The organism is Streptomyces sp. NPDC051207, from assembly GCF_040682395.1.
Lineage (GTDB): Bacteria > Actinomycetota > Actinomycetes > Streptomycetales > Streptomycetaceae > Streptomyces.
In genome coordinates this window covers 1-57139 of the sequence record NZ_JBFBAX010000007.1, presented here as the reverse complement: position 1 = coordinate 57139, position 57139 = coordinate 1, and the positions used below count along the sequence as shown (strand labels likewise).

Sequence of the window (57139 nt, the reverse complement as noted above, 5' to 3'; positions counted from 1 at the left end):
GCGTACACGTACGCGCGTGAGCACCGGCTGCCGGTCGTGCCGCTGGTCGCCACCGGAGGCAGCCGCATGCAGGAGGGCATGCTCGCCCTCACCCAACTCCAGCGCGCGGCGCGGCAGTCGGAGCTGACCCGGCGGGCGGGGCTGGCGCAGATCGCGGTGGTGCGGGACCCGACGACCGGGGGCGGCTGGGCCACCCTCGGCGCGGGCGCGGACGTCACCCTCGCGCTGCCGGGCGCGCAGGTCGGCTTCGCGGGCTCGCGGGTCCGGCCGCCGGACGCGGACCCGGCCGCGTACACGGCCGAGGCGCAGGTCGCGGCGGGCTCGGCGGACGCGGTGGTGGCCCCCGGGGAGCTGCGGGACACGCTGGCGCTGTGGCTGCGGCTGCTGACCTCGCCGTCCGCCGACCCCGCGCCGCCGCCCCGGCCGCTCGGCGCGACCGGCCTGCCGGACACCGGCTGGGACGCCGTACGGCGGGCCCGCTCGCCGCGCCGGCCGCGCGCCGGGGCCTACCTGGACGCCTACTTCACGCGCCGTGTCGCCCTCAGCGGCGACCGCTGCGGCGGCACCGATCCGGGCGGGATGCTGTGCGGGTTCGGCGAGCACGAGGGCCGTACCGTCGCGTACGCCGCGCAGACCGGGACGGCGACCCGCCCGGCCGGCTACCGCACCGCGGCCCGGCTGATCCGGCTCGCGGACCGGCTCGGCATCCCGGTGCTGACGCTGGTGGACACGCCGGGCGCCGCCAACGACGGGGAGGCCGAGCGGCAGGGCGTGGGCCCCGCCGTCGCGGACCTGTTCGGCGCGGTGGCCGCCGCGGGTACGCCGGTCACCACGCTGGTGATCGGCGAGGGCGGCTCGGGCGGCGCGCTGGCGCTGGCCGCGCCGGGCAACACGTGGGCCACGCCGGACAGCTACTTCTCGGTCATCGCCCCGGAACTGGCGGCAGCCATCCTGAAACGCCCACCCGGGGAGGCCCCCGCCATCGCCGGCCAACTCCGGATCCGGCCGCAGGACCTGGCGGAGCTGGGGGTGATCCGGGGGCTGTCGTGAGCTGGGCGGGGGCGCGGGGCGCGGACTGGCGGAGGGTCCACGGGCTGACGGGGGGGCGCGGGGGCGTGATGGTCGGCTCGCGAGGGTGGACGGCGGTCGCCCCGCAAAACCCCCCGTTCGGCCGCACCCCGCCCGGCCCCCTCAGAAATGCGCCCCCGCCCGTGCGCCCGCACGATGCGAGGGAGGCCCCCCACCCCGGTGGCCCCACGGTCTGTGCTCTCGGGAGGAACCGCCATGACCGCCAGTCTGGAGCAGCTGCGCCGCTGCCACTTCGCCGTCGACCTCGGTGCGGCGCGGACGCGGGTGTACGTCAAGGGCGCCGGGCTCGTCGTGGACCAGCCGTCCGCCGCCGCCGTCAACACCAGGACCGGCGCGCTCATCGCGGTCGGCGAGTTCGCGGAGAAGATGACGGGCCGCACCCCCGGCTACATCCGCGTCGTCCGCCCGGTCTCCGGCGGCTCGGTCGTCGACATCGAGATGGCGCAGCGCATGCTGCGGCAGCTGCTCGGCGACAAGATGCGCCGCGCCCTGCGCCGCAAGCCCCGGCTGCGGGCCGCCGCCTGCACCCCGCACGACGCCGACCCGCTCGCCCAGCGCGCCACGATCGAGACGCTCGTCGGCCTCGGGGCGCGCCGCGTCGAACTGGTCGACACCCTCATCGCCGCCGCCGTCGGCTGCGGACTGCCCGTGGAACGGCCCGAGGCCACCATGATCATGGTGTGCGGGGCCGCCGCCACGCAGGTCGCGGTGCTGTCCCTGGGCTCCATCGTGACCGCCGAGCGCATTCCCGTCGGCGGTGAGGCGGTCGACCACGCGATCGTCCAGCACCTGCGCCAGCAGCACGAACTGGTCCTGCCCAGCCAGTCCGTACGCCCCCTCCAGCTCGCGCTGTCCGGCAACGGGCTCACCCCGAACGGCCCGGCCTCCACGGAGATCCACGGGCGGGACGTCGCCACGGGCCTCGCGCGTTCCGTACGGGTGGACACCGCCGCCGTCCGGGAGGCCATCCAGACCCCGCTGACCGCTGTCCTCGACGGCATCGGCAAGGTGCTGCGGGACTGCCCGCCCGATCTGGTGGCCGACCTCGCGGACCGCGGGATCATGATGGTGGGCGGCAGCGCGCTGCTGCCCGGCCTGGACGCGATGCTGCGGCAGGCGACCGGCATGCCGGTCCACATCGCGGAACGCCCGGACGTGTGCGCGGTGCAGGGCCTGGGCGCCATGCTGGAGGGCAAGATCGAGCCGATGGTCCTCGACCCGATGGCCGGCTGAACCCCTCTCCGGGCTGCCGCGCGGGGCCGGTGCCGGGCGCGGGACCGGCCCCGTCAGCGGGAGAACCAGCAGCGGATCGTGGTCCCCTCCTCACCCGTGCGCACCCGGACCAGGTCGGCCACCAGATTGACCAGCAGCAGCCCCCGGCCGCCCCGCTGGTCGCGGGGGGCGGGCAGGCGGCCGGCCAGTGGGTTGGTGATCCGGCCCCGGTCGACGACCTCGCACACCACCGCGTCCCCCTCGTCCCACACCCGCAGCACGCCCGACCCCCCGCCGTGCACCACGCTGTTGGTGGTCAGCTCGGCCGTCACGATCGCCACGTCCTCCAGCCGCACGCCCACCAGCCCGAGCCGCTCGCCCTCGCCGACGGCGACATGCCGGGCCCGGGTGAGGGTCTTCGCGTCGAAGGCGTACGTCAGGGCCCTCGGCGGGCCGGGCAGCGGCCGGTTCCAGCGGGCCACGACGCCCTCGGGGTCGTAGGCGGCGCTGGGCCGCTCCCGTCCGGCTCCGGCCGGGATGACGGTGGGGTGCGTGGCGTGCGCGTCGGCGAGGACCCGGGCGTCGAGGCGGCGGGCGTCGTAGGGGCACAGGATGGTCGCCGCGCGGCCCTGGAAGGCGGCGTTGATCAGCGCCTCGTGCTGGGCGCAGGCCGGGTACTCGGTGTCCGAGCGGCCGGGCCAGATCGGCTCGCCGATGATCCGCGCCCGGCGGCCGGGCGGCGTCGCGTCGGCGAAGGCGCGCAGCACGGCGGGGATGATCCGGCCGGGGTTGCGTCCGGCCTCGCGCATGTCCAGGAACCGCACCGCCCGGCCGTGCTCGCCGAGGGCGTCCCGGATGAGCCGCAGATGCTCGCCGGGCACCGCCACGGCCACGGGATCGCCGGCCTCCAGTCCGTCGCGCACGAAGGCGACCGTGCCCGCCAGGTACTCCCGCTCGTCCCGGTAGAACAGGGCGGGATGGGCGAACGGCCCGGGGGACGCCGCCGTTCCGGCCGGTCCGCGTGGCCCCAGCGTCCCCGAGAGGTCGCCGGGGTCGGCCACAGCACTCATGACACAGACACCTCGATCGCCGACAGACAGGGCACCGGAACGCCGGCTTCCCTCCCCCGCACGCGCTGCTCGCGGGCTGGGCCGCACGTACCCGACCGGTCGCGGGTCATTCCCCGTCCGGGGTGTACTACGCCATCCGGCGGGCAGGCGGAAGACCAGCCCCCGGGCACGCGGATGCCGTCCCCGTTCGCAGCGTTTCCCGCATCCGTGTACCCCGGGTGACGGGGGACGTGCGGGCCCCGTCCCGTACAAGATATTCGACAGTACGACAAGGCGGTGACATGACCTCTGCGGCATCTTCCTCTCTCGCAAGGCGGCTGAACACGCCGGCGTTCGACCGCCGCGTGGAACCGGACGGGCGGGCGACGCTCAGCCCGCGGGGTGAACTCGTCCACGGATGCGCGGACGCCCTCGCCGACGAGCTGGCCGCACTGCCGGACACCGTCCGCCGGATCGACCTGGACATGAGCGGCGTGGTCTTCATGGACACGGCCGGGCTGCAGTTCCTGGACGTGCTCGACGACCACCGGCACCGGCACGGCACCACGGTGACCACCGCGAACTGGCAGGGCCAGCCGCTCCGCATCCTGGAACTCGCCGGGCTGGACACCACCGACCCGCTGCGCGGCGACACCCGCCCCGCCCCGGGAACCCTCACCACGTCGGCGGTGGCCCAGGAGCGCGCCGAGCAGCTGCACGTGCTCCAGGAAGAGGTGGACCAGCTCCGCCAGGCGATCGCCTCGCGTCCGGTGATCGACCAGGCGCGCGGCATCCTCATGGCCACCCAGGCCTGCACGTCGGACGAGGCCTGGCACATCCTGCGGGAGACGTCCCAGCTGTCCAACACCAAGCTCCGCACGGTCGCCGAGGCCCTCACGGCCGGCGCCAAGCCGGACGGCCCGCCGCTGCCCCCGCACCTGAGCCGCGCCCTGCGCACGGCCCTCGGCCACCGCTGACCCCGGCACCCCGCGAGGCGCCCCGCCCTCGGCCACCGCTGACCCCCGGCTCCCCGCGAGGCGCCCCGTCCCCAGCCGCCGCTGCCCCCGGCCCACCGGGCACTCCACCTCGGCCCTCGCTGCCCCGGGCTCCACGAGAAGCCCCACCCCCGGCCACGCTGACCCCGGCCCACGGCAACCGGCGCCGCCGGCCCTCAGGAGGACTCCCGCACCACCAGTTCCGTGGGCAGCGTCATCTGCTGCCGCGACGCGCCGGATTCGGCGATCTCGGTCAGCAGGATGCGGGCCATCGTGCGGCCCAGTTCCTCCACGGGCTGACGGACCGTCGTCAGCGGCGGGTTGGTGTGCCGGGCGAGGACGGAGTCCTCGAAGCCGACGACGGCGACGTCACCGGGCACCCGCCGTCCCAGGCGCCGCAGTTCGGCGAGCGCGCCGACCGCCATGAGGTCGGAGGCCGCGAAGACGGCGTCCAGATCGGGGGCCCGTTCAAGAAGCGAACGCACCGCCCGGCCGCCGCCCTCCTCGGTGAAGTCCCCGTTCTCCACCAGGTCTTCGGGCGCCGCGACCCCGGCCTCCTCGTGGGCCGCGCGCCAGCCGGCGAGCCTGCTGCGGCCGACGTCCATGTCGAGCGGGCCGGTGATGGTGGCGACGCGGGTCCTGCCGCTGCGCAGCAGGTGCCGTACGGCCGCTGTGGCGCCTCCGGCGTTGTCGGAGTCCACGTAGCTGAGCCGCTCGCGCGCGTCGCGGCGGCCGGCCAGGACCGTGGGCAGGCCCATCTCCTCCAGGACGCCGGGCAGCCGGTCGTCGGCGTGCACGGAGACCAGCAGCACGCCGTCCACGCGGCGGGTCGCCACCGACTCGGTCAGCTGGTTCCGCTCGGCCTGGTCGCGCACGAGCATCAGCTGCAGCTGGGTGCGGGTCTCGGCGAGGGCGCCGCTGACGCCCCTGATCAGCGCGGCAAAGAACGGCTCGGAGCCGAGCCGGCTCTCCGACTCCGGGATCACCAGGGCCACCGCGTTGGTGCGGTTGGTCACCAGGCCGCGGGCGACGGAGTTCGGGACGTAGTTGAGTTCCTTGATCGCGGCGAGGACCCTGGCCCGCGCGTCGGCGCTGACCAGATCCGAGCCGTTGACGACACGGGAGACCGTCGTCCGGCCGACCCCGGCACGGGCGGCGACCGTTTTGATCGTGGGGCGGCGGTTGCCGGCCATGCTCTCCTCCGCTGCGATTCACCGCGACACGTCGGCCGCGGACATGACCAGCGGCAAGTCTGACAGACGCCGACGGCAATTCTGACAGACGCCGCCCGGTGCGCAGCACCCCCCGGACGGGCTCGGAACAAAAGCCCGTGCGGAGCAGTGCGTGCCATTTGCGTTCAAGTCATTGACAGATTCGCTCGCTACCAGGAGTCTTCCAACCGCGGTGGGAACGTGCCCATCCAGAGTTGGGCACGTTCCCACCCCCATCAGAGCCGCTGTCATCGCAGAACTCGTCACTCCGATGTGTCAGCGCCTTCGCTAGGAGGAGATCCATGGGCACTAACCGATCGATGCGCACCAAGGCGGTGGCGGTGGTCGCCGCCGTCGGGGCGCTCTCGCTGGTCGCCGGCTGCAGCAGCGGCGACGACTCGGTGACGGGCGGCGGCAAGAAGGACGGCAAGGTCGTCATCACCATGGGCATGTACGGGGTGATGGGCTTCAAGGAGACCGGCCTGCTCGAGCAGTACGAGAAGGAGAACCCCGGCGTCGACATCAAGGCCGAGGTGGCCGGTGACGAGCAGACGTACTACACCGCCCTGCAGACCCGGCTCGCCGCGGGCAAGGGCCTGAAGGACATCCAGGGCATCGAGATCGGCCGGGCCAAGGAGATCGTCGACACCCAGGCCGCGAGGTTCGCCGACTTCTCCGACGTGCCGGGCACCGACCACTTCCTGCCGTGGAAGCAGTCCCAGATCACCACCGAGGACGGCAAGGTGCTGGGCCTGGGTACCGACATCGGCCCGATGGCCGTCTGCTACCGCAAGGACTACTTCGAGAAGGCCGGCCTGCCCACCGACCGCGACGAGGTGGCCAAGCTGTGGGAGGGCGACTGGAAGAAGTACGTCGACGTCGGCCGCACCTTCAAGAAGGACTTCAAGGGCAAGGGCGTGGCCTACATGGACGCGGCCAGCGGCCTGTTCAACGCGATGGTCTACGGCTACCCCGAGCAGTACTACAACGAGAACGGCGACCTGATCTACGACAAGAACCCGGCCGTGAAGGAGGCCTGGAACCTCGCCGCGGACGCCGCCGAGAACGACCTGAGCGCCAAGCTCCGCCAGTTCCAGCCGGGCTGGGACCCCGGACTGGCCAACGGCACCTTCGCCACCGCCGTCTGCCCGGCCTGGATGCTCGGCCACATCGGTGAGAAGGCCGGTGAGAAGAACAAGGGCAAGTGGGACGTCGCCAAGGCCCCCAAGGGCGCCAACTGGGGCGGCTCCTTCCTCGGCGTGGTCGAGAACAGCCCGGTGAAGGAAGAGGCGAAGAAGCTCGTCGCGTGGCTGACCGCGCCGGAGCAGCAGGCCCACATCTTCAAGAAGCAGGGCAGCGTCCCGTCCTCGCAGAAGGCGCTGGAGATGCCCGACGTCAAGAACGTCACCTCGGAGTACTTCAACGGCGCCCCCATCGGCCAGATCTTCGGTGCGGCGGCGCAGGACATACCGGACAAGCAGGTCCTCGGCCGCAAGGACGGCACGATCAAGGACACCTTCTCCCAGGGCCTGACCCTGATCGAGCAGCAGGGCGCCTCGCGCGACGAGGCGTGGAAGACCACCGCCGAGCGCATCGAGAAGGCCGTCGGCTGACCTTCGCCCCTCGGTTCCCCGGGCCCGCGCACCTGCGGCGGGCCCGGGGCCCGGCTCACGCATCTGCTCTCAGGAAGGAAGTCCGGTGGCCATCTCCACCACCAAGGCCCAGGCCGGCGCAGGGCCCGGCGGCCCGCCCCCGGGACCGGCAGGCGACGGCGCCGGCCGGCGGCGCGGCGCGCTGCTGCACCGGCTGGACGTCAAGGGCGCACCCTACGCGTTCGTCGCCCCGTTCTTCGTCGTGTTCGCCGCGTTCAGCTTCTACCCCCTCGTCTACACGTCCTGGATCTCCCTGCACCGGGTGGAACTGGCCACCCTCGACGTCATGGAGTGGGTGGCGCTCGACAACTACGTCGAGCTGTGGAACGACTCGCGGTTCTGGAACGCTCTGCTCAACACCGTCACCATCGGCGTGCTGTCCACGGTCCCCCAGCTGCTGATGGCGCTGGGCCTGGCGCACCTGCTCAACTACCGGATGCGCGGCTCGCTGTTCTTCCGCGTCGCCTCACTCGTGCCGTACGCCACGTCGGTGGGCGCCGCCGCCCTGGTGTTCACCATGCTCTTCGAGCGCGACTTCGGCATGATCAACTGGGCGCTCGGCGTGGTCGGCGTGGACCCGGTGAACTGGGAGGCCGACAAGTGGCCCGCCCAGGCCGCCATCTCCACCATCGTCATCTGGCGCTGGACCGGCTACAACGCCCTGCTGTACCTGGCCGCCATGCAGGCCATCCCCGCCGACCGGTACGAGGCCGCCGCCATCGACGGCGCGTCCCGCTGGAAGCAGTTCACCCACGTCACCGTGCCGGGGATCCGCTCCACCATCGTCTTCACCATCGTGCTCTCCACGATCGGCGCGACCCAGCTGTTCGGCGAACCGCTGATCTTCGGGCAGGGCCCCAACGGCATCTCGGGCGGCGCGGACAACCAGTACCAGACGCTGGGCCTGCTGCTGTACGAGGAGGGCTGGAAGAACTACCAGATGGGCCGCTCGGCGACGGTCGCCTGGGCGATGTTCCTGCTGCTCGTCCTCGTCTTCGTGGCCCAGCGCCTGATCAGGCGCCTGCGCTCCCGTACGTCCTGACCAGGAGTCCGCAATGACCACCGAAAGCTTCCCGGTCCGGACGAACGCACCGGCCCGGCCCTCCTCCGGGCGGCACGCCGCGCGCGGTCGCCTCCGGCTGTTCGTCCCGCGCGCCGGACGCCAGCACCACGCGGGCCCGCTCGCCTACGTCCTGCTCGCCATCACGGCGATCCTGTCGATCTTCCCGCTGTACTGGACGATGGTGGCGGCCTCGACGGACAACACCCGCGTCAGCGAGACGCCGCCGCCGTTCCTGCCCGGCCCGAACCTCTTCAGCAACCTCGCCCGCGCCTGGGACGAGGCGGCGATGGGCAAGGCCATGATCAACAGCACGATCGTGGCCGGTGTCATCGCGCTGTCCACGGTGATGTTCGCGACGCTGGCCGGTTTCGCCTTCGCCAAGCTGCGGTTCAAGGGCCGCAACGTGCTGCTGATGCTGGTGATCGGCACGATGATGGTGCCGCCGCAGCTCGGTGTCGTCCCGCTGTTCATGATGATGTCCGAGCTGGGCTGGTCGCAGCAGCTGCCCGCCGTGATCTTCCCGACCCTGGTGAGCGCGGTCGGCGTGTTCTTCATGCGGCAGTACCTGTCGGAGGCGCTGCCGGACGAGCTGGTCGAGGCCGGACGGGTGGACGGCGCGCACTCGCTGCGCATCTTCTGGAGCATCGTGCTGCCGGTCGCGCGGCCCGCGATGGCGGTGCTGTTCATGATCACGTTCGTGCACGCCTGGAACGACTTCTTCTGGCCCTTCGTGGTGCTCGACATGACCAACCCGACGGTCCCCGTCGCCCTCACCCAGCTCAGCGCCGGCTACGTCCGCGACCAGTCGCTGATCATGGCGGGCGCGCTGCTCGGCACGCTGCCGCTGCTGGTGATGTTCATCATCTTCGGCCGCCAGATCGTCAGCGGCATCATGGCGGGCGCCGTCAAGGGCTGACCCCCGGCCCCTCGGGCCACTCGCATCCCCCCCCGTGCCCCTTCCCGAAAGGATCCCCGTGGTCCCCGCAGCAGAGCAGACCGCAACCCCCGACGCCGCCCGCACCTTCCCGGAGGGCTTCCTCTGGGGCTCGGCGACCGCCTCGTACCAGATCGAGGGGGCGGCCGCAGAGGACGGCCGGACGCCCTCCATCTGGGACACCTACGCCCGCACCCCCGGACGGGTCCGCAACGGCGACACCGGCGACATCGCCACCGACCACTACCACCGCTGGCGCGAGGACGTCGCCCTCATGGCCGACCTGGGCCTCGGCGCCTACCGCTTCTCCCTGGCCTGGCCCCGCATCCAGCCCACCGGGCGGGGCCCCGCCGTGCAGAAGGGCCTGGACTTCTACCGCCGCCTGGCCGACGAACTCCTCGACAAGGGCATCCAGCCCGTCGCCACGCTCTACCACTGGGACCTGCCGCAGGAGCTGGAGGACGCGGGCGGCTGGCCCGAGCGCGCCACCGCCGAGCGGTTCGCCGAGTACGCGGCCCTCGCGGCGGACGCCCTCGGCGACCGGGTGAAGACCTGGACCACCCTGAACGAGCCCTGGTGCAGCGCCTTCCTCGGCTACGGCTCCGGCGTGCACGCCCCCGGCCGCACCGACCCGGTCGCCGCGCTGCGCGCCGCCCACCACCTGAACCTGGCCCACGGCCTGGCCGTTCAGGCGCTGCGCGACCGCATCCCCGCCGACGCCCAGTGCTCGGTCACGCTCAACATCCACCACGTACGGCCGCTCACCGGCCGCGAGGCCGACAGGGACGCGGCCCGCCGGATCGACGCGCTGGCCAACCGGGTCTTCACCGGGCCGATGCTCCAGGGCGCCTACCCGGAGGACCTGTTCAAGGACACCGCCGGGCTGACCGACTGGTCCTTCGTCCGCGACGGCGACGTCCGGCAGATCCACCAGCCGCTGGACTTCCTCGGCGTCAACTACTACACGCCCACCCTGGTCTCCGAGACCGACGGCAGCGGCACCCACACCTCGGACGGCCACGGCAGGAGCACCCACAGCCCCTGGCCGGCGGCCGACCGGGTCGCGTTCCACCAGCCGCCCGGCGAGACCACCGCGATGGGCTGGGCCGTCGACCCGTCCGGCCTGTACGACCTGCTGCGGCGGCTGGCGTCCGACTTCCCCCGACTGCCGCTGGTCATCACCGAGAACGGCGCCGCCTTCCACGACTACGCCGACCCCGAGGGCAACGTCAACGACCCCGAGCGGATCGCCTACGTGCGCGGCCACCTGGCCGCCGTGCACCAGGCCATCCAGGACGGCGCGGACGTCCGCGGCTACTTCCTGTGGTCGCTGCTGGACAACTTCGAGTGGGCGCACGGCTACAGCAAGCGCTTCGGCGCCGTCTACGTCGACTACCCCACCGGCACGCGCATCCCGAAGGCCAGCGCCCGCTGGTACGCCGAGGTGGCCCGCACCGGCGTCCTGCCCGGCGCCTGACCAAGGCCCGGTGCGGCACACCGACGCCGCCCCGCACGGTGCCGCACCGCAGGCCCGCCCCCTCGTCCCGGTTCACCCGGGGCGCGGGGGCGGGCCCGTCCCGTTTCCGGCCCGCCGGTCACTCCCCGGGGTACCGCACCCCGACGAGTTCCCGCACCTTGTCCAGGGTGTCCATGACCGCGAGCGACCCCGCCAGCGGCACCAGCGGCGACTCCGTCAGCCCCGCCCGCAGACAGCGCATCACTTCCCGGGCCTGATGACCGTAGCCGTTGCCGCGCTGCGGCGGGGCGGTCACCGTCTGCGGCTCGTGGCCGTCGCGGTGCAGCACGAAGGAGCGCGGGTTGTAGAAGTCGGCCGGTATCTCGATGCGCCCCGCCGTGCCGTACACCACCGCCCGGCGCTCGTCGTCGGCGAGCAGCGAGCACGTCAGCACGGCCATCGCCCCGTCGGCGTACCCGAGCAGGACACCGGTCTGGGCGTCGACGCCCCGCTCGGACAGCCGCGCGTGGGCGGTGACGCTGTCGGGAACGCCGAGCAGCAGATGCGCGAATGACACCGGGTAGGTGCCCAGATCCAGCAGGGCTCCGCCCCCGGCCGCCGGGTCCCACAGCCGGTGCTCGGGCGGCACGGTCACGCGCCCGCCGAACGAGGCGTGCAGCGCGCGCACCTCACCGATGGCGCCGTCGGCGACCAGATCCGCGACGCGGCGCACGGTGGGATTGACGTACGTCCACATCGCCTCCATCAGGAACAGCCCCTGCTTGTCGGCCAGTTCCACCAGGGCACGGGTCTGCCGCCCGCTCAACGCGAACGGTTTCTCGCACAGCACCGGCTTGCCCGCCTCCAGACAGGCCGTCGCGGCGGCGAGGTGGTGGGCGTGCGGGGTGGCGACGTAGACGACGTCGACCTCCGGGTCGGCGGCCAGCTCCCGCCAGGTGCCGTGCGCACGCGGGATGCCGAACCGCTCGGCGAACCGCCGCGCCCCGTCGGCCGACCGTGACCCGACCGCGGTGACACGCGCCTCCGGCTCCCGCAACAGATCCTCGGTGAAGGCGGCGGCCATCCCACCGGTCGCCAGGATCCCCCAGCGTACGGTCTGTCCACTCACGTCCTGCTCCTTGCGCTCGGGCCCCGGCACGATCTCGGACGTCACTCTATGGGCACGTTCCCACTGGGCGGAGCCGTGTCCGGCATGCGGTCGGGAGGGGTGAGGGCGGGCTTCAGTGAGGGCGGACGCGGAGGGGTGCCGGGTGGGGGCGTCGGCAGAGCCCGCGCTCACACCCGATCGAGTGCCTGGCAGGACAATGCCGCCAATCCGCAGGTAGAAACGGTTCTGCCCGCGTAGCGAGTGGTGGGGCGGGTGGGACTCGAACCCACGGCCGACGGATTATGAGTCCGCTGCTCTAACCGGCTGAGCTACCGCCCCATAGCGGCGTGTCGCGTACATGTGTGCGCGCCGTCTGCCGCAGCATAGCCGCTCATACGATCTCCTGCCTCGACTGGCCCCGGTTGGCCGCGCGCGGCAGGACGCGCACGGTCATGAGGACTGCGCCGCAGGCCCGCGCGGTTCCACCGGACCGGAAAATGAACGGGAGAGCGGACGGGGCGGGCAGGGGGCCGGGCAGGAACCGGGCATGAAAAAGGACCCCGGCGGGGTCCTCGTTCAGCGTGCTCCCCCGACTGGACTCGAACCAGTAACCTGCCGGTTAACAGCCGGCTGCTCTGCCAATTGAGCTACGGAGGACCGAGCTCCCCCGACTGGACTCGAACCAGTAACCTGCCGGTTAACAGCCGGCTGCTCTGCCAATTGAGCTACGGAGGAATGCCTCGTTCTGCATCGAATCGTGCCTGCCTGGGTATTCGCCAGAGGGCGCGCGCTCGCTGCGACACATACATTAGCGCAAGCAGGGGGGTGCTCCGCCAATCGGTACTCCCCGGCGCCGACGCCGTACCGGAGACCTGTGCAAGGGAAGGGTGGCCGCCATGCGTTACCGGCTCACGTTCGTCGCCGGACTCGCTCTGGGATATGTACTGGGCACGAGGGCCGGACGAGAGCGCTACGAACAGCTCATGAAGTCAGCGCGCCAGGTCGCGCAGAACCCCGCCGTCCGCAATACCGCGGAGTCCGCCGCCCAGCAGGGCAAGCACTTCGCGGGCAAGGCGTACCACGTGGTCAGCGACAAGGTCGGTGACCGCATGCCGGAGTCCGTCGCCCAGCGGGTGCGGACCCTGCGCGAGCGTGGTGTGAACGGCACGGGCGGGGACGACTGGGGCACCAGCAACACCTGAGGCCCGCCCCGCGGATCAGGGCCCGGGGCGCGCCCGGCTCACGGGCGCGCCCCGGGCCCTGCCCGCGTGCGGCAGAATTTCGGACATGGGGATAGTCGCCGGGCTGGACAGTGCGCCCGATTTCACTCGCATCGTCGTCTGTGACTCGGACACGGGAGCCGTGCTCCGGCAGGGGTATGCCCCGCATCCGCTGGAGAGCCCGGAGGGCGGGCGGCCCTGCGACGTCGATCCGCAGGCCTGGCTGCTGTCCCTGGGCGAGGCGGCGGGCGGCGGGCTGCTGGAGGGCGTGCAGGCCATCGGTGTGTCCGCGCAGGCCAACGCGGTCGTGCCGCTGGACGCCCAGGGCAGCACCGTGCGGCCCGCGATGGTCGGCGCGGACAAGCGGACGCAGGTCGCCGCCGCCGACCTGGTCGACGCGCTCGGCGGGCGCGAGGCGTGGGCGCAGGCCGTGGGCTGTGTGCCGCAGGCGCCGCAGCCGGTGACCAAGCTGCGCTGGCTCGCCCGGACCGAGCCCGACAACGCCCGGCGCACGGCCGCGCTGCTCCAGGCGCACGACTGGCTGGTGTGGCAGCTGCTCGGGCGGCCGGCGCGCCGGACCACGGACCGGGGCGGCGCCTCCGGGACGGGCTACTGGTCGGCGGCGACCGGCGCCTACCGCCCCGATCTGGTCGAGCTGGCGCTCGGCCACCAGGCGGTGCTGCCGGAGGTGATCGGTCCGGCCGACGCCGCCGGTACGACGCCGGAGGGGTTGCTGATCTCCGCCGGGACCGGTGACACGCAGGCCGCCGCGTTCGGCCTGGGGATCGGGCTCGGTGACGCGGTGGTGTCGCTCGGGGCGTCCGGGTCGGTGATGGCCGTGCATCCGGAGGCGCTGGTCGACCAGCACGGGATGATCACCTCCCTCGCGGACGCGACCGGCATGCACCTGCCGGTCGTCACCACCCTGAACGCCGTACGGACCCTGCGCGGCACCGCCGAGCTGCTCGGGGTGCCCGATCTGGAGGGCTTGTCCGAGCTGGCGATGAAGTCGACGCCGGGCGCGCACGGGCTGGTGCTGCTGCCCTATCTGGAGGGCGAGCGGACCCCGCAGCTGCCGCACACCGCCGGCACGCTGACGGGGCTCAGGCGCGAGTCGATGCGACCGGAGCACCTGGCACGGGCCGCGTTCGAGGGGATGCTGTGCGGGCTGGCGGACGCCCTGGACGTGCTGCGCGGCCGGGGCGTGGCGGTGCGGCGGATCTTCCTGCTGGGCGCGGCGGCCGAGCTGCCCGCGGTGCAGGCGGCGGCGCCGTCGCTGTTCGGGGCGCAGGTCGTGGTGGTGCAGCCCGCCGACTACGCGGCGCTCGGCGCGGCGCGGCAGGCGGCCTGGGCGCTCGGCGTCTCGCAGGGTGCCCTCGACCCGCGCACCCCGCCGGTCTGGCAGGGACCGGTCGCGCAGGTGCTGGAGCCGGGCGAGGAGCTGGCGGTGGGCCAGGCGGTGCGCCGGCAGTTCGTGTCGGTGCGGGAGCAGACGCACCCCGGGGCGTTCGGGTAGGCGGGAGCAGACGCACTCCGGGGCGTTGGGGTAAGCAGGGCCGGACGCGCCCCGGGGGTGCCCGGGTAAGCAGGGTCGGACGCAGCCCGGGGCGCACGAGTAGGCGGAGGCAGACGCACCCCCGGGGGGCGTTCGGGGCCGCCGTCGCGTCACGGCGCGTGACCCGCCTGTTGGGTTAATCGGTTGAGGTAACGCAGGGGGAGTGCCCGACGATAGGGGCCAGGGGCAACCATCCGGCCCCTTTTCGCCGACTCCGAGAGACGCACGCGTGCTCATACGACTCCTGCGGGCCTGCCTCAGGCCGTACCGACCACACATGGCTGCCGTAGTGCTGCTGCAGTTGCTGCAGACCTGCGCCACCCTCTACCTGCCCACGCTCAACGCGGACATCATCGACAACGGTGTCGTGAAGGGCGACACCGGCTACATCATCGGCCACGGCGCCCTGATGATCGCCATCTCGCTGGCGCAGGTGGTGTGCAACATCGGTGCCGTGTACTACGGCGCCCGCACCGCCGCCGCGGTCGGCCGGGACCTGCGGGCGGCCGTCTTCGACCGGGTGCAGTCGTTCTCCGCCCGTGAGGTCGGCCACTTCGGGGCGCCCTCGCTGATCACCCGTACGACGAACGACGTGCAGCAGATCCAGATGCTGGCGCTGATGACGTTCACGCTGATGGTGTCGGCGCCGATCATGTGCGTCGGCGGCATCGTGCTGGCGCTGGGCCTGGACGTGCCGCTGTCCGGGGTGCTGGTGGCGGTGGTGCCGGTGCTGGGCATCTGCGTGACGCTGATCGTGCGGCGGCTGCGCCCGCTGTTCCGGGCCATGCAGGAGCGGCTGGACACGGTGAACCGGGTGCTGCGCGAGCAGATCACCGGCAACCGCGTGATCCGCGCCTTCGTCCGGGACACCTACGAGGAGCAGCGCTTCCGGCGGGCCAACAGCGAGCTGACCGAGATGTCGCTGGGCACCGGGAACCTGCTCGCGCTGATGTTCCCGATCGTGATGACGGTGGTGAACCTGTCGTCGATCGCGGTGGTGTGGTTCGGGGCCCACCGCATCGACAGCGGCGGGATGCAGATCGGTGATCTGACCGCGTTCCTCGCCTATCTGATGCAGATCGTGATGTCCGTGATGATGGCCACCTTCATGTTCATGATGGTGCCGCGCGCGGAGGTGTGCGCCGAGCGCGTGCAGGAGGTGCTGGACACCTCCTCCAGCGTGGTGCCCCCGGCGGCGCCCGTCACCGAGCTGCGCCGGCACGGCCATCTGGAGATCCGCGGGGCCGGTTTCCGCTATCCGGGTGCCGAGGAGCCGGTCCTCAGGAACGTCGACCTGGTGGCGCGGCCCGGTGAGACGACCGCCGTCATCGGCTCGACCGGCAGCGGCAAGTCGACGCTGCTGGGGCTGGTGCCCCGGCTGTTCGACGCGACCGAGGGCGAGGTACTGGTCGACGGGGTGGACGTGTCGGCCGTCGAGCCGAAGCTGCTGGCGAGGACCGTGGGCCTGGTGCCGCAGAAGCCGTACCTGTTCGCGGGCACCGTGGCGACCAACCTGCGGTACGGCAATCCGGACGCCACCGACGAGGAGCTGTGGCACGCGCTGGAGGTGGCGCAGGCCAGGGAGTTCGTGGAGCGCCTCGAGGGCGGTCTGGACGCGCCGGTCGCGCAGGGCGGCACCAACGTCTCCGGCGGCCAGCGCCAGCGTCTGGCCATCGCCCGCACCCTGGTGCAGCGCCCGGAGATCTACCTCTTCGACGACTCCTTCTCCGCCCTCGACTACGCCACCGACGCGGCCCTGCGCGCGGCGCTGGCCCGGGAGACCGCGGAGGCGACGGTGGTGATCGTGGCCCAGCGGGTGGCGACCATCCGGGACGCCGACCGGATCGTCGTCCTGGACGAGGGCCGGGTCGTCGGCACGGGCCGGCACCACGAGCTGATGGCGGGCAACGAGACCTACCGGGAGATCGTGCTCTCCCAGCTGACGGAAGCGGAGGCTGCCTGATGGCCGGGCCGATGGCGCGGATGATGGCCGGGGGCGGCCCCGATCAGCGCTCGATGAACTTCAAGGAGTCCGGCAGGCGGCTCGTGGGGCACTTCCGGCCGGAGCGGGCCACGATCTGGCTGCTGCTGGCGTGCGTGGTGATCAGCGTCGCCCTCAACGTGGTCGGGCCGAAGATCCTCGGCCGGGCCACCGACCTGGTGTTCGCGGGGATCGTCGGCCGGGACATGCCGGCCGGGGCGAGCAAGGAGCAGGTCCTCGACGCCATGCGGGAGCGCGGCGACGGCGACGTCGCGGACATGCTCCGCAGCACGGACTTCACGCCGGGCGAGGGCATCGACTTCACGGCCGTGGGGAACGTCCTGCTGACCGCGCTGGGCGTGTTCCTCGGCGCCGGTCTGTTGATGGCGGTGGCGACGCGGCTGGTGAACCGGGCCGTGAACCGCACGATGTTCCGGCTGCGCGAGGACGTGCAGACGAAGCTGTCGCGGCTGCCGCTGTCGTACTTCGACAAGCGGCAGCGCGGCGAGGTGCTCAGCCGGGCCACCAACGACATCGACAACATCGGGCAGACCCTCCAGCAGTCGATGGGCCAGCTCATCAACTCGGTGCTGACCATCGTCGGCGTGCTCGCCATGATGTTCTACGTCTCCTGGATCCTGGCGCTGGTCGCGCTGGTGACGGTACCGCTGTCGTTCGTCGTCGCCACGCGCGTCGGCAAGCGGTCGCAGCCGCACTTCGTGCAGCAGTGGCGCTCCACGGGCACGCTGAACGCGCACATCGAGGAGATGTACACCGGGCACGCCCTGGTGAAGGTGTTCGGCCGGCAGGAGGAGTCGGCGCGGCAGTTCGCCGAGCAGAACGAGGCGCTGTACGAGGCCGGGTTCCGTGCGCAGTTCAACAGCGGCATCATGCAGCCGCTGATGATGTTCGTGTCGAACATCAACTACGTGCTCGTCGCGGTCGTCGGCGGGCTGCGGGTCGCCTCGGGCGCGCTGTCCATCGGTGACGTGCAGGCGTTCATCCAGTACTCGCGGCAGTTCTCGATGCCGCTGACGCAGGTCGCGTCGATGGCGAACCTCGTGCAGTCGGGCGTCGCGTCGGCCGAGCGGGTCTTCGAGCTGCTGGACGCCGAGGAGCAGTCGGCCGACCCGGTGCCGGCCGAGAAGCCGGCCGAGCCGCGCGGGCGGGTGGCGCTGGAGCACGTGTCGTTCCGGTACGACCCCGACAGGCCGCTCATCGAGGATGTGACGCTGACCGTCGAGCCGGGGCAGACCGTCGCCGTCGTCGGGCCGACCGGCGCGGGCAAGACCACGCTCGTCAATCTGCTCATGCGGTTCTACGAGGTGTCCGGCGGGCGCATCACCCTCGACGGCGTCGACATCGCGCGGATGTCCCGGGACGACCTGCGGGCCGGGATCGGCATGGTGCTCCAGGACACCTGGCTGTTCGGCGGCACCATCGCGGAGAACATCGCGTACGGCGCCTCCCGCGAGGTCACGCGCGGGGAGATCGAGGAGGCGGCGCGGGCCGCGCACGCCGACCGGTTCGTGCGGACGCTGCCCGACGGGTACGACACCGTGATAGACGACGAGGGCAGCGGGGTCAGCGCGGGCGAGAAGCAGCTCATCACCATCGCGCGGGCGTTCCTGTCCGACCCGGTGATCCTGGTGCTGGACGAGGCGACGAGTTCCGTGGACACCCGGACCGAGGTGCTCATCCAGAAGGCGATGGCGAAGCTGGCGCACGGGCGGACGTCGTTCGTGATCGCGCACCGGCTGTCGACGATCCGGGACGCGGACACGATCCTCGTGATGGAGGACGGGGCGATCGTGGAGCAGGGCGCGCATGCCGAGCTGCTGGACGCGGGCGGGGCCTACGCGCGGCTGTACCGGGCGCAGTTCGCGCAGGCCGTGGCCGAGGTGGACTGAGGCGCGGCCCGGCGCCGGGGTGCCGCCGCGGCGGCGGGTGCGGCGGCACCCCGGGGCTCAGTCCAGGTAGCCCCTGAGCTGGTCCGCGTAGGCGTGGTCGCGGAGTTTGTTCAGGGTCTTGGACTCGATCTGGCGGATGCGTTCCCTGGTCACCCCGAACAGGCGCCCTATCTCCTCCAGGGTGCGGGGGCGGCCGTCGGCGAGGCCGTAGCGGAGCTGGACCACCTTGCGTTCGCGTTCGCCGAGCGTGGACAGCACCGCCTCCAGGTGTTCGCGCAGCAGCAGGAACGCGGCCGACTCGACGGGGCTCGCGGCGTCGCCGTCCTCGATGAGGTCGCCGAGCGCCACGTCGTCCTCCTCGCCGACCGGGGCGTGCAGCGAGACCGGTTCCTGGGCGAGGCGCAGGACCTCGCCGACCCGCTCGGGCGGCAGGTCGAGGTGCGCGGCGACCTCCTCCGGGGTGGGTTCGCGGCCGCGTTCCTGGAGCATGCGGCGCTGGACGCGGACGACACGGTTGATCAGTTCGACGACGTGGACCGGGACGCGGATGGTGCGGGCCTGGTCGGCGAGGGCGCGGGACATGGCCTGCCGGATCCACCAGGTGGCGTACGTGGAGAACTTGTAGCCGCGCGCGTAGTCGAACTTCTCGACGGCCCTGATCAGGCCGAGGTTGCCCTCCTGCACCAGGTCGAGCATGGTCAGGCCGCGGCCGACGTAGCGCTTGGCGACGGAGACCACGAGGCGCAGGTTGGCCTCGATGAGGCGGCGCTTGGCCATGCGGCCCATGACGACGAGCCTGTCGAGGTCGTCCGCGAGCCGACTGTCGAGGTCGGGGGCGAGCCGCAGCCGCTCCTCGGCGAAGAGTCCGGCCTCCACCCGGCGGGCGAGTTCGACTTCCTCGGCCGCGGTGAGCAGGGGGATGCGGCCGATCTCGCGCAGGTACTGGCGGAACAGGTCCGACGAGGGGCCGCCGGTCTCGGGGCGGGCGGGCGGTGGTTCGGCGGTCTCGGGGTGGAGCGCGGCACGGGTCTGCGCGGGCACGAGGACGTCGGGCTCCGCGTCGGGTTCTTCCGCGCCGAGGGCGCTGCTGGTGTCGGCGGTCAGGGTCCGGGTCTGCACGGGGGCGACCTCCAGGATGATCGCTGCCAAGGGGGGCGGCAGCGGTACTTCGGGGCGGAGTCGGCGGCCTCGCCGCTGTCCGTCCCGTACGCGATGAGCGGAACAGCGGGATCGTCGGGACCGTGGGGGACGGACCGGCCGCGCTCCGAGGACTCAGGCACCGGACCCAGTGTGGAGTACGACACACAGCTGCCACGAGGGGCTTGCGAGCACTTTTTGAGTCCGGTGCGTGACCGACCGGTTACCCAGGCGGGAAATTCAGGGCTCGGTACGGGCTTGAGCCGCGGGCGTCAGTGCCGCGCGCGGTTCACAGCGCGGCGGCGCCCTGTTCCCGCAGGGCCTGGTCGTACTTCTGCAGGACCCACAGCTCGTTCTGCACGGCGGCGAGCTGGGCCGCGTCGCCGCTGCTGCCGAGGCGGGTCAGCCGGCCCGTGATGTCGCGGATGCGGCGCTCGACCGCCCGGCGGCGCACGGTGACCAACTGGGCGCCCGCGTAGGTCTCGTCGACCTCCTTCATGCCGCGGTGCAGCATGATCGCCTCGACGGCGAGTTCGGTGACCATGGCACGCACGGTGTCGTCGGGAGCGGCCTCGCGGACCCGGACCAGATAGTCCTGCGGGTCCTGGGTGCCGGACTCGGCGCCGCCCGCGTCCATGATGGCCTGGCGGACGGCCGCGTACGGTGCGGCGGTGAACTCGTCGACGCCGTACGCGTCGAATGCCGGGGACACCAACTCCGGGCGCTGGAGGGCGAGTTTGAGCAGTTCGCGCTCGGTGGCGTAGACCGGGTTGCGGAGGTTGAGGGCCGGGCCGGGGGCGGTCGCGCGGGGGGCCGCCTCGTACGTCCGGGACGGGTTCCGGCGGTCCGGGGCCGGGCCCTTGCCGCCGCGGTCGCGGGCCCAGCGGGCCAGCTGTGCCACCCGCTTGACGACGAACTGCGTGTCGAGGATGCCGAGCATGCCGGCGAGCTGCACGGCGACCTCGTGCTGGGCGCCGCTGTTCTTGATGCGGGCGACGACCGGGGCTGCCTCGTCCAGCGCCGCCGCCCGGCCGGCCGGGGTGTCCAGGTCGTAGCGGCTCACGATCTGGCGGAGTGCGAACTCGAAGAGGGGCGTGCGGGGTTCGACCAGGTCGGCGACCGCGTCGTCGCCCTTGGCCAGGCGCAGGTCGCAGGGGTCCATGCCGTCCGGGGCGATGGCGATGTACGTCTCGGCGGCGAACTTCTGGTCGTCCTCGAAGGCGCGCAGCGCGGCCTTCTGGCCCGCCGCGTCGCCGTCGAAGGTGAAGATGACGCGCGCCGAGCCGTTGTCCATCAGCAGCCGGCGGAGGATCTTGATGTGGTCGCTGCCGAAGGCCGTGCCGCAGGTGGCGATGGCGGTGGTGACGCCGGCGAGGTGGCAGGCCATGACGTCGGTGTAGCCCTCGACGACGACCGCGCGGGACGCCTTGGCGATGTCCTTCTTGGCGAGGTCGATGCCGTAGAGCACCTGGGACTTGCGGTAGATCGCCGTGTCGGGCGTGTTGAGGTACTTGGGGCCGTTGTCCGCGTCGTACAGCTTGCGGGCGCCGAAGCCGACGACGTCGCCGCCGATGTCGCGGATGGGCCACATCAGCCGGCCGCGGAACCGGTCGATGGGGCCGCGGCGGCCTTCCTGGGCGAGCCCGGAGAGGATCAGCTCCTTGTCGCTGAAGCCCTTGCCGCGCAGGTAGCGGGTGAGGTGGTCCCAGCCCTGGGGGCTGTAGCCGACGCCGAAGTGGACGGCGGCTGCCTGGTCGAAGCCGCGCTCGGCGAGGAAGACCCGGCCGGCCTCGGCCTCCGGGCTGACCGCGAGCTGCTCCGCGTACCACTCGGCGGCGGTCTTGTGGGCCTCGACCAGGCGGATGCGTTCGCCGCGCTGGTGGGAGGGGTTGTACCCGCCCTCCTCGTAGCGCAGGGTGATGCCGGCCTGGCCGGCCAGGCGCTCGACCGCCTCCGAGAAGGTGAGGTGGTCGACCTTCATCACGAACGTGATGGTGTCGCCGCCCTCCTGGCAGCCGAAGCAGTGGAAGAGCCCCTTGCTCGGGCTGACCTGGAAGGACGGCGACTTCTCGTCGTGGAACGGGCACAGCCCCTTGAGGTTGCCGCCGCCCGCGTTGCGCAGCTGGAGGTACTCGGACACCACGGCGTCGATCGGGACCGCGTCCCGTACCGCCTTCACGTCCTCGTCGTTGATCCGTCCGGCCACGCGTGAATTCTACGGGGCGGCACCGACACTCCCCGGACGCGCGCAGCGGCGCCCGGCTATCCGGCGAGGCTCTCCAGCGGCACGTGCGGGGCGGACAGCGCCTCGGTGTCCACCGGGGCGCCGCCGCGGATCAGCCGCTGGATGGGGTCTGTGACGTCCCACACGTTCACGTTCATCCCGGCCAGGACACGGCCCTCCTTCACCCAGAACGCGATGAACTCCCGCTTCCCGGCGTCCCCGCGGATCACCACCTCGTCGTAGGAGCCCGGCGGCGCCCAGCCCGAGTACTCCATGCCCAGGTCGTACTGGTCGGAGAAGAAGTAGGGCACCCGGTCGTACGCGACGTCCTGGCCGAGCATGGCGCGGGCCGCGGCCGGGCCGCCGTTGAGGGCGTTCGCCCAGTGCTCCACGCGCAGCCGGGTGCCGAACAGGCCGTGCGGGAAGGACGCCACGTCGCCCGCGGCGTGGATGTCGGGGTCGGAGGTGCGCAGCCGCTCGTCGACGACGACACCGCCGCCGTGCGCCCGGTCGGCGACCTCCAGGCCCGCGGCCTCCGCGAGCGCGGTCCGCGGGGCCGCGCCGATCGCGGCCAGCACGTCGTGCGCCGGGTGTTCCTCGCCGTCGTCGGTGCGGGCCGCGAGGACCATGCCGTCCTGGCCGACGATCTCCGTGAGCCGCGCCCCGAAGTGGAAGCGGACGCCGTGCTCGCGGTGCAGCTCGGTGAAGACCTCGCCGAGTTCCGGCCCGAGCACGTCGTGCAGCGGTGTCGGGGACGGCTCCACGACCGTCACCTCGGCGCCGTACTCGCGGGCCGCCGCGGCGACCTCCAGGCCGATCCAGCCGCCGCCCGCGATCACCAGGTGCCCGTTGTCCCGGCCGAGGGTGGCCAGGACACGCTTGAGGCGCTCGGCGTGCGCGAGACGGCGCAGGTGGTGGACGCCGGCCAGGCCGGTGCCGGGGATGTCCAGGCGGCGGGGTTCGGCGCCGGTCGCCAGCAACAGCTTGTCGTACTGGACGACCGTGCCGTCCTCACCGAAGCGGACCGTCTTCGCGGCGCGGTCGACGGCGTCGACGGTCTGGCCGAGGTGCAGCTCGATGTCGTGGCGCGCGTACCAGGCGGGCTCGTGCACGAAGACGCTGTCGCGTTCCTCCCTGCCGAGCAGGAAACCCTTCGACAGCGAGGGCCGTTCGTACGGGTGGTCCCGCTCGTCGCAGATCAGTATGACCCGCCCGGTGAAGCCTTCCGCCCGGAGCGTCTCGGCCGCCTTCGCGCCGGCGAGTCCTCCGCCGACGATGACGAACGTCTGATCCGCGTCGACCACTTGATGCCTCCTCGTAACGGTGTCGCCACATGCGAGCGTCCCGCACGCGGCGTGGTGCGGGAAGAGGGAGTGGCCCGATCAGGCCACGCGGGGTCATCTTCCGACCCGGTCGGGGTCACCCGTCCCCCACCGGTGCCCGGACGGGCCCGTCAGCCGGGCGTGCAGCGAGCGGGCCGAGGCGTCGGTGAGGGAGGCGATGTGGTCGACGATCACGCGCTTGCGTGCGCGGTCGTCGGGCGCCCGGTCGAACAGCGCGCGGAACTGCGGGTCCAGGACGTCCGGGGCGCGCGCCGTGAGGGCCTCGGCCACCTCGGCGACGACGACGCGCTGGTCGGCGCGGAGCCGTTCCTGCTCGGCGCGCTGCATGACGTACCGGTCGGCGACCGCCTTCAGCACGGCGCACTCCATGCGGGTCTCGCGCGGCACGACCAGTTCCGCCGTGTACCGGGTGAGCCGCCCGCCGCCGTACGCCGCGCGGGTCGCGCTCTCCGCGGCGAGGCAGAAGCGGCCGATGAGCTGGCTGGTGGCGTCCTTCAGGCGGGCCTGGGCGACGGCCGTGCCGTCGTAGCCGTGCGGCCACCAGGGCTGGTCCTGGAGCCGGTCGAGGGCCTCGGCGAGTTCGGCGGGGTCGGTGCCCGCGGGGACGTAGCGGCCGACGGCGACCGCGAAGACCTCCTGCCGCTCGGGCTCGGCGTGCAGGCAGTTCGGGTCGATGTGCCCGGCGTGCAGGCCGTCCTCCACGTCGTGCACCGAGTACGCCACGTCGTCCGACCAGTCCATGACCTGGGCCTCGAAGCAGACGCGGGTGCCGGGGGCGTTCTCGCGGACCCAGTCGAAGACGGGCCGGTCGTCCTCGTAGACGCCGAATTTCGGGGAGGCCGGGTCGGTGGGGTGGGCGCCGCGCGGCCACGGGTACTTGGTGGCGGCGTCCAGGGCGGCGCGGGTGAGGTTCAGGCCGACGCTGACGCTGTCGCCGGTCGCGGGGTCGGTGACGAACCGTTTGGGCTCCAGGCGGGTGAGCAGGCGCAGCGACTGGGCGTTGCCCTCGAAGCCGCCGCAGTCCGCCGCGAACTCGTTCAGGGCCTGTTCGCCGTTGTGGCCGAAGGGCGGGTGGCCGAGGTCGTGGGAGAGGCAGGCGGCCTCCACCAGGTCGGGGTCGCAGCCGAGGGCGGCGCCGAGCTCGCGGCCGACCTGGGCGCACTCCAGCGAGTGGGTGAGCCTGGTGCGGGGGCTCGCGTCCCACGCCGGGCCCATGGTGCCGGGGGTGACCACCTGGGTCTTGCCGGCGAGGCGGCGCAGGGCGGCGGAGTGCAGGATGCGGGCGCGGTCGCGTTGGAAGGCGGTGCGGCCGGGGCGTTTGTCGGGCTCCGGGGCCCAGCGGGCGGCTGACGCCGGGTCGTAAGCGGGTGGTGCCATGAGGTGACCCTACGGGGCCCGGGGCCCGAGGGGTGGGGGTGGCCCGGTTCGCCGGTGGGTGCGGGTGCTGCGTGGCTCGGCGCGCCCACGCGGCCCAGCCGCATGTCGCACACGGCACCGCGCCCCTGGGTCGGCCTCCTCGGCCGCGTGGTCAAGCCGATGCCCGTTCCCGTTCGGTCCTCGCCGCCGTGGTCAGCGCCTCGTCGTAGCGGTGGAGGACCAGGTGGGCCATCTTCTCGTGGGCTCCGAGCGGGACCGCCGCCAGCCACGGGGCCGCTGTCGCGCACTCCCTGGCGAAGCGGCCCGGGGCCGTGAAGCAGGAGGCCAGGGCGATCTTCGTACGGCCCTGGGACGTGAGGGTGGCGACGGCCTCCGCGACCGTCGGGGTCGCCGCCGAGGCGTAGGCCGGGAGGACCGGGACGTCCAGGCGGGCGGCGAGGAGGGCGGCCGTGCGGCCCGTGTCGCGGCGGGACTCGGGGTCGCGGGAGCCCGCCGCGGCCAGGACGACGGCCGAGGTGCGGCGCTCGGCGGCGGTGGCGTGCGGGTTCCAGCCCGCCTCGACCAGGCGCTCGTACAGGGTGTCCACCAGCAGCGGGTGCGGGCCGAGCGGGGCGGCCACGCGGGTGCGGAGCCGGGCGGTCGCCGCCAGCTCGGGGATGTCCCGCTTGACGTGGTAGCCGCGGCCCAGGAGCAGCGGTACCAGGACGGCGGAGCCGGTGCCGCGGGCGTCGAGTCCGGCGAGCGTGCCGGGCAGCAGGGGCGCGTTCAGCTCGATGTGGCCGAGGTGCACGGGCAGGCCGGGGCGCAGTGCGCGGACCCGGTCCAGGAGGGCGCGGACCGTCTCCAGGGCGCGCGGGTCGCGGCTGCCGTGGGCCACGGCCACCAGGGCGGGCCGCTGCGCGCGGGGGCGGTCGTCGGGCCGGACGAGGGTGAGGCGGCCGCTGGTTCCGCTCGCCGCCCGGCCGGTGCTGCTCGTTTTGTGCGTCGCCGTCATGAACCGATGGTGAACGCGGGACGTTGCCGCCCCGTTGCGCGGGAATGACGGGGGTTTTCCGGCGGTTCACGCGGGGTGCCAGGGGCGTGTGAGCCGTCGTGAGCTGCGGTTTCTCCGGCCGGGGTGAGGCCCGTCACGTGCGGTGGGACGGACCGGCCCACGTAACCCCGGCCGGAAAGCAGTCGTTCACGAGGCATGACCAACCCCAAGCGCGTACTTGCCGCCGTCGCTCTCGGAACCGCCCTCTTCGCGGTCCTCGCCTCCCCCGCCGGCGCTGTTCCGGACCCCGTGGCCACCGTGGACTGTGCCGTCGCGGAAGTCACCGGGCTCGTCGACCCCGCCGGCCCCGGAGTGCCCGCGGAGGTCCCCGTGACCGGCTGCCTCGCCCCCTGAGTCCGCCACGCCATCCCGACACCTCTGTCCGTGCGGCCCCTCCCCTCGGGAGGGGCCGCACGGCGTGTGCCTCACGCCGCCCGGCCGGGGGCGGGGAGGCCGCCGTCCCGCCCGCGTAACAAAGGGCCGACACGGCACGTAACACGGGCGAAGCACGCTGAACGGCATGCAGAACACCGCCACTCCCACGCACTGCCCGTACTGCGCCCTGCAGTGCGGGATGAATCTGACGCCCGTGCCCGGCGGGACCGTCGAGGTGAGCGAGCGCGCGGACTTCCCGGTCAACCGGGGAGCGCTGTGCGGCAAGGGGCGGACGGCGCCCGAGGTGCTGTCGTCCCGGGTGCGGCTGACGTCCCCGCTGGTGCGGTCGGCCGCGGGCGAGCTGGAGCCGGCCTCCTGGGAGGAGGCACTGGACCGGATCGCCGAGGGGCTGACCTCGGTGCGTGCGGCGTACGGCGCGGACGCGCTCGGCGTGTTCGGCGGCGGTGGGCTGACCAACGAGAAGGCGTACACGCTCGGCAAGTTCGCGCGGGTGGTGCTGGGCACCTCCCAGATCGACTACAACGGCCGCTTCTGCATGTCGTCGGCCGCCGCGGCCGGAATGAAGGCGTTCGGGCTGGACCGGGGGCTGCCGTTCCCGCTGGAGGACATCCCGCGGACGGGCTGCGTGATCCTCGTCGGGTCCAACCTCGCCGAGACGATGCCGCCCGCGCTGCGCTATCTGACCGAGCTGAAGGCGAACGGCGGCACGCTGATCGTCGTCGACCCGCGCCGCACGAAGACCGCCGAGCAGGCCGACCTGCACCTGGCGCCCCGGCCCGGCACCGACCTGGCGCTCGCGCTCGGACTGCTGCACCTGGTGGTCGCCGAGGGCCGCACCGACGAGGCGTACGTCCAGGAGCGCACGAGCGGCTGGGAGGACGCCCGGGCCGCGGCGATGGCGCACTGGCCGGAGTACGTCGAGCGGATCACCGGGGTGTCCGTGCCCGACCTCCGGGAAGCGGTACGGCTCTTCTGCGAACCGGAGACCGCCATGGTGCTCACCGCGCGCGGGCCCGAGCAGCAGTCCAAGGGCACCGACACGGTCGGCGCGTGGATCAACCTGTGCCTGGCCACCGGACGCGCCGGACGCCCGTACTCCGGGTACGGCTGCCTGACCGGCCAGGGCAACGGGCAGGGCGGGCGCGAGCACGGCCAGAAGGCCGACCAGCTGCCCGGCTACCGCAAGCTGACCGACCCGGCGGCACGGCGGCACGTCGCCGAGGTGTGGGGCGTCGACCCCGGCTCGCTGCCGGGCCCCGGCCGCAGCGCGTACGAGCTGCTCGACGCGCTGGGCACCGACATCCGCTCGCTGCTGCTGATGGGGTCCAACCCGGTGGTGTCGGCGCCGCGCGCGGCCCACGTCGAGGAACGTATCCGCTCGCTGGACTTCCTCGCCGTGTGCGACGTGGTGCTGTCGGAGACGGCGGCGCTCGCGGACGTCGTGCTGCCGGTGACGCAGTGGGCCGAGGAGACCGGCACCACGACCAACCTGGAGGGCAGGGTGCTGCTGCGCCGCCAGGCGATCACACCGCCCGAGGGCGTGCGCAGCGACCTGGAGGTGATGCACGAACTCGCCGCCCGGCTGGGCGTGGAGAAGGGCTTCCCGACCGACCCCGAGGAGGTCTTCGAGGAACTGCGCCGGGCGAGCGCGGGCGGGCCCGCGGACTACTCCGGGATCACGTACCGCAGGCTGGTGGAGGAGAACGGGGTGTTCTGGCCGTGTCCGGCGGCGGGGGACGACGAGCCGGATGCCGGCGCCCGCGGCACGGGCGCCGCCGCCCCTGACACCGACGCCGAGGACGCCGCGCTCGACGTGCTGCCGGACGATCCGGCGGGGGACGGCGAGGTGCCGGGGCACAGGGGCACGCCGGACGGGCATCCCGGCACGCCCCGGCTGTTCCTCGACCGGTTCGCCACCGAGGACGGGCGGGCCCGGTTCGTGCCCGTGTCGCACCGGGCCATCGCCGAGGAGCCCGACGACGAGTACCCGGTGCTGCTGACCACCGGCCGGGTCGTCGCCCAGTACCAGTCCGGCGCGCAGACCCGCCGCGTCGACGAGCTGAACGCCGCGGCGCCGGGCCCGTTCGTGGAACTGCACCCGCGGCTCGCGGCGCGGCTCGGGGCGGCGGAGGGCGACCCGGTGGCCGTGGTGTCCCGGCGCGGGCGCGCGGTCGCCCCGGCCCGCATCACGGCGAACATCCGCCCCGACACCGTCTTCATGCCGTTCCACTGGCCGGGCGAGGGCCGCGCCAACACCCTCACCAACCCGGCGCTCGACCCGACGTCCCGCATGCCGGAGTTCAAGGCGTGCGCGGTGCGGCTGGAGCCGGTGGAGCCGTAGGCGCAGGCGTGGTGGTGGTCGTGGGGGGGACGCGCCTTCCAGGGCCTCTCCGCAACCCCGCAGGAACGATTCGCACCCCACACAGGGCTGAGGGTCACCGGGCCGCGTTGGCGTGACGGCCGCCCCGGGAGAACACCCCCGGGGGCGGCCGTCGGCGTCTCGTGCGGGCCCGCGGTCGTGTCGTTGCTCCGTCGGCGGTGGTGTCAGGCGGCGTACGGGGTCGTGTGCCTCGCCTCCCTCAGGGCCCGTGCCCACCAGGCGAGCTGGTCGAGCATCACCTTGGCCGCCGCGTCCGGGCCCGACGGGTCCTTCAGGGTGCCCGCGTCGTCGAAGGCCGCGCCCGCGTTGTGGAAGGAGACGGTGTCACGGACCGTGACGGCGTGGAGTTCGGCGAAGACCTGCCGGAGGTGCTCGACGGCGCGCAGGCCGCCGGACAGCCCGCCGTAGGAGGCCAGCGCGACGGGCTTGGCGCGCCACTCCGCGTAGTGCCAGTCGATGAGGTTCTTCAGGCCGGCCGGGAAGGAGTGGTTGTACTCGGGCGTGAGCACGACGAACGCGTCCGCCTCCGCCAGCTTCGGCGTCACGTCCGCCAGCGCTGCCGCCGCTCTGGGGCCGCGGGCCAGGGTGGTGGGCAGATCGGTCGCGGCGACGTCCACGACCCGCGGGACCAGGTCCGGGTGGTCGTCCAGATGGCCGAGGAGCCAGTCGGCGACGACGGGGCCGAAGCGGCCGTGACGGTTGCTGCCGATGACAAGAGTGACCTTGAGAGGTTCCGCTGGGTTCATGCGAGAAGCCTCCGACCTCAAGTTCACTTGAGGTCAAGTCCCGCCGTGCGGGGGGCCGGTCACCCGTTCACACGCCCGCCGCGCGACTCTTCCGGTTCTTTTCCGCGCGCCGTCCTCCCTGCGCCGGTGACCTGCTGAAACGGGGACGGTTCGGGGTCCACCGGGCTGCGGTGCGGCAGCCGTTCACCCGCTTTCTGACGGCCCCTCAGCAAGCGCGCCGGGCCCGCTGCCACTTACCTCGGTAGGGCAGGGCACGGCCGACGCAGCGGCACATGGGGGTGCCGCGGGCCGTGACCCGCCGAACAGCTCGGAGGAGCACGGATGCGACGTACCGCCCGTCTGCTGACCGGGGGCGCGCTCGGCGTCGCCGCCGCGGCACTCGCCGCCGCGCCCGCGCACGGTGCCGGTGGCAGCGGCCTGGAGGTGTACCCGTCGTCGGCCGTGCCCGACAGCCGGGTCGCCGTGCGCACCGGGGCGTGCGGCGACGGCGGCACCGCGCAGGGCGACGCGGCCGCGGTGGGCGCCGGTTCCTTCCCGCTGGCGCCGCGCACCGGCGAGCGGGACGTGGCCGGGCGGTTCCGGGTGCCGCCGAGCGCGCAGCCGGGGACGTACGAGATCGTCGTCAGGTGCGCGGCGGGCGGGCGGCGGGTGACCGGGGACCTCGTGGTCACGCCGGCGTCCCACCGGCAGCAGGCGTATCCCCGGGGAACGGTGAAGACGGGGGTCGGTGGCGCTCTGGGCCCCGACCCCGTACAGACCGCGGCCGGCGTGGCGGTCCTCGCCGTCGCCGCCGCGGGCGGTACCTGGCTCCTGCATCGCCGGGCGAGAGGCGACGGGATCTGACGGGCACCCTCCGCTGCCCGTCCGCCGGTACCGCGACTCCCCTCCCCCTCCGGGTCCGACGCCCCTCGCGGCCCGGAGGGGGCACGGGGCCGTCGTCACGGGGGGCCTCTGCCGACCGGGCGGGCGGGGCCGGGCTCAGGTGTGCCGGCCCCGCCCGGGCCGGTCGGGACCAGAGAGGTTCGTCATGCGCAGGCTCGGCACCACGGTCGTGGGGACCGTCACCGCGGTCGCCCTGTGTGCCGGTACGTGGCTGCTGGGCAACGGGATCGCCTCACACGCCCCACCGCAGCCGTCCCCCGCGCAGGCCCGTTCCGGGCGGGACGGCGAGCGGCCCGCGGCGCCCGCGCTGCCGCCCTCCCCGCCCGACCGCATCCGCATCCCGGCGATCCGGGTGGACGCCCCGCTGACCGGCCTCGGTCTCACCCGGTCCGGCGGCCTCGACGTGCCGCCGGCCGGGCGCCGCAACCTCGCCGGGTGGTACGAGGCCGGCACGACGCCCGGTGAGACGGGCACCGCGATCGTCGCCGGGCACGTCGACAACGCCGACGGGCCCGCCGTGTTCTACCGGCTCGGCGCCCTGGAGAAGGGCAGCAGGATCGAGGTCGACCGGCGCGACGGCGGCGTCGCCGTGTTCACCGTGCACGCGGTCGAGGCGTACACCGCGCGGGACTTCCCGGACGAGCGGGTGTACGGCCCGGCGAAACGTCCCGAGCTGCGGGTCATCACCTGCGGCGGCGGCTACTCGCGCCGCACCGGCTACCAGGGCAACGTGGTCGTCTTCGCCCACCTGACGGGGCCACGCGGCGGCTGAGCGGGCCCCCGGGGTGCGAACCCGCCGATGTGCCGCTTCCGGCACGGAATCGGGTGGGCCGCCGAGGGAGGTCGCGCGGAGGGCGGGGAAACCGGACACCTGCGGCTGCCTGGTCAGCGGCTCAGCCCGCCGGCCCCGGCGCCACCCCGCGGCTCCCGGCCGGCCGCCCGGATCACCCCTGGGCCGGCCACTGCTCGTAGGCCAGCTTCGCCACCAGCGCGAAGACGACCGTGAGCAGGACGGCGCGGACGAAGCGGCTGCCCTGCTTCAGGGCGGTGCGGGCGCCGAGGGTGCCGCCCGCCAAGTTGAAGACGGCCATCAGGGCGGCCAGCTGCCACAGCACGGTGCCCTGCCAGGCGAACATCGCCAGCGCCCCGGCGTTGGTGCAGCAGTTGACGATCTTGGCGGTGGCGGAGGCGGCGACGAGGTCCAGGTGCAGCACGGCGGTGAGGGCCAGCACCAGGAACGTTCCCGTGCCGGGCCCGACCAGGCCGTCGTAGAAGCCGATGCCGAGGCCCGCCAGGCCGATCGCGGCGAGGACGCGGCGCGGGCCGGCCGGGCCCGGGGCGGGCGCGGTGCCGAAGGCGGGCCTGAGGATCACGAAGGCGGCGACGCCCAGCAGCACCACCATGATCACCGGCTTGAGGACCTCGGTGCTCATCCCGGCCGCGAAGAAGGCGCCCGCCGACGACCCGGCCAGCGCCGCGAGCCCGATCCGCACGGCGGTGCGCACGTCCACCGGGGCCTTGCGGGCGTACGTCACCGCGGCGCCCGTGGTGCCGACGATGGCGACGGCCTTGTTGGTGCCGAGCGCGTAGGCGGCCGGGGTGCCGCCGGGCAGCCCGAGCAGCAGCGCCGGCAACAGCAGCAGGCCGCCGCCGCCCACCACGGCGTCGATCCAGCCGGCCGCGAGCGCGGCTGTACACAGCACGGCGACCGTGGTCAGGGATATGTCGGGCACGATCGTGACCCTATCCCGGCCGGTCACGGGCGCCGCCGCCCACCCGGACCGGTGTGCCCGGGCGGGATTCCACCTCACAGCGGGCCCACGGGTCGGCCCCCGAAGCCTCACACGTGCCCGCCGGCCCCGCTGAGGGCAGCGTTCCGCGCGGGAAACAGTTGCGATGCTGCCGGGTAACACCCGCACCGCACGCTCCTGGACATGACCTCGAATACGCGTGTGGTGGTGATCGGCGCCGGGCTCGCGGGCGTACGGCTCGCCCGGCGGCTCGGCGAGCTCGGCACGCCCGCGCTGCTGATCGGCGAGGAGGAGCACCGGCCGTACAACCGGGTGCTGCTCGCCGAGGTGCTGGCCGGGCGGTACAGCCCCGAGGTGATCGCCCTGCCGGCGCCCGCGGAGCTGACCCGCGCCCGGGTCACCGGCATCGACCGCGCCGCGCGGACCGTGCGCTGCGCGGACGGCTCGGTGATCGGATACGGCACGCTCGTGCTGGCCACCGGCTCCAACCCGAAGCTGCCGCCGCTGCGCGGGCTGTTCACCGAGGACCACGAACTGCCCGAGGGCGTGCACGCGTTCCGCACCATGGACGACTGCCTCGGCCTGTCCAAGGCCGTGCGCCCCGGCGTGCGCGCCGTCGTCATCGGAGGCGGGCTCCTCGGGGTCTCCGCCGCCCGCGCCCTCGCCGTGCGCGGCGCGCAGGTCGTGCTGGCCCAGCAGTCCGAGCGGCTCATGGAGCGCCAGCTCGACCCGAACGCCTCCCGGCTCGTCCACCGGCACCTGCTCGACCTCGGCGTCGAGGTGCACACCGAGTGCCGGGTGCGCGACGTGCGGTGCGTCGCCGGCGCCGTGCGCTCCGTGGAGATGGCCGACGGCTACGCCCTCGACGCCGACCTCGTCGTCCTGGCCTGCGGCGTCCACCCGCGCGTCGGCCTCGCCCGCGACGCCGGCCTCGCCGTCGACAAGGGCGTCGTCGTGGACGACGAGCTGCGCACCTCCGACCCGCACATCCACGCCGTCGGCGACTGCGCCCAGCACGACGGCACGCTGTACGGGCTCGCCGCCCCGGCCCTCGAACAGGCCGACGCCCTGGCCGGGGTGCTCGCCGGGGACGGCACCACCCGCTACACCGGCACCCGTTCCCTGACCCGGCTCACGCTCGCCGGGCAGACCGCCTTCGACCTCGCCGCGTTCGGCGAGACGGAGCCCCGCCCCGGTGACGACGTCGTGCAGCTCGCCGACGCCACCCGCGGCACCTACCGCAAGGTCGTCGTCCGCGACGACCGCCTGGTCGGCGGGGTCCTCGTCGGCGAACTCGGCACCGTCGGCGCGCTCGCGCGCGCCTGGGAGGGAGCAGAGCCGCTCCCCGCGGACGGCGCCCCGCTGCTCCACCTGCTCACCAACGATGGAGGCTCCTGATGACGACGACGGCTCTTGGCGCCCGGCCCGCCCCCACGATCGTGCTCGTCGGCCACGGCATGGTCGGCCAGCGCTTCCTCGAAGCGCTCGCCGAGCGCGGCCTGACCGCCACGCACCGCGTGGTCGTGCTGTGCGAGGAGCCGCGTCCGGCGTACGACCGCGTGCAGCTCACCTCGTACTTCTCGGGGAAGACGCCCGACGACCTGTCGATGACGGATGTGGAGTTCATCGCCAGGCACGGCATCGAGCTGCACGTCGGTGACCCGGCCGAGACCGTCGACCGGGAGGCGAGGAAGGTGACGGCCCGCTCCGGGCTCGTCGTCGGCTACGACGTCCTGGTGCTGGCCACCGGCTCCTACCCGTTCGTGCCGCCCGTCCCGAACAAGGACGCCACCGGCTGTTTCGTGTACCGCACCATCGAGGACCTCCTCGCCATCGAGGAGTACGCCAAGAAGGCGACGACCGGTGCCGTGGTCGGCGGCGGCCTGCTCGGCCTGGAGGCGGCGGGCGCACTCCAGGGCCTCGGGCTGACCTCGCACATCGTGGAGTTCGCGCCCCGGCTGATGCCCGTGCAGGTGGACGAGGGCGGCGGCGCGGCGCTGCTGCGCACCATCGAGGACATGGGCCTGTCCGTGCACACCGGGGTCGGCACGCAGGAGATCGTGGTCGGCGAGGACGGCGCGGTCACCGGCATGAAGCTGTCCGACGGCTCCGAACTCGCCACCGACCTGGTGGTGTTCTCCGCGGGTGTCCGCCCCCGCGACCAGCTGGCCCGCGACTGCGGCCTGACGGTCGGCGAGCGCGGCGGCATCGCGGTGGACGAGCAGTGCCGCACGGTGTCCGACCCGCACGTCTTCGCCATCGGCGAGTGCGCGCTGACCGCCGACGGCCGGGTGTACGGCCTGGTCGCCCCCGGTTACGAGCAGGCCGAGACGGCGGCGTCGGCCATCGCCGGGGACGAGGCCGCGTTCACCGGGGCCGACCTGTCCACGAAGCTGAAGCTGCTCGGCGTGGACGTGGCGTCCTTCGGCGACGCGCACGGCACCACCGAGGACTGCCTCGACGTCGTCTACTCCGACTCCCGCGCGGGCCTCTACAAGAAGCTCGTCGTCGCCCGGGACGGCACCCTGCTCGGCGGCATCCTGGTCGGCGACGCGGAGGCGTACGGCACGCTGCGCGCCTTCACCGGCTCCGTCCCGCCGGTCTCGCCCGAGTCGCTGGTGCTGCCGGCCGGTGCCGGTGCCCCGGCGCAGCTCGGCCCGTCCGCGCTGCCGGACGACGCGATCGTCTGCTCCTGCCACAACGTCAGCAAGGGCACCATTCGCGGCGCGGTCACCGACCACCAGTGCACCACGGTGCCCGAGGTGAAGAAGTGCACCAAGGCCGGCACCGGCTGCGGCTCCTGCGTCAAGGTGCTCGGCCAGCTCGTCACCGCCGAGCTGGAGGCGAGCGGCGTCGAGGTCGACAAGGGCCTGTGCGGCTGCTTCGCGCAGACCCGCGAGGAGCTGTACGAGATCGTCCTCGCCCTGCGCATCGGCTCCTACCAGGAGCTGCTGGACCGGCACGGCCGCGAGGACGCCCGGGGCGGCGACGGCTGCGAGATCTGCAAGCCGACCGTCGGCTCGATCATCGCCTCCCTCGCCCCGGTGATCGGCGCGAGCGGCTACGTCCTGGACGGCGAGCAGGCGGCCCTGCAGGACACCAATGACCACTTCCTGGCCAACCTGCAGAAGAACGGCTCGTACTCGGTCGTGCCGCGCATCCCCGGCGGGGAGATCGCCCCCGAGAAGCTGATCGTGATCGGCGAGATCGCCCGCGACTTCGGCCTCTACACGAAGATCACCGGCGGCCAGCGCATCGACATGTTCGGCGCGCGCGTGGAACAGCTGCCGCTGATCTGGGCGCGGCTGGTGGACGCCGGCTTCGAGTCCGGGCACGCGTACGGCAAGTCGCTGCGCACGGTGAAGTCCTGCGTGGGCCAGACCTGGTGCCGCTACGGCGTCCAGGACTCGGTCCGCATGGCGATCGACCTGGAGCTGCGCTACCGGGGGCTCAGGTCCCCGCACAAGCTGAAGTCGGCGGTCTCCGGCTGCCAGCGCGAGTGCGCGGAGGCCCAGTCGAAGGACTTCGGCGTGATCGCCACGGCCAACGGCTGGAACCTGTACGTCGGCGGCAACGGCGGCGCCACCCCGCGCCACGCGGACCTCCTCGCGCAGGATCTCTCCGACGCCGAACTGGTCCGGCTCATCGACCGGTTCCTGATGTTCTACATCCGCACCGCCGACCGCCTGGAGCGCACGTCGACCTGGCTGGAGCGCATCCCGGGCGGCCTGGACCACGTGCGCGACGTCGTCGTGCACGACTCGCTCGGCATCTGCGACGAGCTGGAGTCCCTGATGCGGGCCCACATCGCGCACTACCGCGACGAATGGGCCGAGACCATCAACGACCCCGAGAAGCTGGCCCGCTTCGTGTCCTTCGTGAACGCCCCCGACACGCCCGACCCGGTCGTCGCGTTCGTCCCCGAGCGCGACCAGATCAAGCCCGACCTGCCGCTGCTGACCATCGGCACGCGATCGACGGAATCCACGGAATCCGCCCTGGAAGGAAGCGCCCAGCGATGACCCTGGCACTCGAGACGACCGACCTGAAGGTCCAGCTGCGACCGGCGGACGGGACCGGCGACTGGTTCACCGTCTGCGACCTGAGCACGCTGTTCCCGGGCCGCGGTGTGGCGGCCCTGCTCCCCGACGGCCGCCAGGTGGCCCTGTTCGTGGACCGCAGCGGCAAGCTCTACGCGATCGACAACCGCGACCCGTTCACCGGCGCGACCGTCCTCTCCCGCGGCCTGACCGGCACCCACCAGGGCCGCCCGTTCGTCGCCTCACCCCTGCTGAAGCAGCGCTTCGACCTGGAGTCCGGGCAGTGCCTGGACGAGGACGGGGTGCGGGTGGCGACGTACGAGGTGCGGGCGTCGTAGTACGAGGTGCGCGCGTCGTGGCCGCGTACGGGTGCCTGGCCCTCGGGCGGGCCCTCGTGGGTCAGCCGGGCAGGGCGTCGTACGTCACGCCCGTCAGTTCCTCGGACGCGGTCCACAGGCGCCGGCCCGCCGTGTCGTGCCGGGTCCAGGGCGCCCGCCAGGAGGGTGCGGGCGCCCCGCGCCACATGGCGAACGACGGCCCCGTGAAGGAGTCCGGGCGCACGCCGGGCGCGGTCGCCGCGTACAGCACGGGCGCGGCGCCCGCCTCGGCCGACTGCGCGAGGACGCGGTTGCCAAGCCCTGCCAGCCGCTCCGCGACGCGGCGTCCCGACGCCCGGGGCCCGGCGCTCAGCAGGCCGGTGGCCGCGTACCCGGGATGGGCCGCCGCCGCCAGCAGGTCCACGCCGTGCGCCGCCGCCCTGCGGGCGAGTTCGTGCGTGAACAGCAGGTTGGCGGTCTTGGCGCGGGCGTAGGCGATCCACGGCCGGTAGGCGCGGTCGCCGTGGAGGTCGCCGGGGTCGATGTTGGCCAGCGCGTGCATCATGCTCGACACGGTGACCACCCGGGCGCCGGGCGCGGCCAGCAGGGCGGGCAGCAGCAGCCCGGTGAGGGCGAAGTGCCCCAGGTGGTTGACGCCGAACTGCGTCTCGAAGCCGTCCGCCGTCGTGCCGTACGGCAGTGCCATCACGCCGGCGTTGTTGACGAGCAGGTCGACCCGCTCGTACGGCAGCGTGCCGGCGAACTCCCGTACCGAACGCAGGTCGCCGAGGTCGAGCGTCCGCAACTCGGCCCGCGCTTCGGGGACTTCCTCGATGAGCCGGCCCAGCGCCGCACGCCCGCGCGTCTGGCTGCGGCAGGCCAGCACGACGGTGGCGCCGTTGCGGGCCAGCTCCCGCGCGGTGACGTACCCGAGTCCGCCGTTGGCCCCGGTGACGACGGCGACGCGGCCGCTCTGGTCGGGAATGTCGTGCGCGGTCCAGCCGGGCATGGACGGCTCCTCACCACGTGCGGTCTGCGGTCGGACCTCAGCCTACGAGGGACGGGGAGCGGGCACCCGCGGCGGGCTCGTGACAGGCTTCTGGTGAGTTCGCGGCGGGCAGCTGACTGCCCGTGGCGGACTCGTCACCCACTCCCGTACCCGCCCGTCACGACCCGTACATGACATGTCTACCCCACGCGCCTAGGGTCCGTCAGCGCACGACCCCGACGCCGACCGGTGGCGGGGCGGTTCACCGCACCTTGGAGCAGCAGTGGAACGTCGTACCCTCCTGCGTGCAGCAGTCCTCGGCGGCTCGTCCGCCGCCCTCGGCGGGACGCTGTGGCGCGGCGCCGCGTACGCCGCGCCGGCCCAGCCCGGCACCGGCCCGTACGGCCCGCTGGGCGCGCCCGACGCCAACGGCATCCGGCTCCCCAGCGGCTTCACCAGCCGGGTCGTCGCCCGGTCCGGCCGGACGGTCACCGGCACGTCGTACACCTGGCACAACGCCCCCGACGGTGGCGCCTGCTACGCCGACGGCACCGGCTGGATCTACGTGTCCAACTCCGAGATCAACCCGTCCGGCGGCGCGAGCGCGCTGAAGTTCTCCTCCACCGGCACGATCACGGCGGCGTACCGCGTCCTGTCCGGCACGCGGCAGAACTGCGCGGGCGGCAAGACCCCGTGGAACACCTGGCTGTCCTGCGAGGAGGTGGACCGCGGCTACGTCTACGAGACGGACCCGTGGGGCGTGAAGGCGGCCGTCCGGCGCGACGCGATGGGCCGCTTCAAGCACGAGGCGGCGGCGGCCGACCCGGTGCGCCGGGTCGTCTACATGACGGAGGACGTGTCCGACGGCTGCTTCTACCGCTTCCGCCCCACCACCTGGGGCGACCTGTCCTCCGGCACCCTGGAGGTCATGGTGGCGGGCACCGGCACGAGCGGCCCCGTGACCTGGGCCCGCGTCCCCGACCCGACCGGCGCCACCGCCACCCGCGCCCAGGTGTCCGGCGCCAAGCGCTTCAACGGCGGCGAGGGCTGCTACTACGCGAACGACACGTGCTGGTTCACCACCAAGGGCGACGGCCGGGTCTGGCAGTACAACGCGGCGGCCCAGACCGTAGAGCTCGCCTACGACGACTCCCTGGTGTCCGGCACGGCCCCGCTGACCGGCGTCGACAACGTCACCGGCTCCTCCTCCGGCGACCTGTTCGTCGCGGAGGACGGCGGCACGATGGACATCTGCGTGATCACGCCGGACGACGTGGTGGCACCGTTCCTGCGCATCGACAACCAGTCGTCCTCGGAGATCACGGGCCCGGCCTTCTCCCCGGACGGCACCCGCCTGTACTTCTCCAGCCAGCGGGGTACGACGGGCCTGTCGTCGGGCGGCATCACGTACGAGGTGAAGGGGCCGTTCCGGACCTGACAAGGACCGGCGGCAGACGGCGGGGCGCCATCCATCGGTGGCACCCCGCCCCGCAGTACCGGACGGGCGTTGTCCGAGGGACAGCAGCAGGGAGTCTCTTGTCCTTGCGGCGGCGCACGCATCCCCGCTGCCCCGCGAGCAGCGTCAGGAGCGTCCACGTCACGATGCCGGCGATCAGGCCCTGTAGCCGGCCGGCCGGGTCCATGTCGTCGGCCTCCTCCATCGGCACGACGCCCTCCGGGTCGAGGACGACGCCGAGCCGGTCCCCGACCTCGGGCGCCCAGGTGTCGCCGTTGTGGGTGAGCTTGTCCCGGAGTTCCTCGCCGTCGGCGGTGCGCAGCGTGTACCGGTGGTTGTCGCCGCCCGTCTTCCTCGACGCTGTCGGCCACGATCACGACGTTCTCGCGCACGCCCCGCGCCTCCAGCGCCGCCTCGGGCGCGTACTGCACGGCGCCGACCAGGATGAACACGCCGGGCACGAAGGACAGGAAGGCGATCCACCCGGCGCGGTGCAGGATCTCGCCAGCAGCACGGCGAACGCCACGCAGAGCAGGACACGGACGCCGATCGGGACGGCCACCCAGCGAAGGGCGAGGTAGGACAGGCCCGCGGTGACGGCCGCGGCGAGCCGCCCGAAGACCAGCACGGCGAGCTCCCCCGGAGCGTCCCCTTTTCAGGCCTTGGCCGCCGCCACCTCGTGCATCCGGCCGGACAGTTGCCGCACCGCGCGCGTCTTGGCGTACGGCGCGAGTTCTTTCCTCATCGTGGCGAAGTGGTCGTCACCGCGGACAGACGACACGTGCTCGTACTCGTCCAGGAACCGGCCCCACGACTCGCACGACGCCTCCACATGCCCGTACCCGAGTTGCCGCTGTGCCAGGAGCGCGTATGCGTGGACGCGGCCCTGCCGTTCGTTGGCCGGCTGCACTTTGATGGACTGCTTCATGGCGTCAATGCTGCCCGGCAGGTCGTTCTCCTCCAGCAGCACATGAGAGACGTAGAACAGATATGCCGTCTGGTCGTAGCCGCCGATCGCGTCGCGCCGGTTGTCGGCCTTTGAGAGTGCCGTCTCAGCTTCACGTAGCCGTGTGTGGGCCTGGTGGCGGTCTCCAACCATGCTTGCCGCGTGGGCCTGCTGGCCGCGCAAGAACGCCACCAATCGCGGGCCGGCCGACGGCGCGGCCTCCGCCGCGGAGTCCGCCAGTTCCAGCGCCATCCGCCCGTGCCGGAGGTTCGACGCCTGGAGCGACATGCCACGCAGCGTCCGGCAGTAGGTCACGTGGTCGCCCGCTTCATCAGCGAGTTTGAGCGCTTGGACGTAATACTTCTGCCCCAGGCCGTGGGCCTTCTCGTACATGGCCATCCACCCGGTCAGGTAAGTCAGGTCCGATGCGGCGGCGAGCATGTCCCGCTTCACTGGTTCGGATGCCTGCGCTTTGAGCCATGGCCCGACGGTGTTGACGAGGAACGCGGCCGCCATAGGCCGGGCGTGGCCGGCGCCGAACTCATCAAGAATGCCGGCAATCCGCTCCGTCATGGAGCGCACCGACGCAACTTGGGAGGCGCCGATCCGGGCGGTGGCCCTGCCCGAGGTGAACGGGGTGCCGGCGGCCCGTGCCGTGTGCTGGAACGCAGGCACGGACAAGGCAGCAGAGAACAGAGTCGCGGCCAGGACACCGCGACGGGGTGGGTCCATATCCGCCCTTCCTAGGTCGACCAACTCCTCCACAATGTCGGCTGGTTGAGAGCCGTCGACGGACACGGCGGGTTGAAGGCCGGCCTCCGCATGGGTGACCGGCCGCCCCAACCGAGCGGACAGCGCCTCAACAATCAGCGGCCTGACTTCAGGTTTCGGCGGCGTACCGGCGATCCAGTGCGAAACGGCCGTGCGGTCGTACGAAAGTTCAAGCCCAGCCTGTGGGCCGAGTCGGTTCACCTGCTGGGCCAACTGTGTACGCGTCCATCGTGCCTGCTCAAGAAGCCTGTCCAAAGCAGGGTTGGGCGTGCGTTTCCTCGTGGCCATGACCTCAACTCCCGACAGCTCCTGGCGTTCACGGCGTTCACGGTCCCACCTGCTCCCAACGGTACCCGCAGACAGTGACCACACGGTTACCTCTTACGAGTCAAGCACTGATCTCGGCCCTTGGGAGCAGAGGTGACCAACGCACCACCATTGAGACGAGGCGCCGCCGCGGCGGGGGACAACCTCTGCCATGAGCGCCGCCCCGACCGTCCGCTCCGGGACGACAAGGAATACGGCGGCGCGTGGGGTACCGCCGATGCCGGCGCGGAGACCTGGTGCTGTCTCCCTGTCCCTGCTGAGGAGCGGACGTGACCGCCCTCGCCACCCCGACATGGACACCACCTCTGGACACGACGGAACTGGCCGACCTCCTGGCGAAGATCCGGAAGTGGACTCCCTATGACGGTGACGTCCTGCTGGACGACATCGGCGCGGTGCATGGACGAGTTGTTCGTCCGTCACCCCCTGAACCCCCGTGTTCGTCGGCGTTGTCCCCCGGCGTTGGTGAGCACGGGACAACCCCCGCTGCCGGAACGGTTCCGGTTCCGGCAGCGGGGCCTGATCCGGAGAGAACCCATGGCGAAGTTACTGCTTCTCGGTGCTGTCTGCGTACTGGCGGGCGCGGTACTCAGCACCGGCGGACGGCCCGGTCCGGCCCCGATGGCTCAACTGCAGGCCGAGGAGGACCGCCGCTTCTCCGAACGGGTTGCCCAACCTCCTGCACAACCCCTGTCCGAATTCCGGCATGCGCCCGCACACCCTGAGAGGGAATCCGTGGAGCCCCGATGATGATGAGTTCTGCGTCGTCTCCTGGAACCTCACGCTCCTCACCAACGTCCAGCACGATCCGCAGCGCCTGTCCGCCAGCCGCGTCACTTTGCTGCTCAACCGGCAACGGCTGGACCGGCCCGTTCACCGGCGCGGACCGGGAACCGGCCGTCGTGACGGTCGAGCGGCCCGGCAGCACCTACACGATCGGCGATGCGATGGTCCACCAGGCCGTGACGGAGCCCCACACAGTCACGGTGTTCCTGCGCGGGCCGCGCCGCAAGAAGCTGTCTCACGCGGCCGAGGAACTGATGCCGCCGCGGGACGGTTGGCCGGAGGCCGCGACGCCGGGGGACGAGCCGCAGGAGTCCTGCCCGTGCACGCTCGCCGAGTCCCAGCGCATGCGCGCCTACCTGATCGAACGCAACCTCATCAGTTGACGGCTCAAATCCGTGGCCGCGGCGCGTCGCACGGCTGGGACGCGAGAGGCTACGGAGCACATTCGGCACACCGAGGAGCAACCGATGAGCAACGTCCTGACCACCGATCACCCCGCCTGGCACACCTACGAGGACGGCACACACGCGCGTGCCGTCCGCACGGCGTCCGGGATCTGGGCCGTGACCCACAACCGGGACGGCCTGCACCTGGCATGCGTTGAGGGAACCGAAGACGTCAAGCCTGAGTTCGTCGCCACCGACCCCGCTCACCTCCCGCCCGCCGCCCCGGCCGCGCTCCGCAGCGGACTTGCCGAGCTGGGTGTCACCCAGCGCCTGGCGAACCCGTGGTTGTGGGACGCGATCACCACGACGATCTTGCGTCAGGTCGTACGCGCCGACCAGGCCCGCAAGCTGTACCGCACCTGGTGCAGCACCTACGGCACGACTTCAGCGGGCTTCCAGGACAGGCTCGCCGTCGCGCCCGCCCCGGCGGCGGTCCTCGACCTGTCCGACGACCAGTTCGCCGCTGTGGGCGCAAAATTCCACCGCAGCGCCTTGCAAGCAGCCGCAACCGAGTACGAGCGGGCCCACCGCGAGTGGGAGCGCCTGTCCGCCGGCGACCTGGCGCTCGCGCTCACTCACATCCCGCGCATCGGCCCGTGGACCGCCGCTGCCGCCGCGGCGGACTACACAGGTGACTTCAGTGTCTACCCGCACGACGACCTGGCCGTACGTACCTGGGCCGCCAAGATCGCCCCTGCCCATCCGTGGCCCGGCAAGAAGGACAAGACATTCGGTCCGCTGTGGTCCGGCTGGGCGGGGACCGACCGCACCGCACTGCACACCCTGACCCTCGCCACCCTCACCTGGGGGGCGCATGCCCGATGACATGGAGGACCCATGCGGCAATTACCGCTGATCGCGGGCGCCGACGAGCGTCACCCGCTGGACGCCCTGTTCATCAACGCGCCGCTGCGTAACTACACCCTGCGGCCCCGGACCAACGACTACACGCTCCCCGTACTCGGCATGGCGTACATCGCCACCTACGCTCAGCAGCGCGGCTACAACGTCGGCGTGCTCGACGCCGAAGCGCACGGTCTCGGCATCGAGGAGACGGCACGGTTCGTCAACGAGGCCGCGCCTCGCTGGGCCGCCATGAACCTGCTGGCCCCCACCTATGAGATGTCCGCGAGGATCGCCGACCGGCTCGATCCCGGCGTCGCACTCATGGCCGGCGGTCACCACGCCAAGGCCATGCCGGACCGGGTCCTCGCCGACCCCCGCATGCGTCACCTGCGCGCCCTCGTCCTCGGCGAGGGAGAACTGCGCGTCGCCGCCCTCCTTGAGGACGAGCAGAATCGGCGCACGCTGCCGGGTGTCCTGTGGCGCGACCCTCTGCTGGACACCCGGGCCGCCGGCATCGCCGAACGCAGGCACAGCGCGGCACTCCTCGCGCCCGACATCGACAGGCTGCCGTACGTCAATCGCGCGTTCCTCCCGCAGGACCCATACCTTGCCCCGCCGACTGCGAGCGGGCTCCGACTGGCCTGCGAACGGCCCTGGCTCGGCGGGATCACCGGCCGAGGGCAGTGGGAGGCGAACATCGTCGGGAGTCGCGGCTGCCCCTACAACTGCACGTTCTGCGGCGCCGCCGTCTCCGCCAACCCAGACGTCACCATCCGCGTGCGCTCCCCCGAGAACATCATCGGTGAGCTGGACGAGCTGCACGAGGCATACGGCGTGACCGCCTTCCGCTTCGTCGACGACCTGTTCCTCGGCGTGGGACGGGTCATCGACGAGCAGATGGAAGCCTTCACCCGCCACAAGATCGGCGACCGGTACGTGTGGGACGCCACCGGGCGCATCAACGTCCTCAACCGGCTCACCGACCACGACTTGGACCGTCTCGTCACCAACGGACTGCGCGAGGTGGCCTCGGCATCGAATCCGGCAGCGACCGCATCCTGACCGCGATGGACAAGAGGATCGACGCCGAGATGACCGAGCGCGTCGCCCGCCGCCTGGTCGCCCACGGCATCGGCGTGAAGGGCTACTTCATCCTCGGTTTCCCCGGCGAGACCAAGCAGGACCTGGAAGCCACCGTTCGGCACATCCGCAATCTGTGGGCCATCTCCGACCAGCACCCCGGTGACATCCGGGCCAGCGTCTTCGAGTTCCGTCCCTACCCAGCCACACCCGTGTGGAAGTCTCTCGTCGAAGAGGCCAGGTACGACCCGGACGACCTGCTCGCCTACAGCGACGTCGACCTCACCCGGGACGGCGCCGACGAGCACATGCGGCAGCGCGACGAATTCAACTTCTCCGTGGGTATCCAGTTCGGCGACGTGCCCTTGCACGAGATCCGCTCCACGCTCGCAACGCTCACCCGCGAGCAGCACGAACGGAACCAGGCCGGGACGGGAGCAGCCGCATGACCGGAGACCGCAAAGGCTTCTTCGTTTCGATCGACGGCCCGAGCGGCGTGGGCAAGTCCACCACGATCCGCGAGCTGCGAGCCCAGCTCTCCGAGCAGGGCAGGCAAGTCCAGTGGACCGTCGAGCCGCCCCGCGGGGACTTCCTCGGGGACTTCACCCGCACGCACGGCAGCCGGCTTCACGGCCTCGCGCTGGCCTGCCTCGTCGCAGCCGCCCGCTACCGGCACATCGAAACGACCATTGCCCCCGCGCTCGACCGCAGCACACTGCTGATCTCCGACCGCTACCTGGCCTCCACGCTCGTACTCCAACGGCTCGACGGCGTTCCGGTGGACTTCCTGCTGATGCTCAACGACTATGCGCCCCAGCCCGACCTGGCGGTGATCCTTACCGCCTCCCCCAGCACGATCGCCGAACGCATCGACCAGGCCGGCATCACCCACCGCTTCCGAGCCGACCCCACAGCGCCCGTACGGGAAGTCGAGCTGTACCGCGATGCCGCGATCACCCTCGAAGAACTCGGGTCCAAGGTGCTTGTGATCGACAGCACGGACGTACCTCCATCGGAGGTCGCGCTGCGAATAGCCGACATGCTCCCCGCTCGCCTACTACCGTCAGACGCTCCAGGCACCACCCCGACCCCCCAGGAACCATGAGCGGACAGCCGGCACAGCCCATCATCGACACCCACGTCCTTCTCTGCGACGGAGACAAGATCCTCCTCTCGCAAAGAGGAGGGCCCTACGGCTACCGCCGATGGCATCTGCCGTCCGGCAAGCTCGACCGGGGCGAAACCCTCCCCACCGGGGCCGCCCGCGAACTGTTCGAGGAGACCGACGTCAGGGTCGACCCCGAACACCTGGAACTCCGGCACGTCGTGCACCACCAACAGGAAGACGGCTCGGAGCGCATCGGCTTCTTCTTCAAGGCCACCCGCTGGGAAGGCGCGCCCCGCAACAAGGAGCCCGAGAAGTGCCTCGCGCTCCAGTGGTTCGCCGACCACGACCTCCCCGAGGACATCATCGAGTACCCCGCGGCGGGCCTACGCGGCTGCCTCAGCCAGACCGGCGCCCTGACACTGCACGGCTGGCAGTAAGAAACATTGCGCCTTCTGGCCGACAGATGGAGGAGGACGGCACCCCCGCACAGGGCGCCGTCCTCTCTCCGCGGTCCGGAACCGCCGCCCCGTCGGTGAGGGTCGTCAGGGTGACAGGCGGCGGTTCCGGGGTTCCGACGGCCGGGCTACCGGTGGTCGCTGCCGTTCGACGTGACCGCCGCGCGGCCGGCCTCCAGGCGGGCGACCGGGATGCGGAACGGGGAGCAGGAGACGTAGTCGAGGCCGACCTCGTGGAAGAAGTGGACCGACTCCGGGTCGCCGCCGTGCTCGCCGCAGACGCCGAGCTTCAGGTCGGGGCGCGTCTCGCGGCCCGCCTTCGCCGCCGACTTCACCAGCGAGCCCACGCCGTCCTTGTCGATCGTCTCGAACGGCGAGACACCGAAGATGCCCTTCTCCAGGTAGGCCGTGAAGAAGCTCGCCTCCACGTCGTCCCGGCTGAAGCCCCACACCGTCTGGGTGAGGTCGTTCGTGCCGAAGGAGAAGAACTCCGCCGCCTCGGCGATCTGGCCGGCGGTCAGCGCGGCGCGCGGCAGCTCGATCATCGTGCCGATCGCCAGCTTCAGCTCGGTGCCCGAGGCCTCCTGGACCTCGGCGATGACCTTGTCGGCCTCGTCGCGGACGAGTTCCAGCTCCTGGACGGTGCCGACGAGCGGAATCATGATCTCCGCGCGCGGGTCGCCCTTGGCGCGCTTGCGGTCCGCCGCGGCCTCGGCGATCGCCCGTACCTGCATGGTGAACAGGCCGGGGATGACCAGCCCGAGGCGCACGCCGCGCAGGCCCAGCATCGGGTTCTGCTCGTGCAGCCGGTGGACGGCCTGGAGCAGGCGCAGCTCGTTCTCGTGCGGCTCCTGGCGGGACTCGGCCAGGGCGACACGGACCGACAGCTCCGTGATGTCGGGCAGGAACTCGTGCAGCGGCGGGTCGAGGAGGCGGATGGTCACCGGCAGGCCGTCCATCGCCTCGAAGAGTTCGACGAAGTCCTGCTTCTGGAGGGGGAGCAGTTCCTTCAGGGACTCCTCGCGCTCCGTCTCCGTGTCCGCCAGGATCAGCCGTTCGACCAGCTCACGCCGGTCGCCCAGGAACATGTGCTCCGTGCGGCACAGGCCGATGCCCTGGGCGCCGAACCGGCGTGCGCGCAGCGCGTCCTCGGCGTTGTCCGCGTTGGCGCGCACCCGCAGCCGGCGCTTGCGGTCGGCGAAGGCCATGATGCGGTGGACGGCCTCGACCAGTTCGTCGGCGTCCTCGGCGCCCGCGTGCATGCGGCCCTCGAAGTACTCCACGACCGGGGAGGGCACCACCGGCACCTCGCCCAGGTAGACCTTGCCGGACGAGCCGTCGATGGAGATGACGTCGCCCTCCTCCACGACGTGCCCGCCCGGCACCGTCATCCGGCGCCGCTTGGTGTCGACTTCCAGCTCCTCGGCGCCGCACACACAGGTCTTGCCCATGCCGCGCGCGACGACGGCCGCGTGGGAGGTCTTGCCGCCGCGGGAGGTCAGGATGCCCTCGGCCGCGATCATGCCGTCCAGGTCGTCGGGGTTGGTCTCGCGGCGGATCAGGATGACCTTCTCGCCGGAGCGGGACCACTTCACGGCCGTGTACGAGTCGAAGACGGCCTTGCCGACCGCCGCGCCCGGCGACGCCGCGATGCCCCGGCCGACCTGCGCGACCTTGGCGCTCTCGTCGAAGCGCGGGAACATCAGCTGCGCGAGCTGGGCGCCGTTGACGCGGGTGAGCGCCTCGGCCTCGTCGATCAGGCCCTGGTCCACGAGCTGGGTGGCGATGCGGAAGGCGGCGCCCGCCGTGCGCTTGCCGACGCGGGTCTGGAGCATCCACAGCGTGCCGCGTTCGATGGTGAACTCGATGTCGCAGAGATCCTTGTAGTGGTTCTCCAGGGTCTCCATGATCTGCATGAGCTGGTCGTAGGACTTCTTGTCGATCCGCTCCAGCTCGGCGAGCGGCACGGTGTTGCGGATGCCCGCCACGACGTCCTCGCCCTGGGCGTTCTGGAGGTAGTCGCCGTAGACGCCCTGGTGGCCGGAGGCGGGGTCGCGGGTGAAGGCGACGCCGGTGCCGGAGTCCGGGCCGAGGTTGCCGAAGACCATGGAGCACACGTTGACGGCGGTGCCGAGGTCGTGCGGGATGCGCTCCTGGCGGCGGTAGAGCTTGGCGCGCTCGCCGTTCCAGGAGTCGAAGACCGCGCGGATGGCGAGGTCCATCTGCTCGCGCGGCTCCTGCGGGAAGTCGCGGCCCGTCTCGGCCTTGACGATCTTCTTGAAGCGGGTGACCAGCTTCTTGAGGTCGGCGGCCTCCAGCTCGGTGTCGACCGTGACCTTCTTGGCCTCCTTGGCCTTCTCCAGCGCGTCCTCGAAGAGGTCCCCGTCGACGCCGAGGACGGTCTTGCCGAACATCTGGATGAGGCGGCGGTAGGAGTCCCACGCGAAGCGCTCGTCGCCGGCCTGCTGGGCGAGGCCCTGCACCGACTCGTCGGACAGGCCGATGTTGAGGACGGTGTCCATCATGCCGGGCATGGAGAACTTCGCGCCCGAGCGCACGGAGACCAGCAGCGGGTCGTCGGCCTGGCCGAGCTTCTTGCCCATCTTCGCCTCGAGGGCTTCGAGGTGCGCACTCACCTCGTCACGCAGTGCCGCCGGCTCCTCGCCACTGTCGAGGTAGGTCTTGCAGGCCTCGGTGGTGATGGTGAAGCCGGGCGGGACGGGGAGGCCGAGGTTCGTCATCTCGGCGAGGTTGGCTCCTTTGCCGCCGAGGAGGTCCTTGAGGTCTTTGTTGCCCTCGGTGAAGTCGTAAACGAACTTCACGCCCTCAACGCTGTGGCCCGGCTGGGTTCCGTGGAGATCTTTGTTTTCCGACACGGGTCTCGACTCCTCGAGGACGCGGTGGCTGCCCTGACGCCGGGGAATGTACCCAGATCGAAGGCACCTGGGTACGTCCACTTGTGCGTCATGGGCCCGTAACCACTCGTCCGCCAGCGGATCGAAAGTCAAGGCTTGGCAAGCCGTCGCCGACGGATGTTTTCACTTCTTGAACACAGCAACCTTCACAGGCGCACATTGGCGCTCATACGAGCAGCTCTCGGCACGAATGATTTCGGTCGATGAACGATCAAGGGGTGGCACTGAGTGTCACCCCTTGGAGAAGTACAGCCGCTCACGATCCGCTCATGTGAGCGCAATCCTTATCAAGGGTGGCGAGAATCACGCTGCCACAGCCGCCGGGATTTCACCATCCGGACGGCGTCCCGGGACGGAAACGCGGCTGTCACACCCCCAGCTCCAGCAGGCGCTCCTCCACCCGCTCCGGCGCGTACAGATGCTCCACGACCAGCGCCCCGGCGCCCACCAGCCCGGCCCGCTCCCCGAGCCGCGAGGTGACGACCTCCAGACGGGCGGTGGAGCGCGGCAGCGCCCGCTGGTACAGCAGTTCCCGCACGCCCGTCACGAAGGGTGTTCCGGCCAAATCCCCCGCGATCATCAGCACGCCGGGGTTGAGCAGCGTCACGACCGTCGCCAGGACGTCCCCGACCTGCCGCCCCGCCTCCCGCGCCAGCCCGACCGCCTCCGGGTGCCCGGACGCCAGCAGGTCCCGCACGTCCGAGCCGGACGCCGCCGGCACCCCGGCCTCGGCCAGCCGCCCCGCCACGGCGCCACCGCTGGCCAGGGCGGCCAGACAGCCGTAGGAACCGCACCGGCACAGCGCCCCGGCGCCCTCCGGGACGCGGATGTGCCCGATGTCCCCGGCGCCGCCGTCGATGCCCCGGTAGATGGTGCCGCCCACCACGACCCCGGCGCCGATGCCCGTGGAGACCTTCACCAGCACGAACGCCGAGCAGTCCGGGTACCCGGTGCGCTGCTCGCCGTACGCCATGAGGTTCGCGTCGTTGTCCACCAGCACCGGCACCGGCCCGGCGCCGGTGTGCTCGGTGAAGGCCCTGGCGAGGCGGCCGCGGATGTCGTAGCCGTCCCAGCCGGGCATCATCGGCGGCTGCACCACGCGGCCGGAGGCGCTGTCGACGGGGCCGGGCACCGCGAGGCCGATGCCGCAGACCTCGTCCGCGCCTCTGCCCGCCTTCTCCAGCAGCGCGGCGAACCAGCCGCCGAGCTCGCCGAGGACGGCGTCGGGGCCGTCCTGGATGGCCAGCGCGCCGGAGTGCTCGGCGAGCAGGTCGCCGCCGAGGGACAGCACGGCCGCGCGGGCGTGCCGGGTGTCGAGGTCGGCGGCGAGGACGACGGCGTGTGCGTCGTCGAACTCCAGCGTGATCGAGGGGCGCCCGCCCAGCGGCGAGTCCACCGGGCCCCCGGCGCCCTCGCGCAGCCAGCCCGCCCGGAACAGCCGGTCGAGGCGCTGGCCGACGGTGGCGCGGGACAGCCCCGTGACCTGCTGGAGCGCGCCGCGCGTGGTGGCGCGGCCAGTGCGCACCAGCTGGAGCAGGTCGCCGGCGCTCGCCTGGCCGCCCGCTCTGCCGGCCCTGCCCTTCGTCCCGGATCCGTTCATGCGCACCCCCTTGTATTTCCCAATCCTGCATTACATATTGCGTTTTGCTTGTTAAATAGGCGTAACTCTACGGTAGCTATTGCCGAACCGCTCGGCCAGACGTCTTCAGGGAGCCCTGAGTGGATCGCACGCCCCGACTCCCCCTTCGAGCCACCGGCCCTTTCGGCCGTCCCACGGTCACCCTCTTCTCCTCTCCTTGCCCCGCGCGCGGGGCGCCGACGACCGCCGGAGGCGTCGCATACGATCCGGCCGCCGCGTTGCGTGCCCCCGCGGCGCCGGGTTCCGCCACCGGGACGCCCGCCGGGGCCGCGCGCGCCCTCCATGACAACTGGACGGAGACCTCCACCGTTCCCTCGCGGGGCCCGTACCGGCGCCCCCCGCTCCACCCGGCCGGACCCGGGCGGCCCGGCCCGCCCCACCGGCCGCGTCCCGGACCCCGCGCGTCCCGTACGCCCGGAGACACCGACACGGCAGCCGAGGGAGGGGTCCGGGGATGACCGACCGGCACCATCTGCTCGTGCACGGCGGCACGTTCGCCGCCGTGGGCGACGGCGGCGACATCAGCGGAGTACGCGACGCCGGCTCCCCCGACGGACTGTTCGTGCGCGACGCGCGCCATCTGAGCCGGTGGCAGCTCACCGTCGACGGGGCGGTGCCCGAGACGCTGACGCCCGTCACCGACGGGGACACCGCCCGCTGCGTGCTCGTGCCGCGCGGCGGGCGCCAGGAGCCGCCCGGCTACACGCTGTTCAGGGAACAGGCGGTCGGGGACGGCTCCTTCGTCGAGTCGCTGCGCGTGACCGGCAACCGCCCGGTGCCGACGACGGTCCACATCGCGATCACCGCCGACGCCGACTTCACCGACCAGTTCGAGCTGCGCTGCGACCACCGCACCTACCCCAAGCCCGGCGCCACCCGCTCCCGCCAAGTCCTCGATCACGGGGTGGAGTTCACCTACCGGCGCGGCGCATGGCGGTCCGTGACGACGGTGACCTGCGACCCGGCGCCGGACGCCGTGGAGGAGACCGGCACCGGGGCGCGCCGCCTGGTGTGGACGGTCGGCCTGGAGCCGCACGGCACCGCCGAGCTGATCCTGCGCGTCATCGCCCGGCCGCACGGCGAGAAACGGGCGCTGAGGGTGGAGCGTTCGCCGTCCGCCGTGCACGAGCGGATCCGCGCCCGCGAGGCGGAGTTCGTGCGGGGCGTGACCCTCCCGGCCGACCGGCCGGAGCTGGCCACGGCCTGTGCCCGGGGCCTGTCCGACCTCGCCGCGCTCCAGGTCCCGGCGACCGGGCCCGACGGGGAGGAGCTGCGGGTGCCGGCCGGCGGCGCGCCCTGGTTCCTCACCCTGCTGGGCCGCGACGCGCTGCTCGCCTCCCTGTTCGCCCTGCCCTACCGCCCGCGGCCGGCCGCGGCCACGCTCCTGGCGCTCGCCGCCACCCAGGCCACGGAGACCGGCGCGCACGCCGTCGCCCAGCCGGGCAAGATCGTGCACGAGGTCCGGCAGGGCGAACTCGCCCACTTCGGGCAGGTGCCGTACGGCCGCTACTACGGCTCGGTGGACGCCACGCCGCTGTTCCTGGTGCTGCTCGGCGCGTACGTCGAGCAGACCGGCGACACCGACCTCGCCCGCCGTCTGGAGCCGCACGCCCGGGCCGCGGTCGGCTGGATGCTGGACCACGGCGGGCTCACCTCGCGCGGCTACCTCGTCTACCGCGCCGACCGGGGCGGGCTCGCCAACCAGAACTGGAAGGACTCCCCCGGCTCCATCTGCTCCGCCGACGGCGACCGCCCCACCGGCCCGGTGACGGCGGCAGGCGTCCAGGGCTACGCGTACGACGCGCTGCTGCGCACGGCGTCGCTGGCGCGCACGGTGTGGGACGACACGGTGTACGCGGCGCTGCTGGAGCAGGCGGCGGGCGACCTCCGCGACCGTTTCCAGCGGGACTTCTGGATGCCCGACCACGCCTTCCCGGCGCTCGCGCTCGACGGACGGGGCGGCCACGTGGACGCGCTGGCCTCCGACGCGGGGCACCTGCTGTGGTCGGGGCTGCTGGACAAGGAGTACGGCGAACTGGTCGGCCGGCGGCTGCTGGAGCCGGACTTCTTCTCCGGCTGGGGCGTGCGGACGCTGGCGGCCGGGCAGCCGGCGTACCACCCGCTGTCGTACCACCGCGGTTCGGTGTGGCCGCACGACAACGCGCTGATCGCGCTCGGCCTGGCCCGCTACGGCCTGCACGACGAGGCGCGGGAGGTCGCGCGCGGCCTGGTCGAGGCGGCGACCGCGACGGGTCACCGGCTGCCGGAGGTCCTCGCCGGCTACGGCCGCGACACGCACCCGGAGCCGGTGCCGTACCCGCACGCCTGCCGGCGGGACTCCCGTTCGGCGGCGGCCCCCCTGGCGCTGCTCACGGCGGTCGGGGGCGTCCAGCGGGACGGCGTCAGCCGCCCGAGGTGTCCAGTTCCGCGTCCTCCGTGACGCCCGCGCAGTCGTACGGGTCCTTGAGCCAGCCGTCCGGCAGCACCACGCGGTTGTTGCCGGACGTACGGCCGCGGGGCCCGTCGGCGCCGGCCGGCCAGGGCTGGTCGAGGTCCAGCTCGTCGAGCCCGGCGCGCAGTTCGGCCAGCGAGGACGTCACGGCGAGCCGCTTGCGCATCTCGGAGCCGACGGCGAAGCCCTTCAGATACCAGGCGACGTGCTTGCGGAAGTCGATGACGCCGCGCGCCTCGTCGCCGATCCACTCCCCGAGCAGCGTCGCGTGCCGCACCATCACGTCGGCGACCTCGCGCAGGGCGGGCCGGGCGACGTCGCCGGTGCGGCCCTCGAAGGCGGCGACGAGATCCGCGAACAGCCACGGGCGGCCCAGGCAGCCGCGGCCCACGACCACGCCGTCGCAGCCGGTCTCGCGCACCATGCGCAGGGCGTCCTCGGCCGACCAGATGTCGCCGTTGCCGAGCACGGGGATCTCCGGGACGTGCTCCTTCAGGCGGGCGATGGCGTCCCAGTCGGCGGTGCCGCCGTAGTGCTGGGCGGCGGTGCGGCCGTGCAGGGCGATGGCGGTGACGCCCTCCTCGACGGCGATGCGGCCGGCGTCGAGGTAGGTGAGGTGGTCGTCGTCGATGCCCTTGCGCATCTTCATCGTCACCGGCAGGTCCCCGGCGCCGCTGACCGCCTCGCGCAGGATGGCCCGCAGCAGGTTCCGCTTGAAGGGCAGGGCGGAGCCGCCGCCCCTGCGCGTGACCTTCGGCACGGGGCAGCCGAAGTTCAGGTCGATGTGGTCGGCGAGGCCCTCCTCCGCGATCATGCGGACGGCCTTGCCGACGGTCGCCGGGTCGACGCCGTACAGCTGGATCGAGCGGGGCCGCTCGCTCGCGTCGAACTTGATCAGCTGCATGGTCTTGTCGTTGCGTTCGACCAGTGCCCGGGTGGTGATCATCTCGCTGACGAACAGGCCCTTGCCGCCGCTGAACTCCCGGCACAGCGTGCGGAAGGGCGCGTTGGTGATCCCGGCCATCGGGGCGAGCACGACAGGCGGCCGCACCAGGTGGGGGCCGATCATGAGGGGCGAGGTCGTCGTGGACGTGGACGTGGGCATTGCCCCATTGTCCCGCATGCCGGCAGGTGCCCGCGCAGCCCGGGCGGCGGGCACGGGCACGGCCCGGCCGACTCGGCCGACTCCTGCGGGCGCCGCGGTGAGATGCCGCCCACGGGGCACACTCCTTGTCGTCCCTGTCCCCGGCCGCCGGAGGCGTCATGTCAGAGATCGACACGAGCAAGGTGAACCGCTGGGACCAGCACGGCAGGCAGCACGTGGTCCACGTGCAGCGCACGGGGGTGCAGCGCACGATCCGGTGCGACACGTGCGGCTGGCGCCGGGGCGCGCAGTTCCTGCCGTGGCTGAAGGCCGAGGAGCACCTGGCGCAGGCCCACCAGGCGACGGTGAACCCGGCCGGGGCCCATGAGGGGACGGTGCACCCGGGCCGAGGGGCAGGGCGCCGCGCGTGATCCGTCGGGGGCGGCTCGCGCGGGAAACCCCTTGTGGGAGCGCTCTCGCAGCGGGCAGGATGCCGCCGTGACCACGTCTGCCGCCGTACGCCCGTACCGCCCCGAGGACCGGGCGGCCCTCGACGACATCTGCATCCGCACCGCGCACAACGGCCAGGACAGCCGCCCCGTGTACGCGGACCCCGGCCTCCTCCCCCTGATCTTCGCGGCTCCCTACGTCCATCTGGAGCCCGAGCTGGCCTTCGTCCTGGACGACGGGCACGGGCGGGCGGTCGGTTACGTCATCGGCGCGGCGGACACCCCCGCCTTCGCCGCCGCCTTCCGCACCGAGTGGCTGCCGCTGGTCGCGGACCGCTACCCCGAGCCGTCCGGGCCGCCCGTCACGCCGGACGAGGTGATGCTGGGGCTGCTGCACAACCCGGAGCGGATGGTCGTCCCGGAGGTCGCCGACCACCCGGCCCACCTGCACATCGACCTGCTCCCCGAGTGGCAGGGCCGCGGGTACGGACGCGCCCTGATGCGGACCCTGCTGGGCACCCTGCGGGACCGGGGCGTCCCGGCGGTCCATCTGTGCATGGCGACCGCGAACGTCCCGGCCCGCGCCTTCTACGACCGCTTGGGGTTCCACGAGATCGACGTACCGGACCCGGGCCCGGTGGCCTACCTGGGCCGGACGACGGCGGACGCGGACCGTCTGTGACACCGGTGCGACCGGCGCGACCAGCGGGAGACGCCGACGTGAGCGGGCTGCCACCCGTCGGCCGCCGCGAGGGCCGACCCGGTCACACCGCGCGCAGCCCCCGCAGCACCAGGTCCACGACCGCCCCGAACTCCTCCTCGACACCGGGCTGTTCCCACTCCTGGGCGTAGCCGGGGTCGTGGAAGCGGCCGGTGGCCTGGAAGACGGCGCGGGCGGTGACGGCCGGGTCGGCCGGGCGGAGGGTCCCGGCGGACATGCCGTCCTGGACGATCCGCGTCAGCTGCCCGGTCAGGTCGGCGATGTGCTCGTGGACGGCCTCGCCGTTCTCCCCGGCGAGGACCGTGTACGTGGCGAACAGCTCCGGGTCCAGGCCCGCCTTGCGCCGCTTGGCCTCGAACAGCACCCTCAGCCACTCCCGCAGCCGCGCCTCCGCGTCGCCGTCCTCGTCGGCGATGCCGGCCAGCGCCTGCGACGTACGGTCCAGCCAGCGCTTGGTGACCGCCTCGCGCAGCGCCGCCTTGGTGCGGAAGTGGCGGTAGACGCTGCCGTGGCTGACGCCGAGCGCGCGGGCCACGTCCACCACGGTCGCCTTGGCCGGTCCGTGGCGGCGCAGCACTTCCTCGGTCGCCTCGAGAATGCGCTCGGCGGTCAGGATCTCGCTGGTCGGTGCCATGGGGGAGACGGTACCCGCAGCCCTCGTCAGCGTTCGCTGTCGAGGTGGGCCATGAGCGCGGCCGGGTAGCGCTCGCCGGCGACCGCGTCCGCGGGTACGGCCGCCTCGATCGCGGCCAGATCGGACTCGGCGAGGTGCACGTCGAGGGCGCCGAGGGCCTCGGTCAGCCGCTCGCGGGTGCGGGCGCCGACGAGCGGCACGATGTCCTCGCCGCGGGAGAGCACCCAGGCGATGGCGATCTGCGCGACGGAGACGCCGTGCTGTGCGGCGATCTTCCGCAGGGCGTCCACGAGGTCGAGGTTGCGCTGGAGGTTGTCGCCCTGGAAGCGGGGCGAGTGGGCGCGGAAGTCGCCCGCGGGGAGCTGCCGGTCGCGGCCGAAGTGGCCGGAGATCAGGCCGCGGGACAGGACGCCGTAGGCGGTGATGCCGATGCCCAGTTCGCGGGTGGTGGGCAGGATGGTGTCCTCGATGCCGCGGGAGATCAGGGAGTACTCGATCTGGAGGTCGGTGATGGGGGCGGTGGCCGCCGCGCGGCGGATGGTGGCGGCGCCGACCTCGCTGAGGCCGATGTGGCGGACGTGGCCCCGCTCGACGAGTTCGGCGACGGCACCGACGGTCTCCTCGATCGGCACGTCCGGGTCGAGGCGGGAGAGCCGGTAGACGTCGATGTGGTCGACGCCGAGCCGCTGGAGGGAGTAGGCCGCGAAGTTCTTCACGGCGGCGGGCCGGCCGTCGTAGCCGAGCCAGCCGCCGTCGGGGTCGCGCAGGGCGCCGAACTTGACGCTGAGCAGGGCCTGTTCGCGGCGGGCCGGGGGTGCGGAGCGCAGCGCCTCGCCGATGAGGATCTCGTTGTGCCCCATGCCGTAGAAGTCGCCGGTGTCGATCAGGGTGACGCCCGCTTCGAGGGCGGCGTGGAGGGTGGCGACGGATTCGGCGCGGTCCGCGTCGCCGTAGAGCGCGGACATGCCCATGCAGCCGAGACCCAGGGCGGAGACGCGGGGGCCGGTGGTGCCGAGGGGGCGGGTTTCCATGAGGGCTCCTTGGAGTGCCGTGGGGGAACGACACCACTGTCGCATGACAGATGACAGATTTCAATATCTGTCATCTGTTGGCACCTCGTGTCATTCGCTCGCCAGCGTGGCCCCCAGCACCAGGAACGAGCCCGCGAACGTCCGCCGCAGCCAGGCCATCACCCGGGGGTGTTCGATCACCCGGTCGCGCACCGAGGCCGCGAGGACGCCCAGGGCCGCGAAGACGACGAAGGTCACGAGCATGAAGACGCCGCCGAGGCCCAGCATCCGCAGGGCCGCCCGCGGCTCCCCCGGGGCGACGAACTGGGGCAGGAAGGCCAGGAAGAAGATCGTCACCTTGGGGTTGAGGAGGTTGATCAGGACCGCCGTGACGATCACGCGGCGCAGGGCGGGCGGCGCGGCACCCGCGTCCACGGTGAGCGCCTCCTTGTCCCGCAGCGTCGCCCAGGCCATGTAGAGCAGGTAGGCGACACCGGCGTACTTGACGGCCTGGAAGGCGGTCGCGCCGGCGTGCAGCAGCGCGGCGAGCCCGGTGACCGTGGCCAGGACGTGCGGGACGATGGCGAGGGTGCAGCCGGCCGCCGCGACGACGCTCGCGCGCCCTCCCCGGCCGATGCCCGCGGCGAGGGTGTAGACGAGTCCGGTACCGGGCGTGACGACCACGACGAGGGTGGTCAGCAGGAACGTGAGGCTCATGGAGCCACCCTGGCCGCGGCACCGGCCCGGCGGCAGGGCCAATGCGCCGCCCGTATCGGGGACCAATCGGGAACCGGCGGCGGAGCAAGGCGAACGCCCACCCGCCACCCGGACGAGCCGGGGACGGATGGGCGTTACGGGTGCGGCGGGCGGCTAGGTGTGCTGTCCCGGGACGTTGGTGACACGCGTGCTGGGTGCTTGAACGGGTGAGGGCCTTCTGGGTTCGGTGTGGATTGCGACATCTGCAC

General features: G+C 72.7%; 46 protein-coding genes and 3 tRNA genes (1 of these 49 cut by a window edge). 28 read left to right on the top strand and 21 right to left on the bottom strand.

Annotated elements, in window-relative coordinates; all coding sequences use genetic code 11:
• Window positions 1–1050 carry the 3' portion of a carboxyl transferase domain-containing protein gene (locus AB0M97_RS09615; RefSeq protein ID WP_365960197.1) on the top strand. It extends 276 nt beyond the left edge of the window, so only the last 1050 of its 1326 coding nucleotides appear in the window; its start codon lies beyond the left edge, outside the window; it ends in the stop codon at window positions 1048–1050.
• A gap of 234 nt (window positions 1051–1284) precedes the next feature.
• On the top strand, window positions 1285–2322 hold the full coding sequence (locus tag AB0M97_RS09610) for a rod shape-determining protein (RefSeq protein WP_365960196.1): 1038 nt from the start codon (window positions 1285–1287) through the stop codon (window positions 2320–2322).
• A gap of 53 nt (window positions 2323–2375) precedes the next feature.
• Here the strand turns inward: AB0M97_RS09610 and AB0M97_RS09605 are convergent, their stop codons facing one another.
• Window positions 2376–3371, bottom strand: coding sequence for an anti-sigma factor RsbA family regulatory protein (locus AB0M97_RS09605; RefSeq protein ID WP_365960195.1), 996 nt, complete (start codon window positions 3369–3371; stop codon window positions 2376–2378).
• A 281-nt stretch (window positions 3372–3652) separates the two neighbouring features.
• Here AB0M97_RS09605 and AB0M97_RS09600 point away from each other — a divergent pair, with 281 nt between their 5' ends.
• Window positions 3653–4327: an ANTAR domain-containing protein gene (locus tag AB0M97_RS09600; RefSeq protein WP_365960194.1), complete on the top strand. Its 675-nt coding sequence runs from the start codon at window positions 3653–3655 to the stop codon at window positions 4325–4327.
• A gap of 194 nt (window positions 4328–4521) precedes the next feature.
• Here AB0M97_RS09600 and AB0M97_RS09595 read toward each other — a convergent pair whose 3' ends face one another.
• Window positions 4522–5538 carry a LacI family DNA-binding transcriptional regulator gene (locus tag AB0M97_RS09595; RefSeq protein WP_365960193.1) on the bottom strand — a complete coding sequence of 339 codons (1017 nt, stop codon included), beginning with the start codon at window positions 5536–5538 and terminating at the stop codon, window positions 4522–4524.
• 320 nt (window positions 5539–5858) lie between these two features.
• Between AB0M97_RS09595 and AB0M97_RS09590 the strand changes: the two genes are divergently transcribed.
• From AB0M97_RS09590 to AB0M97_RS09575, 4 genes are all read left to right on the top strand, one after another.
• Window positions 5859–7169 carry an ABC transporter substrate-binding protein gene (locus AB0M97_RS09590; protein WP_365960192.1) on the top strand — a complete coding sequence of 437 codons (1311 nt, stop codon included), beginning with the start codon at window positions 5859–5861 and terminating at the stop codon, window positions 7167–7169.
• Between the two features lie 85 nt (window positions 7170–7254).
• On the top strand, window positions 7255–8250 hold the full coding sequence (locus tag AB0M97_RS09585) for a sugar ABC transporter permease (protein WP_365960191.1): 996 nt from the start codon (window positions 7255–7257) through the stop codon (window positions 8248–8250).
• A gap of 13 nt (window positions 8251–8263) precedes the next feature.
• Complete coding sequence (locus AB0M97_RS09580) at window positions 8264–9187, top strand: carbohydrate ABC transporter permease (RefSeq protein ID WP_365960190.1); 924 nt, start codon at window positions 8264–8266, stop codon at window positions 9185–9187.
• A 58-nt stretch (window positions 9188–9245) separates the two neighbouring features.
• The gene (locus AB0M97_RS09575) at window positions 9246–10682 is read left to right on the top strand and encodes a GH1 family beta-glucosidase (protein ID WP_365960189.1); all 1437 of its coding nucleotides are present in this window, start codon (window positions 9246–9248) and stop codon (window positions 10680–10682) included.
• Between the two features lie 118 nt (window positions 10683–10800).
• On the opposite strand, the gene AB0M97_RS09570 is transcribed toward AB0M97_RS09575, so the two are convergent.
• The 4 genes from AB0M97_RS09570 to AB0M97_RS09555 all read right to left on the bottom strand — a co-directional run bounded on the left by AB0M97_RS09570 (window position 10801) and on the right by AB0M97_RS09555 (window position 12504).
• Window positions 10801–11790 carry a Gfo/Idh/MocA family oxidoreductase gene (locus AB0M97_RS09570; RefSeq protein ID WP_365960188.1) on the bottom strand — a complete coding sequence of 330 codons (990 nt, stop codon included), beginning with the start codon at window positions 11788–11790 and terminating at the stop codon, window positions 10801–10803.
• Between the two features lie 241 nt (window positions 11791–12031).
• Window positions 12032–12108 (bottom strand) — tRNA-Ile (locus AB0M97_RS09565).
• Window positions 12109–12353: 245 nt separating this feature from the next.
• Window positions 12354–12426, bottom strand: a tRNA-Asn gene (locus AB0M97_RS09560).
• 5 nt (window positions 12427–12431) lie between these two features.
• A tRNA-Asn gene (locus AB0M97_RS09555) sits at window positions 12432–12504 on the bottom strand.
• Between the two features lie 161 nt (window positions 12505–12665).
• On the opposite strand from AB0M97_RS09555, the gene AB0M97_RS09550 reads away from it, so the two are divergent.
• The 4 genes from AB0M97_RS09550 to AB0M97_RS09535 all read left to right on the top strand — a co-directional run bounded on the left by AB0M97_RS09550 (window position 12666) and on the right by AB0M97_RS09535 (window position 18435).
• Window positions 12666–12971 carry a YtxH domain-containing protein gene (locus tag AB0M97_RS09550; protein ID WP_365960187.1) on the top strand — a complete coding sequence of 102 codons (306 nt, stop codon included), beginning with the start codon at window positions 12666–12668 and terminating at the stop codon, window positions 12969–12971.
• An 85-nt stretch (window positions 12972–13056) separates the two neighbouring features.
• Entirely contained in the window at window positions 13057–14505 is a 1449-nt protein-coding gene (locus AB0M97_RS09545; protein WP_365960186.1) for an FGGY family carbohydrate kinase, read from the top strand.
• A 268-nt stretch (window positions 14506–14773) separates the two neighbouring features.
• Window positions 14774–16507, top strand: a complete 1734-nt coding sequence (locus AB0M97_RS09540) for an ABC transporter ATP-binding protein (protein ID WP_365960185.1) — start codon at window positions 14774–14776, stop codon at window positions 16505–16507.
• Window positions 16507–18435, top strand: a complete 1929-nt coding sequence (locus AB0M97_RS09535; RefSeq protein ID WP_365960184.1) for an ABC transporter ATP-binding protein — start codon at window positions 16507–16509, stop codon at window positions 18433–18435. Before AB0M97_RS09540 ends, AB0M97_RS09535 begins: the two co-directional genes overlap by 1 nt.
• Window positions 18436–18492: 57 nt before the next feature.
• Here the strand turns inward: AB0M97_RS09535 and AB0M97_RS09530 are convergent, their stop codons facing one another.
• The 5 genes from AB0M97_RS09530 to AB0M97_RS09510 all read right to left on the bottom strand — a co-directional run bounded on the left by AB0M97_RS09530 (window position 18493) and on the right by AB0M97_RS09510 (window position 25510).
• On the bottom strand, window positions 18493–19596 hold the full coding sequence (locus tag AB0M97_RS09530; RefSeq protein ID WP_365960352.1) for an RNA polymerase sigma factor: 1104 nt from the start codon (window positions 19594–19596) through the stop codon (window positions 18493–18495).
• 265 nt (window positions 19597–19861) lie between these two features.
• The gene (gene dnaG / locus AB0M97_RS09525) at window positions 19862–21778 is read right to left on the bottom strand and encodes a DNA primase (protein ID WP_365960183.1); all 1917 of its coding nucleotides are present in this window, start codon (window positions 21776–21778) and stop codon (window positions 19862–19864) included.
• 56 nt (window positions 21779–21834) lie between these two features.
• The gene (locus AB0M97_RS09520; protein ID WP_365960182.1) at window positions 21835–23100 is read right to left on the bottom strand and encodes an FAD-dependent oxidoreductase; all 1266 of its coding nucleotides are present in this window, start codon (window positions 23098–23100) and stop codon (window positions 21835–21837) included.
• 93 nt (window positions 23101–23193) lie between these two features.
• Window positions 23194–24516 (bottom strand): deoxyguanosinetriphosphate triphosphohydrolase, encoded by a 1323-nt coding sequence (locus AB0M97_RS09515; protein WP_365960181.1) that lies wholly within the window; start codon window positions 24514–24516, stop codon window positions 23194–23196.
• A 151-nt stretch (window positions 24517–24667) separates the two neighbouring features.
• A complete protein-coding gene (locus AB0M97_RS09510; RefSeq protein ID WP_365960180.1) occupies window positions 24668–25510 on the bottom strand; it encodes a sirohydrochlorin chelatase in 843 nt (280 codons plus the stop codon).
• A 195-nt stretch (window positions 25511–25705) separates the two neighbouring features.
• Here AB0M97_RS09510 and AB0M97_RS09505 point away from each other — a divergent pair, with 195 nt between their 5' ends.
• On the top strand, window positions 25706–25903 hold the full coding sequence (locus tag AB0M97_RS09505; protein WP_365960179.1) for a hypothetical protein: 198 nt from the start codon (window positions 25706–25708) through the stop codon (window positions 25901–25903).
• A 166-nt stretch (window positions 25904–26069) separates the two neighbouring features.
• A complete protein-coding gene (locus AB0M97_RS09500) occupies window positions 26070–28286 on the top strand; it encodes a molybdopterin oxidoreductase family protein (RefSeq protein WP_365960178.1) in 2217 nt (738 codons plus the stop codon).
• Between the two features lie 203 nt (window positions 28287–28489).
• Here AB0M97_RS09500 and AB0M97_RS09495 read toward each other — a convergent pair whose 3' ends face one another.
• On the bottom strand, window positions 28490–29071 hold the full coding sequence (locus tag AB0M97_RS09495) for an NAD(P)H-dependent oxidoreductase (protein WP_365960177.1): 582 nt from the start codon (window positions 29069–29071) through the stop codon (window positions 28490–28492).
• Window positions 29072–29392: 321 nt separating this feature from the next.
• Between AB0M97_RS09495 and AB0M97_RS09490 the strand changes: the two genes are divergently transcribed.
• Together AB0M97_RS09490 and AB0M97_RS09485 are read left to right on the top strand one after the other, a co-directional pair.
• A complete protein-coding gene (locus tag AB0M97_RS09490) occupies window positions 29393–29914 on the top strand; it encodes a hypothetical protein (protein ID WP_365960176.1) in 522 nt (173 codons plus the stop codon).
• A gap of 184 nt (window positions 29915–30098) precedes the next feature.
• Window positions 30099–30725, top strand: a complete 627-nt coding sequence (locus AB0M97_RS09485) for a class F sortase (protein ID WP_365960175.1) — start codon at window positions 30099–30101, stop codon at window positions 30723–30725.
• Between the two features lie 172 nt (window positions 30726–30897).
• On the opposite strand, the gene AB0M97_RS09480 is transcribed toward AB0M97_RS09485, so the two are convergent.
• Window positions 30898–31686, bottom strand: a complete 789-nt coding sequence (locus AB0M97_RS09480; RefSeq protein WP_365960174.1) for a TSUP family transporter — start codon at window positions 31684–31686, stop codon at window positions 30898–30900.
• 201 nt (window positions 31687–31887) lie between these two features.
• Here AB0M97_RS09480 and AB0M97_RS09475 point away from each other — a divergent pair, with 201 nt between their 5' ends.
• The 3 genes from AB0M97_RS09475 to nirD are packed head-to-tail and all read left to right on the top strand — an operon-like array spanning window position 31888 to window position 36082.
• Window positions 31888–33102 carry an FAD-dependent oxidoreductase gene (locus AB0M97_RS09475; protein ID WP_365960173.1) on the top strand — a complete coding sequence of 405 codons (1215 nt, stop codon included), beginning with the start codon at window positions 31888–31890 and terminating at the stop codon, window positions 33100–33102.
• Entirely contained in the window at window positions 33102–35726 is a 2625-nt protein-coding gene (gene nirB, locus AB0M97_RS09470; protein WP_365960172.1) for a nitrite reductase large subunit NirB, read from the top strand. The genes AB0M97_RS09475 and nirB overlap by 1 nt, the downstream gene beginning before the upstream one ends.
• Window positions 35723–36082, top strand: coding sequence for a nitrite reductase small subunit NirD (nirD, locus tag AB0M97_RS09465; RefSeq protein ID WP_365960171.1), 360 nt, complete (start codon window positions 35723–35725; stop codon window positions 36080–36082). The genes nirB and nirD overlap by 4 nt, the downstream gene beginning before the upstream one ends.
• 61 nt (window positions 36083–36143) lie before the next feature.
• Here the strand turns inward: nirD and AB0M97_RS09460 are convergent, their stop codons facing one another.
• A complete protein-coding gene (locus tag AB0M97_RS09460; RefSeq protein WP_365960170.1) occupies window positions 36144–37070 on the bottom strand; it encodes an oxidoreductase in 927 nt (308 codons plus the stop codon).
• Between the two features lie 262 nt (window positions 37071–37332).
• On the opposite strand from AB0M97_RS09460, the gene AB0M97_RS09455 reads away from it, so the two are divergent.
• Window positions 37333–38487 (top strand): alkaline phosphatase PhoX, encoded by a 1155-nt coding sequence (locus tag AB0M97_RS09455; protein ID WP_365960169.1) that lies wholly within the window; start codon window positions 37333–37335, stop codon window positions 38485–38487.
• 673 nt (window positions 38488–39160) lie between these two features.
• On the opposite strand, the gene AB0M97_RS09450 is transcribed toward AB0M97_RS09455, so the two are convergent.
• Window positions 39161–40510, bottom strand: a complete 1350-nt coding sequence (locus tag AB0M97_RS09450) for a hypothetical protein (protein WP_365960168.1) — start codon at window positions 40508–40510, stop codon at window positions 39161–39163.
• Between the two features lie 941 nt (window positions 40511–41451).
• On the opposite strand from AB0M97_RS09450, the gene AB0M97_RS09445 reads away from it, so the two are divergent.
• The 6 genes from AB0M97_RS09445 (at window position 41452) to AB0M97_RS09420 (ending at window position 45252) form a co-directional block, all read left to right on the top strand.
• Complete coding sequence (locus AB0M97_RS09445) at window positions 41452–41718, top strand: hypothetical protein (protein ID WP_365960167.1); 267 nt, start codon at window positions 41452–41454, stop codon at window positions 41716–41718.
• A gap of 84 nt (window positions 41719–41802) precedes the next feature.
• Window positions 41803–42606: a hypothetical protein gene (locus AB0M97_RS09440; RefSeq protein ID WP_365960166.1), complete on the top strand. Its 804-nt coding sequence runs from the start codon at window positions 41803–41805 to the stop codon at window positions 42604–42606.
• 12 nt (window positions 42607–42618) lie between these two features.
• The gene (locus tag AB0M97_RS09435; RefSeq protein ID WP_365960165.1) at window positions 42619–43689 is read left to right on the top strand and encodes a cobalamin-dependent protein; all 1071 of its coding nucleotides are present in this window, start codon (window positions 42619–42621) and stop codon (window positions 43687–43689) included.
• A gap of 5 nt (window positions 43690–43694) precedes the next feature.
• Window positions 43695–44156: a hypothetical protein gene (locus tag AB0M97_RS09430; RefSeq protein ID WP_365960164.1), complete on the top strand. Its 462-nt coding sequence runs from the start codon at window positions 43695–43697 to the stop codon at window positions 44154–44156.
• Complete coding sequence (locus AB0M97_RS09425; protein WP_365960163.1) at window positions 44153–44812, top strand: dTMP kinase; 660 nt, start codon at window positions 44153–44155, stop codon at window positions 44810–44812. The genes AB0M97_RS09430 and AB0M97_RS09425 overlap by 4 nt, the downstream gene beginning before the upstream one ends.
• Complete coding sequence (locus AB0M97_RS09420; protein WP_365960162.1) at window positions 44809–45252, top strand: NUDIX domain-containing protein; 444 nt, start codon at window positions 44809–44811, stop codon at window positions 45250–45252. The genes AB0M97_RS09425 and AB0M97_RS09420 overlap by 4 nt, the downstream gene beginning before the upstream one ends.
• Before the next feature lie 146 nt (window positions 45253–45398).
• Here the strand turns inward: AB0M97_RS09420 and ppdK are convergent, their stop codons facing one another.
• Together ppdK and AB0M97_RS09410 are read right to left on the bottom strand one after the other, a co-directional pair.
• A complete protein-coding gene (ppdK, locus tag AB0M97_RS09415) occupies window positions 45399–48092 on the bottom strand; it encodes a pyruvate, phosphate dikinase (protein WP_365960161.1) in 2694 nt (897 codons plus the stop codon).
• Between the two features lie 460 nt (window positions 48093–48552).
• Entirely contained in the window at window positions 48553–49785 is a 1233-nt protein-coding gene (locus AB0M97_RS09410) for an ROK family protein (RefSeq protein WP_365960160.1), read from the bottom strand.
• Between the two features lie 493 nt (window positions 49786–50278).
• Here AB0M97_RS09410 and AB0M97_RS09405 point away from each other — a divergent pair, with 493 nt between their 5' ends.
• Window positions 50279–52264, top strand: a complete 1986-nt coding sequence (locus tag AB0M97_RS09405; RefSeq protein WP_365960159.1) for a glycogen debranching N-terminal domain-containing protein — start codon at window positions 50279–50281, stop codon at window positions 52262–52264.
• Here AB0M97_RS09405 and dusB read toward each other — a convergent pair.
• Complete coding sequence (gene dusB / locus AB0M97_RS09400) at window positions 52227–53381, bottom strand: tRNA dihydrouridine synthase DusB (protein ID WP_365960158.1); 1155 nt, start codon at window positions 53379–53381, stop codon at window positions 52227–52229. The two genes, AB0M97_RS09405 and dusB, sit on opposite strands and share 38 nt — an antisense overlap.
• 158 nt (window positions 53382–53539) lie before the next feature.
• On the opposite strand from dusB, the gene AB0M97_RS09395 reads away from it, so the two are divergent.
• Together AB0M97_RS09395 and AB0M97_RS09390 are read left to right on the top strand one after the other, a co-directional pair.
• On the top strand, window positions 53540–53791 hold the full coding sequence (locus AB0M97_RS09395) for a hypothetical protein (protein WP_365960157.1): 252 nt from the start codon (window positions 53540–53542) through the stop codon (window positions 53789–53791).
• 67 nt (window positions 53792–53858) lie between these two features.
• Window positions 53859–54491 carry a GNAT family N-acetyltransferase gene (locus AB0M97_RS09390; RefSeq protein ID WP_365960156.1) on the top strand — a complete coding sequence of 211 codons (633 nt, stop codon included), beginning with the start codon at window positions 53859–53861 and terminating at the stop codon, window positions 54489–54491.
• Window positions 54492–54573: 82 nt separating this feature from the next.
• Here AB0M97_RS09390 and AB0M97_RS09385 read toward each other — a convergent pair whose 3' ends face one another.
• From AB0M97_RS09385 to AB0M97_RS09375, 3 genes are all read right to left on the bottom strand, one after another.
• On the bottom strand, window positions 54574–55164 hold the full coding sequence (locus AB0M97_RS09385) for a TetR family transcriptional regulator (protein WP_365960155.1): 591 nt from the start codon (window positions 55162–55164) through the stop codon (window positions 54574–54576).
• A 26-nt stretch (window positions 55165–55190) separates the two neighbouring features.
• Window positions 55191–56195, bottom strand: a complete 1005-nt coding sequence (locus AB0M97_RS09380) for an aldo/keto reductase (RefSeq protein WP_365960154.1) — start codon at window positions 56193–56195, stop codon at window positions 55191–55193.
• A gap of 90 nt (window positions 56196–56285) precedes the next feature.
• Entirely contained in the window at window positions 56286–56891 is a 606-nt protein-coding gene (locus AB0M97_RS09375; RefSeq protein ID WP_365960153.1) for a LysE family translocator, read from the bottom strand.
• Between the last annotated feature and the right edge of the window lie 248 nt (window positions 56892–57139).

What these genes read in the sequence shown, in the direction of transcription:
- AB0M97_RS09610 (WP_365960196.1), top strand. Translation starts at nt 1,285, where the DNA reads ATGACCGCCAGTCTGGAGCAGCTGCGCCGCTGCCACTTCGCCGTCGAC.
- AB0M97_RS09605 (WP_365960195.1), bottom strand. Translation starts at nt 3,371, where the DNA reads ATGAGTGCTGTGGCCGACCCCGGCGACCTCTCGGGGACGCTGGGGCCA.
- AB0M97_RS09600 (WP_365960194.1), top strand. Translation starts at nt 3,653, where the DNA reads ATGACCTCTGCGGCATCTTCCTCTCTCGCAAGGCGGCTGAACACGCCG.
- AB0M97_RS09595 (WP_365960193.1), bottom strand. Translation starts at nt 5,538, where the DNA reads ATGGCCGGCAACCGCCGCCCCACGATCAAAACGGTCGCCGCCCGTGCC.
- AB0M97_RS09590 (WP_365960192.1), top strand. Translation starts at nt 5,859, where the DNA reads ATGGGCACTAACCGATCGATGCGCACCAAGGCGGTGGCGGTGGTCGCC.
- AB0M97_RS09580 (WP_365960190.1), top strand. Translation starts at nt 8,264, where the DNA reads ATGACCACCGAAAGCTTCCCGGTCCGGACGAACGCACCGGCCCGGCCC.
- AB0M97_RS09550 (WP_365960187.1), top strand. Translation starts at nt 12,666, where the DNA reads ATGCGTTACCGGCTCACGTTCGTCGCCGGACTCGCTCTGGGATATGTA.
- AB0M97_RS09545 (WP_365960186.1), top strand. Translation starts at nt 13,057, where the DNA reads ATGGGGATAGTCGCCGGGCTGGACAGTGCGCCCGATTTCACTCGCATC.
- AB0M97_RS09535 (WP_365960184.1), top strand. Translation starts at nt 16,507, where the DNA reads ATGGCCGGGCCGATGGCGCGGATGATGGCCGGGGGCGGCCCCGATCAG.
- AB0M97_RS09515 (WP_365960181.1), bottom strand. Translation starts at nt 24,516, where the DNA reads ATGGCACCACCCGCTTACGACCCGGCGTCAGCCGCCCGCTGGGCCCCG.
- AB0M97_RS09510 (WP_365960180.1), bottom strand. Translation starts at nt 25,510, where the DNA reads ATGACGGCGACGCACAAAACGAGCAGCACCGGCCGGGCGGCGAGCGGA.
- AB0M97_RS09505 (WP_365960179.1), top strand. Translation starts at nt 25,706, where the DNA reads ATGACCAACCCCAAGCGCGTACTTGCCGCCGTCGCTCTCGGAACCGCC.
- AB0M97_RS09500 (WP_365960178.1), top strand. Translation starts at nt 26,070, where the DNA reads ATGCAGAACACCGCCACTCCCACGCACTGCCCGTACTGCGCCCTGCAG.
- AB0M97_RS09495 (WP_365960177.1), bottom strand. Translation starts at nt 29,071, where the DNA reads ATGAACCCAGCGGAACCTCTCAAGGTCACTCTTGTCATCGGCAGCAAC.
- AB0M97_RS09490 (WP_365960176.1), top strand. Translation starts at nt 29,393, where the DNA reads ATGCGACGTACCGCCCGTCTGCTGACCGGGGGCGCGCTCGGCGTCGCC.
- AB0M97_RS09485 (WP_365960175.1), top strand. Translation starts at nt 30,099, where the DNA reads ATGCGCAGGCTCGGCACCACGGTCGTGGGGACCGTCACCGCGGTCGCC.
- AB0M97_RS09475 (WP_365960173.1), top strand. Translation starts at nt 31,888, where the DNA reads ATGACCTCGAATACGCGTGTGGTGGTGATCGGCGCCGGGCTCGCGGGC.
- nirB (WP_365960172.1), top strand. Translation starts at nt 33,102, where the DNA reads ATGACGACGACGGCTCTTGGCGCCCGGCCCGCCCCCACGATCGTGCTC.
- nirD (WP_365960171.1), top strand. Translation starts at nt 35,723, where the DNA reads ATGACCCTGGCACTCGAGACGACCGACCTGAAGGTCCAGCTGCGACCG.
- AB0M97_RS09460 (WP_365960170.1), bottom strand. Translation starts at nt 37,070, where the DNA reads ATGCCCGGCTGGACCGCGCACGACATTCCCGACCAGAGCGGCCGCGTC.
- AB0M97_RS09450 (WP_365960168.1), bottom strand. Translation starts at nt 40,510, where the DNA reads ATGGCCACGAGGAAACGCACGCCCAACCCTGCTTTGGACAGGCTTCTT.
- AB0M97_RS09440 (WP_365960166.1), top strand. Translation starts at nt 41,803, where the DNA reads ATGAGCAACGTCCTGACCACCGATCACCCCGCCTGGCACACCTACGAG.
- AB0M97_RS09435 (WP_365960165.1), top strand. Translation starts at nt 42,619, where the DNA reads ATGCGGCAATTACCGCTGATCGCGGGCGCCGACGAGCGTCACCCGCTG.
- AB0M97_RS09430 (WP_365960164.1), top strand. Translation starts at nt 43,695, where the DNA reads ATGGACAAGAGGATCGACGCCGAGATGACCGAGCGCGTCGCCCGCCGC.
- AB0M97_RS09425 (WP_365960163.1), top strand. Translation starts at nt 44,153, where the DNA reads ATGACCGGAGACCGCAAAGGCTTCTTCGTTTCGATCGACGGCCCGAGC.
- AB0M97_RS09420 (WP_365960162.1), top strand. Translation starts at nt 44,809, where the DNA reads ATGAGCGGACAGCCGGCACAGCCCATCATCGACACCCACGTCCTTCTC.
- AB0M97_RS09410 (WP_365960160.1), bottom strand. Translation starts at nt 49,785, where the DNA reads ATGAACGGATCCGGGACGAAGGGCAGGGCCGGCAGAGCGGGCGGCCAG.
- AB0M97_RS09405 (WP_365960159.1), top strand. Translation starts at nt 50,279, where the DNA reads ATGACCGACCGGCACCATCTGCTCGTGCACGGCGGCACGTTCGCCGCC.
- dusB (WP_365960158.1), bottom strand. Translation starts at nt 53,381, where the DNA reads ATGCCCACGTCCACGTCCACGACGACCTCGCCCCTCATGATCGGCCCC.
- AB0M97_RS09395 (WP_365960157.1), top strand. Translation starts at nt 53,540, where the DNA reads ATGTCAGAGATCGACACGAGCAAGGTGAACCGCTGGGACCAGCACGGC.
- AB0M97_RS09385 (WP_365960155.1), bottom strand. Translation starts at nt 55,164, where the DNA reads ATGGCACCGACCAGCGAGATCCTGACCGCCGAGCGCATTCTCGAGGCG.
- AB0M97_RS09380 (WP_365960154.1), bottom strand. Translation starts at nt 56,195, where the DNA reads ATGGAAACCCGCCCCCTCGGCACCACCGGCCCCCGCGTCTCCGCCCTG.
- AB0M97_RS09375 (WP_365960153.1), bottom strand. Translation starts at nt 56,891, where the DNA reads ATGAGCCTCACGTTCCTGCTGACCACCCTCGTCGTGGTCGTCACGCCC.